Origin of the sequence: Sphaerisporangium sp. NPDC051011 (assembly GCF_040653595.1) — a bacterium.
GTDB lineage: Bacteria > Actinomycetota > Actinomycetes > Streptosporangiales > Streptosporangiaceae > Sphaerisporangium.
This window is the reverse complement of the sequence record NZ_JBFAGG010000021.1, coordinates 109,784-150,909: the sequence shown is the minus strand read 5'-3', so window position 1 is coordinate 150,909 and position 41,126 is coordinate 109,784. Positions and strand designations below refer to the sequence as shown.

Annotated in this window: 46 protein-coding genes and 1 tRNA gene (1 of these 47 cut by a window edge); 35 read left to right on the top strand and 12 right to left on the bottom strand. The window is 67.0% G+C overall.

Going from position 1 to position 41,126, the window contains the following annotated elements:
- Positions 1 to 295 (top strand): cupin domain-containing protein (locus AB0H21_RS36015; RefSeq protein WP_358525829.1); only part of this gene is annotated, 295 nt, incomplete at its 5' end.
- A gap of 193 nt (positions 296 to 488) precedes the next feature.
- Here the strand turns inward: AB0H21_RS36015 and AB0H21_RS36010 are convergent.
- Complete coding sequence (locus AB0H21_RS36010; RefSeq protein ID WP_358525841.1) at positions 489 to 1,766, bottom strand: IS256 family transposase; 1,278 nt, start codon at positions 1,764 to 1,766, stop codon at positions 489 to 491.
- Between the two features lie 161 nt (positions 1,767 to 1,927).
- On the opposite strand from AB0H21_RS36010, the gene AB0H21_RS36005 reads away from it, so the two are divergent.
- The 3 genes from AB0H21_RS36005 to AB0H21_RS35995 all read left to right on the top strand — a co-directional run bounded on the left by AB0H21_RS36005 (position 1,928) and on the right by AB0H21_RS35995 (position 5,567).
- Positions 1,928 to 2,455 carry a hypothetical protein gene (locus tag AB0H21_RS36005; protein WP_358525827.1) on the top strand — a complete coding sequence of 176 codons (528 nt, stop codon included), beginning with the start codon at positions 1,928 to 1,930 and terminating at the stop codon, positions 2,453 to 2,455.
- Between the two features lie 665 nt (positions 2,456 to 3,120).
- A complete protein-coding gene (locus AB0H21_RS36000) occupies positions 3,121 to 4,782 on the top strand; it encodes an FAD-dependent oxidoreductase (RefSeq protein ID WP_358525825.1) in 1,662 nt (553 codons plus the stop codon).
- Positions 4,783 to 4,829: 47 nt separating this feature from the next.
- The gene (locus tag AB0H21_RS35995) at positions 4,830 to 5,567 is read left to right on the top strand and encodes an SDR family NAD(P)-dependent oxidoreductase (protein ID WP_358525824.1); all 738 of its coding nucleotides are present in this window, start codon (positions 4,830 to 4,832) and stop codon (positions 5,565 to 5,567) included.
- 187 nt (positions 5,568 to 5,754) lie between these two features.
- Here AB0H21_RS35995 and AB0H21_RS35990 read toward each other — a convergent pair whose 3' ends face one another.
- The 3 genes from AB0H21_RS35990 to AB0H21_RS35980 are packed head-to-tail and all read right to left on the bottom strand — an operon-like array spanning position 5,755 to position 7,856.
- Positions 5,755 to 6,756, bottom strand: coding sequence for an AraC family transcriptional regulator (locus AB0H21_RS35990; protein WP_358525822.1), 1,002 nt, complete (start codon positions 6,754 to 6,756; stop codon positions 5,755 to 5,757).
- Between the two features lie 10 nt (positions 6,757 to 6,766).
- Positions 6,767 to 7,000 (bottom strand): hypothetical protein, encoded by a 234-nt coding sequence (locus AB0H21_RS35985; protein ID WP_358525820.1) that lies wholly within the window; start codon positions 6,998 to 7,000, stop codon positions 6,767 to 6,769.
- Positions 6,966 to 7,856, bottom strand: a complete 891-nt coding sequence (locus AB0H21_RS35980) for a CoA transferase (protein WP_358525818.1) — start codon at positions 7,854 to 7,856, stop codon at positions 6,966 to 6,968. The genes AB0H21_RS35985 and AB0H21_RS35980 overlap by 35 nt, the downstream gene beginning before the upstream one ends.
- 532 nt (positions 7,857 to 8,388) lie before the next feature.
- Between AB0H21_RS35980 and AB0H21_RS35975 the strand changes: the two genes are divergently transcribed.
- The 7 genes from AB0H21_RS35975 to AB0H21_RS35945 all read left to right on the top strand — a co-directional run bounded on the left by AB0H21_RS35975 (position 8,389) and on the right by AB0H21_RS35945 (position 14,957).
- Positions 8,389 to 9,108 (top strand): carbonic anhydrase, encoded by a 720-nt coding sequence (locus AB0H21_RS35975; protein ID WP_358525817.1) that lies wholly within the window; start codon positions 8,389 to 8,391, stop codon positions 9,106 to 9,108.
- Between the two features lie 734 nt (positions 9,109 to 9,842).
- A complete protein-coding gene (locus AB0H21_RS35970) occupies positions 9,843 to 10,223 on the top strand; it encodes a YccF domain-containing protein (protein WP_358525815.1) in 381 nt (126 codons plus the stop codon).
- Between the two features lie 207 nt (positions 10,224 to 10,430).
- Positions 10,431 to 10,727, top strand: a complete 297-nt coding sequence (locus AB0H21_RS35965; RefSeq protein ID WP_358525814.1) for a type II toxin-antitoxin system RelE/ParE family toxin — start codon at positions 10,431 to 10,433, stop codon at positions 10,725 to 10,727.
- Positions 10,724 to 11,080, top strand: a complete 357-nt coding sequence (locus tag AB0H21_RS35960; protein ID WP_358525813.1) for a helix-turn-helix transcriptional regulator — start codon at positions 10,724 to 10,726, stop codon at positions 11,078 to 11,080. The genes AB0H21_RS35965 and AB0H21_RS35960 overlap by 4 nt, the downstream gene beginning before the upstream one ends.
- Positions 11,081 to 11,389: 309 nt before the next feature.
- Positions 11,390 to 11,707, top strand: a complete 318-nt coding sequence (locus AB0H21_RS35955) for a hypothetical protein (RefSeq protein ID WP_358525812.1) — start codon at positions 11,390 to 11,392, stop codon at positions 11,705 to 11,707.
- A gap of 362 nt (positions 11,708 to 12,069) precedes the next feature.
- The gene (locus tag AB0H21_RS35950; RefSeq protein WP_358525810.1) at positions 12,070 to 12,594 is read left to right on the top strand and encodes a hypothetical protein; all 525 of its coding nucleotides are present in this window, start codon (positions 12,070 to 12,072) and stop codon (positions 12,592 to 12,594) included.
- Positions 12,595 to 13,571: 977 nt separating this feature from the next.
- Complete coding sequence (locus tag AB0H21_RS35945; protein ID WP_358525809.1) at positions 13,572 to 14,957, top strand: hypothetical protein; 1,386 nt, start codon at positions 13,572 to 13,574, stop codon at positions 14,955 to 14,957.
- 119 nt (positions 14,958 to 15,076) lie between these two features.
- On the opposite strand, the gene AB0H21_RS35940 is transcribed toward AB0H21_RS35945, so the two are convergent.
- Entirely contained in the window at positions 15,077 to 15,265 is a 189-nt protein-coding gene (locus tag AB0H21_RS35940; RefSeq protein WP_358525807.1) for a hypothetical protein, read from the bottom strand.
- 15 nt (positions 15,266 to 15,280) lie between these two features.
- Positions 15,281 to 16,072, bottom strand: a complete 792-nt coding sequence (locus AB0H21_RS35935; protein ID WP_358525806.1) for a GntR family transcriptional regulator — start codon at positions 16,070 to 16,072, stop codon at positions 15,281 to 15,283.
- A 594-nt stretch (positions 16,073 to 16,666) separates the two neighbouring features.
- Between AB0H21_RS35935 and AB0H21_RS35930 the strand changes: the two genes are divergently transcribed.
- The 9 genes from AB0H21_RS35930 to AB0H21_RS35890 all read left to right on the top strand — a co-directional run bounded on the left by AB0H21_RS35930 (position 16,667) and on the right by AB0H21_RS35890 (position 23,902).
- The gene (locus AB0H21_RS35930; protein WP_358525805.1) at positions 16,667 to 17,047 is read left to right on the top strand and encodes a hypothetical protein; all 381 of its coding nucleotides are present in this window, start codon (positions 16,667 to 16,669) and stop codon (positions 17,045 to 17,047) included.
- A gap of 344 nt (positions 17,048 to 17,391) precedes the next feature.
- A complete protein-coding gene (locus AB0H21_RS35925; RefSeq protein ID WP_358525804.1) occupies positions 17,392 to 18,132 on the top strand; it encodes a GntR family transcriptional regulator in 741 nt (246 codons plus the stop codon).
- Between the two features lie 112 nt (positions 18,133 to 18,244).
- Positions 18,245 to 18,667 carry a plasmid replication, integration and excision activator gene (locus tag AB0H21_RS35920; RefSeq protein WP_358525802.1) on the top strand — a complete coding sequence of 141 codons (423 nt, stop codon included), beginning with the start codon at positions 18,245 to 18,247 and terminating at the stop codon, positions 18,665 to 18,667.
- Positions 18,667 to 18,957 (top strand): hypothetical protein, encoded by a 291-nt coding sequence (locus AB0H21_RS35915; protein ID WP_358525800.1) that lies wholly within the window; start codon positions 18,667 to 18,669, stop codon positions 18,955 to 18,957. The genes AB0H21_RS35920 and AB0H21_RS35915 overlap by 1 nt, the downstream gene beginning before the upstream one ends.
- The gene (locus AB0H21_RS35910; RefSeq protein WP_358525799.1) at positions 18,954 to 19,274 is read left to right on the top strand and encodes a hypothetical protein; all 321 of its coding nucleotides are present in this window, start codon (positions 18,954 to 18,956) and stop codon (positions 19,272 to 19,274) included. Before AB0H21_RS35915 ends, AB0H21_RS35910 begins: the two co-directional genes overlap by 4 nt.
- A 98-nt stretch (positions 19,275 to 19,372) precedes the next feature.
- The gene (locus tag AB0H21_RS35905; protein WP_358525797.1) at positions 19,373 to 20,797 is read left to right on the top strand and encodes an FtsK/SpoIIIE domain-containing protein; all 1,425 of its coding nucleotides are present in this window, start codon (positions 19,373 to 19,375) and stop codon (positions 20,795 to 20,797) included.
- A 44-nt stretch (positions 20,798 to 20,841) separates the two neighbouring features.
- Positions 20,842 to 22,491: a replication initiator gene (locus tag AB0H21_RS35900; RefSeq protein ID WP_358525840.1), complete on the top strand. Its 1,650-nt coding sequence runs from the start codon at positions 20,842 to 20,844 to the stop codon at positions 22,489 to 22,491.
- Entirely contained in the window at positions 22,488 to 22,739 is a 252-nt protein-coding gene (locus AB0H21_RS35895) for an excisionase family DNA-binding protein (protein ID WP_358525795.1), read from the top strand. The genes AB0H21_RS35900 and AB0H21_RS35895 overlap by 4 nt, the downstream gene beginning before the upstream one ends.
- A complete protein-coding gene (locus AB0H21_RS35890) occupies positions 22,739 to 23,902 on the top strand; it encodes a tyrosine-type recombinase/integrase (protein WP_358525794.1) in 1,164 nt (387 codons plus the stop codon). The genes AB0H21_RS35895 and AB0H21_RS35890 overlap by 1 nt, the downstream gene beginning before the upstream one ends.
- A 90-nt stretch (positions 23,903 to 23,992) precedes the next feature.
- Here AB0H21_RS35890 and AB0H21_RS35885 read toward each other — a convergent pair.
- A tRNA-Gly gene (locus AB0H21_RS35885) sits at positions 23,993 to 24,066 on the bottom strand.
- Positions 24,067 to 24,181: 115 nt separating this feature from the next.
- Here AB0H21_RS35885 and dcd point away from each other — a divergent pair.
- The 3 genes from dcd to AB0H21_RS35870 all read left to right on the top strand — a co-directional run bounded on the left by dcd (position 24,182) and on the right by AB0H21_RS35870 (position 26,845).
- Positions 24,182 to 24,757, top strand: a complete 576-nt coding sequence (gene dcd / locus AB0H21_RS35880; protein ID WP_358525792.1) for a dCTP deaminase — start codon at positions 24,182 to 24,184, stop codon at positions 24,755 to 24,757.
- A 470-nt stretch (positions 24,758 to 25,227) separates the two neighbouring features.
- Entirely contained in the window at positions 25,228 to 25,845 is a 618-nt protein-coding gene (locus AB0H21_RS35875; protein WP_114028298.1) for a DUF47 family protein, read from the top strand.
- A 1-nt stretch (position 25,846) separates the two neighbouring features.
- Positions 25,847 to 26,845: an inorganic phosphate transporter gene (locus AB0H21_RS35870; protein WP_358525791.1), complete on the top strand. Its 999-nt coding sequence runs from the start codon at positions 25,847 to 25,849 to the stop codon at positions 26,843 to 26,845.
- A gap of 75 nt (positions 26,846 to 26,920) precedes the next feature.
- On the opposite strand, the gene mshD is transcribed toward AB0H21_RS35870, so the two are convergent.
- A complete protein-coding gene (gene mshD, locus AB0H21_RS35865) occupies positions 26,921 to 27,817 on the bottom strand; it encodes a mycothiol synthase (protein WP_358525789.1) in 897 nt (298 codons plus the stop codon).
- A gap of 100 nt (positions 27,818 to 27,917) precedes the next feature.
- Between mshD and AB0H21_RS35860 the strand changes: the two genes are divergently transcribed.
- Positions 27,918 to 29,630 (top strand): bifunctional metallophosphatase/5'-nucleotidase, encoded by a 1,713-nt coding sequence (locus AB0H21_RS35860; RefSeq protein ID WP_358525787.1) that lies wholly within the window; start codon positions 27,918 to 27,920, stop codon positions 29,628 to 29,630.
- Between the two features lie 202 nt (positions 29,631 to 29,832).
- On the opposite strand, the gene AB0H21_RS35855 is transcribed toward AB0H21_RS35860, so the two are convergent.
- Entirely contained in the window at positions 29,833 to 30,552 is a 720-nt protein-coding gene (locus AB0H21_RS35855; protein ID WP_358525785.1) for a response regulator transcription factor, read from the bottom strand.
- A 328-nt stretch (positions 30,553 to 30,880) separates the two neighbouring features.
- On the opposite strand from AB0H21_RS35855, the gene AB0H21_RS35850 reads away from it, so the two are divergent.
- The 10 genes from AB0H21_RS35850 to AB0H21_RS35805 all read left to right on the top strand — a co-directional run bounded on the left by AB0H21_RS35850 (position 30,881) and on the right by AB0H21_RS35805 (position 37,263).
- Positions 30,881 to 31,123 (top strand): MoaD/ThiS family protein, encoded by a 243-nt coding sequence (locus AB0H21_RS35850; RefSeq protein ID WP_358525784.1) that lies wholly within the window; start codon positions 30,881 to 30,883, stop codon positions 31,121 to 31,123.
- A gap of 162 nt (positions 31,124 to 31,285) precedes the next feature.
- On the top strand, positions 31,286 to 31,963 hold the full coding sequence (locus AB0H21_RS35845; protein ID WP_358525782.1) for a DUF2993 domain-containing protein: 678 nt from the start codon (positions 31,286 to 31,288) through the stop codon (positions 31,961 to 31,963).
- 31 nt (positions 31,964 to 31,994) lie between these two features.
- A complete protein-coding gene (locus tag AB0H21_RS35840; protein ID WP_358525838.1) occupies positions 31,995 to 32,507 on the top strand; it encodes a sigma-70 family RNA polymerase sigma factor in 513 nt (170 codons plus the stop codon).
- Complete coding sequence (locus AB0H21_RS35835) at positions 32,504 to 33,340, top strand: anti-sigma factor (RefSeq protein WP_358525781.1); 837 nt, start codon at positions 32,504 to 32,506, stop codon at positions 33,338 to 33,340. The genes AB0H21_RS35840 and AB0H21_RS35835 overlap by 4 nt, the downstream gene beginning before the upstream one ends.
- A 68-nt stretch (positions 33,341 to 33,408) precedes the next feature.
- Positions 33,409 to 33,858, top strand: a complete 450-nt coding sequence (locus AB0H21_RS35830; RefSeq protein ID WP_358525779.1) for a thioredoxin family protein — start codon at positions 33,409 to 33,411, stop codon at positions 33,856 to 33,858.
- 32 nt (positions 33,859 to 33,890) lie between these two features.
- Complete coding sequence (locus AB0H21_RS35825) at positions 33,891 to 33,974, top strand: putative leader peptide (protein ID WP_358525836.1); 84 nt, start codon at positions 33,891 to 33,893, stop codon at positions 33,972 to 33,974.
- 87 nt (positions 33,975 to 34,061) lie between these two features.
- Entirely contained in the window at positions 34,062 to 34,475 is a 414-nt protein-coding gene (locus AB0H21_RS35820) for a DUF4395 domain-containing protein (protein WP_358525777.1), read from the top strand.
- Positions 34,476 to 34,489: 14 nt separating this feature from the next.
- Entirely contained in the window at positions 34,490 to 35,329 is an 840-nt protein-coding gene (locus AB0H21_RS35815) for a sulfurtransferase (protein ID WP_358525776.1), read from the top strand.
- Positions 35,329 to 35,631 (top strand): DUF1416 domain-containing protein, encoded by a 303-nt coding sequence (locus AB0H21_RS35810; RefSeq protein WP_358525775.1) that lies wholly within the window; start codon positions 35,329 to 35,331, stop codon positions 35,629 to 35,631. Before AB0H21_RS35815 ends, AB0H21_RS35810 begins: the two co-directional genes overlap by 1 nt.
- A gap of 204 nt (positions 35,632 to 35,835) precedes the next feature.
- Entirely contained in the window at positions 35,836 to 37,263 is a 1,428-nt protein-coding gene (locus tag AB0H21_RS35805) for a hypothetical protein (RefSeq protein WP_358525773.1), read from the top strand.
- Here AB0H21_RS35805 and AB0H21_RS35800 read toward each other — a convergent pair.
- From AB0H21_RS35800 to AB0H21_RS35790, 3 genes are read right to left on the bottom strand one after another with little or no spacing between them, the layout of a single operon-like run.
- A complete protein-coding gene (locus AB0H21_RS35800; RefSeq protein WP_358525772.1) occupies positions 37,148 to 37,972 on the bottom strand; it encodes a hypothetical protein in 825 nt (274 codons plus the stop codon). The two genes, AB0H21_RS35805 and AB0H21_RS35800, sit on opposite strands and share 116 nt — an antisense overlap.
- A complete protein-coding gene (locus AB0H21_RS35795; RefSeq protein ID WP_358525770.1) occupies positions 37,972 to 38,631 on the bottom strand; it encodes a hypothetical protein in 660 nt (219 codons plus the stop codon). Before AB0H21_RS35795 ends, AB0H21_RS35800 begins: the two co-directional genes overlap by 1 nt.
- Positions 38,628 to 39,308, bottom strand: coding sequence for a hypothetical protein (locus tag AB0H21_RS35790; RefSeq protein ID WP_358525768.1), 681 nt, complete (start codon positions 39,306 to 39,308; stop codon positions 38,628 to 38,630). Before AB0H21_RS35790 ends, AB0H21_RS35795 begins: the two co-directional genes overlap by 4 nt.
- Before the next feature lie 347 nt (positions 39,309 to 39,655).
- Here AB0H21_RS35790 and AB0H21_RS35785 point away from each other — a divergent pair, with 347 nt between their 5' ends.
- Positions 39,656 to 41,126, top strand: the 5' portion of a protein-coding gene (locus AB0H21_RS35785) for a hypothetical protein (protein WP_358525767.1). 464 nt of this gene lie beyond the right edge of the window; 1,471 of the gene's 1,935 nt are visible here — the first part of the coding sequence; its start codon is at positions 39,656 to 39,658; its stop codon lies off the right edge, out of view.

Here is a 41,126-nt window from a genome sequence, read left to right as displayed (position 1 = left end):
CCCCGCCCGGCACCCACCCGGCGGGGTCTTCCATGTCGTCCACATGGACACCGTCAGGGTCGTCTACATGCCCAAGTCGAGCGTCGTCCTACACCAGGCCGGAGTCGTGGAAACCGTCAGCGTCACCTCCGGCCGGATGACCCTGATCGTCGACGGCACCGAGCACGTCGTCCAAGCCGGACAGACCGCCACGTTCGACGGCGGCGCCCCGCACACCTACCGCGGCTCGGGCACCGAAACCTGCAGCCTGATCATGACCGTCCACCTGCCGCCCGGTCCCGCTTCCACAACCTGACCGGCGCGGCGGATCTGGCACTCAAGGTGTCCTGCACGGCTACTGGGCCAGAACCACACGCACTTGGCCGTTGACACTGGGCCGGTGTGAGCCCAGGTTGACGTACTCCAGAGCAGTAGCAAACGATCACATCGCGTTGATCGGGGCTACGGGGGTCTGTCCAGCCAACGGTGTAACTCGATGTTGATTGGTTCTATCGGCTGGTCGGGGTCATGCGGCCGTCGAAGGTGATGGCGAAGGCGTTGAGGGCGGCCTTCCACCGGGTGATCCAGCGTTTGCGACCCTTGCCGGTCGGGTCCAGGCTCATGATCGCCATGTAGACGCACTTGAGCGCGGCCTGCTCGTTGGGGAAGTGGCCGCGGGCCTTGACCGCCCGGCGGATCCGCGCGTTCACCGACTCGATCGCGTTGGTGGAGCAGATCACCCGGCGGATCTCGACATCGAAGGACAGAAACGGCACGAACTCGGCCCAGGCGTCCTCCCACAGCTTGACGATGGCCGGGTACCTGCCGCCCCACGCCTCGGCGAACTCCATGAAGCGCTCCAGCGCGGCGGCCTCGGTGGGGGCGGTGTACACCGGCCGCAGCGCCTTGGCGATGGCATCCCAGTGCTGGCGGCCGGCGTACCGGAACGAGGCGCGCAGCAGGTGAACGATGCAGGTCTGCACGACAGTCCGGGGCCAGACCTGCTCGATCGCCTGCGGCAGCCCTTTGAGGCCGTCGCAGACCATCATCAGCACGTCCCCGACACCGCGGTTTTTGATCTCGGTCAGCACGTGCAGCCAGAACTTGGCGCCCTCGCCGCCGTCGCCGGCCCACAGACCGAGGATGTCGCGCTCGCCTTCGACGGTGACCGCCAGCGCCACGTAGATGGGCCGGTTGGCGACCTGGCCGTCGCGCAGCTTGACGTGGATGGCATCGATGAAGATCACCGGGTAGACCGGGTCAAGGGGCCGGTTCTGCCACTCGGCCATGCCCTCCAGCACCTTGTCGGTGATGGTGGAGATGGTCTGCTTGGAGACCTCGGCCCCGTACACCTCGGCCAGGTGAGCCGAGATCTCACCAGTGGTGAGCCCCTTGGCCGACAGCGAGATCACCATCTCATCCACGCCCGACAGGCGCCGCTGCCGCTTTGCCACGATCTTCGGCTCGAAGCTGCCGTCGCGGTCCCGTGGCACGCTGAGCTCCACCGGGCCGACGTCGGTCAGCACGGTCTTGGAGCGCTTGCCGTTACGGGAATTGCCGCTGCCATGGCCGGCCGGATCGTGCTTGTCGTAGCCGAGATGGTCGGTGATCTCACCTTCCAGCGCCGACTCCAGCACCAGCTTGGTCAACCGGCCCAGCAGCCCGTTCTCACCGACCAGCTCCAGCCCCTCGGCGCGGGCCTGGTCGGCCAGCTTGGCCACCAGCTCCCGATCCGACTGCTTGGGCTTGGGGTCCTTACCCGCCACCGCAGCGTCCTCCAGGTCCATCGTTGCCGATGCCTGGATCACAGTACTCATCAGAGGTGTTCTCCTTGATCAGGAGTTACACCGAAGACCGTACAGTCCCGGCTACGGTTGTGGGCGAGCCCCTGAGAGGCGCATTCGCCCCTGCATTCGTCCCGTCAAGTGGTCGACATGGAAGGCATCCTATGATCCGAGTTATCGCTCAGGTCCGCAGCCTGCCGACGGCCTTGATCGTGTGCGGGTACGCGGCGGCTGTACTCACGCTGACATGGCTGACCCAAGACGGTTATCTTGGCGACGCTGCCTACGGAGTGATGGCCATAGACCTGATGGCGTTCCCTCTCTCCCTTGTCGGGAGCTCGCTGAACGGGACGCTGAAGGACGCGATCATCGGTCAGAGGCACGATGATCCCACCTACGGCTGGAACTACGACTACGCCTGGGACTACGCCTTGATGGCCTGGCCGGGGATCGTCACGGTCGTGGCCCTTGCGCTCCTGTTGACGCGAAGGCGGACCCGTCCAGCGGCGATGGCGATTGGCTGGGCGCTGAGTGCTGTCGTCGTCTTGGTGGGAGTGGCGACGATCTCCGACGGGTGGGGACCTCGCCGACCGTACGGCTGGCCCTTTCTCGCGTATGGACTGATCATGGCCATCGGGTTGATCGCCGCGCGCAGGGCCGCACCAAAGGAAGCTGTTGCCAGTGAGGCGTAACGTGCTCCTTCCATTGCTCGACACGTCGTGCGGCGGCGCGGAGCGCCACGCCTTGATCTCGACGGGCGCACGGTGAGGGTCGACGCGTCGGTGTCTGAGATGAGGACGGGGAGCTGATCACGGGCCCGCCGAAGTCGGATGCGGGCGTGCGCGTGGTCAACCTGCCGGACCTCATCATCGGTGACCTGACGTGGCACCTTCAGCGGTTCAGCTCTTGCTGACTCGGTGCGCCCTCGTGGGCACACCGATGATCTAGGTACGGATGGGGGTTCAAGTCCGAGGACTGAGCACCACCAGACGCGCATGGCCTACCGCTATCCCCAGTCCGACACATCGCATCCGTGCGCTCCGCACCGAGTGGGCCAGTGAGATCGACCTTGCCCAGTACGGCGCGGGCTGCACACGGTTCCGTCCTATCCAACTCCCGACCGGATTAGCTCTGGCTGTCGCCGGACTTTGAAGACTGCCTCCTGGCCTGCCGCGCAGCCGCCTCCTGCCCACCTCGGCGCTCGCGTTCTGCGGTGCGGCGGGCAGCTTGATCGGCACGGCGCGCTCATCATGCGGGTCTGCGGATTGTGGACAGGGCGCGGGAAGTGGATAGGCCCAGCTAAGGCGCGCAGTTACTGTGACGGGCCATGAAACAGTCGTCACCGTGAGGAGGGGCCATGCCCTATTCGCGCACCAACCCGAGCGTGGTCATCGTGGGAGCGGGGCCGACCGGCCTGATTCTCGCCCACGAACTCCTGCGCCGCGGGGTCTCCATCCGGCTTCTTGAGAAGCGTCTCGGCCCTTCTCACACCACCCGCGCGATGACGGTGCATGCGCGTTCGATGGAAATGTTCGATCACATCGGTGCGGCGCATCGGCTCGAGGAAGTCTGCGCCGAGTGTCCCGGGAACATCTACCACTTCCCTGGCCGCAGCCTTGACGAGCAGCCACGCACCGACTACCGGACCCTCCCGACGCGCTACGCCTTCTACTACAAGATCAACCAGAACGATTTCGAACAGGTGCTGCGCGAGCACCTCCTCGCGACGTACTCCGTGGTTCCTGAGTACCGGACCGAGGTGCTCGACGTCGTCCCCGAGGGGGAACGGGTACGGGTGGAGTTGCGCCTGCCCAGCGGTAATAAGGAGACCATCTGGGCCGACTGGGCCGTCGGCTGCGACGGCAAGCGCAGCCTGGTGCGGGACCGTGCCGGGATCTCCTTCGACGGCGAAGAGGTCGCCGCGATGGCCATGATGGACGTGCCGCTGACGAACATCTCCTTCGACGACGTGTGGATGAACTACTTCTTCGACAAGGAGCTGTTCATGAACGTCACCAAGCTCCCCGGTAAGAACTGGCGCATCTATATGAGCGACGCGACAGGCGACTACGTGCGCAGACCAGACAAGCGCGCCTCCTTCCAGGAGGTCGCCGACAAGCTCGGCGTCGGCTGCACCCTCGGCGAGCCTGAATGGGCCACCGAGTGGCCGATCCTCAACAACATCGCAAGCCGCTACCGGAACGGAAGGCTGCTGATCTGCGGTGACGCGTCCCACATCCATTCCCCCTCCGGGGGCCAGGGGATGAACGGCTGCATGCAGGACGCCTTCAACCTCGGCTGGAAGCTGGCGGCGGTCGTCAATGAGGAGGCCGACCAGGTAATCCTTGATTCCTACGAGGCCGAGCGCCGCCCGATCGGCGAGCTGGTCACCCAGGGCGCCATGTCGACGCACGAGATCGTGATGGGCTTTGGGATTGAGCCGGAGGATCGCTACCACCTTACTCAGATCCCTGGATGGGAGGAGAACTCGATCAGGCTCGTCTCCGGGCTGTCTCACCACTACCGAGACGTGGTGACAGTCCCTGCCGGGCTCCCCCCGGTAGACGGACCCCGACCTGGAGAGCGCGCACCGGATGCCCTGCTGGTGGCCGATCCGAAGAAGAGGCTCTACGACGTGTGCCGCCACCCGGGTTTCACGGTCGTCGCTGTCACCGGCTCGGGAGCGGCTGAGGTTGACACCGTGGCCGCCGCGACGCTGCTGCGAGAGCTGCTCGACACCCGCCACCCTGGCCGGGCGCGCTGCCATCTGATCACCGACGGCGGCGACGAGACCGGCTTCGACTGCGATCATCGCAGCCCTGACGAGATGGGTGAGTTCGCTGAGCGGTACGGAGTCGGCGCAGAGAGCCGGATCGTGGTGATCCGGCCTGATCTTTACATCGGAATGAGCTGCCTGCTCGCTGACGCGCCGAAGGTGGCGGCTTACCTCGATCAGTGGTTCCGTCCGGTCATCTCTCCTCCTTCGGAGAAGTCCGTCACCGTCGCCGCCCGGGCCTGACCGCCGATATCGAGAGGATCACACGTCTCATGCCCGAACTGCATTCCATGGCCGGCAAGACCGCGATGCTGACCGGCGCGGCCCGAGGGATCGGCGCTGCTACCGCCCGCTGTTTCGCTGAACGAGGGGCGAACGTCCTCATCTGCGACGTCCTGGCCGACGACGCCCGCAAGGTCGTTGACCAACTGACTGCTCTCGGCGTCAAGGCGGAGTTCTGTTACACCGACGTCGCCGATCCCTCCTCGGTGGAGGCTGCGGTGAACCATGCCGTGTCGGCTTTCGGAGGGCTGAACTACGCGTTCAACAACGCTGGGATCTTCGCGGCAGCCCCGCTGGCGGAGCTCGACGTGGCGGACTGGCGACGCGTCATCGACGTCAACCTGTCCGGAATCTTCTACTGCCTCAAGTTCCAGCTACGGCACATGCTGCAGGCCGGATCGGGGGCGATCGTCAACACGGCCTCCGTATGGAGCTTCGTGCCCGCGGCCGGGCAGAGCGCCTATGTGGCGGCCAAGCACGGCATCGTCGGCCTGACGAAGAATGCCGCCCTCGACCATGGCGCCTCCGGCATACGGATCAACGCGATCGCTCCCGGGCCCATCGAGACCCCGATGACCGCGACCGTACCTGACGAGGTGATGCAGAGCATCATCAGCCGCACTGCCGAGCGCCGCTACGGGCAGCCTGACGAGGTCGCGCGAGCTGCCGTGTGGCTGTGCAGCGCCGAGGCCTCGTATGTCAACGGTACGGTTCTGGCCGTGGACGGAGGCTGGCTGAACGGCTGACTCGCCGGCCCCCCACTTGACCAGGGCGAATGTGTGGAGGCGACGGCCGAGGGACTTGAAATCGAGTCCCTCGGCCGTGCCGCATATCTGGGGGAGAGTCGAGGTCCTCAAGCTCGGTGGGCCGCCATGGCTCGGGGGTGGGGCACGCTGCGGGCACCGTGCTCCGCAAGTACCCGCTTGCCGGCCCTCAGTTTGCGGCGCGTACCGCAGATTTGCGCATATGTGATGGTGTGACTCCGTAGCGCCGCCGATATGCTGCGGCGAAGCGGCCTAGGTGGGGGAAGCCGGCGTCGGCAGCGATCTGGGCGATGGGCGTCGAGGCGTAGGCGGGATCCAGCAGCAGACGATGCGCTAGCTCAAGGCGGCGTTCGCGGACGAAGGCCATCGGCGAGCACTCCTTGTAGCGCCGGAAGCCGGCCTGCAGGCTACGGCCGCTCACGCCGGTCTCGGAGGCAAGGCGCGCCAGCGACCACGGCTGGTCGGGGTCAGCGTCGATCAACTGGGCAGCCAGCTCGATCGCAGTAACGCTCGGCGGTGGAGCCTCGGCGAGCAGCGCATCGGCATACGTGCTCGGCTGGGTCAGGACCAGGGCGGTCAGGAACATATCCAGCAGCCGCCCCGACAACCGGTCGGGCAGGACGACCGCGTCATGGCGGTCGGCGACCGTGGCCATTGTGCGGAGCGCGGAGATCCAGCCGGAGTCGGCCACGGACAGGTGCCGGAATCGGAGCCGCCCGTCGGTCGGACGGCCGGTCAGCATCGACACATGAGCACGCACGCGTGCCGCCGGCACCCGGATCGCGAGCTGGCAAAGGTCGGCCGACCATCCCATGACGGGCCGGTCGCCGGGGCTGAACACCACGCCACCACCCATCGGCGGACGGACAGACTCTCGCCCGAAAGTGACCACGCTGCGTCCCGCGACCGGAGAGTGTACCGCGTAGTAGTCAAGTGCCTCAGTCGTCTCGACCACGGACTCGCCGTGGTATTGCAGGCAGATCAACTGGGCATGCTCGACAGGGGTCGCGCTGAGCCGGGCACGGCTGCCGCGGTAGCGCAGCCGATGGGGCGAGAACAGCTCGGTGCCGACGACAGTGAGCTCTTCGACGTCACCAGAACAGAGTACGGTGCGCCTGGCTAGGGGTGCACGACCGGGCGTACCGACGGTAGTGGCATGAGCGTCCACCATGGCTGTCCGTTCAGGCGGTGTGGGTAACGGTGGAATCGAGGGCTAGGCGGGCTTTGTCAAGGTCGATGCCGACCAGGTGGTCGAGGTGCACGTGGACAGCATGCGGAATCATGAAGCCGCTCTCGCGCGAGCGCCGGATGCCGTTGTGATTGGTCGCGCCCCGCAGGTCGGCAGGCGCGGAAACGGCCGTGCCGAGCTTCCGGGCGGCCTCAAAGGCGGCCGCCACGTCCTTGGCTGCGGGCAAGACGGGGGTGCTGGACACGGGTCTTACCTCCTGCATGTGATCTGGGTCGCGTTTGAATGAGGATGTGCTGGAAGGCCCGCCGCAAAGGCGCGTCGTTGGATAAGGGGGAACGGCGGGGGCCGACTCGAATGCTGATGTCGGGACAGGGCTGGGTCACGTGGTCAAGGGCACGGGTGTGGTCGTGCTGCATCCCGAGTGGCCCTCGCCGTCGCTCTCGAACATCGCGATCCACAACGTCACGAGGCAGGAACAGATGGGCGTCGAACCCCGGGGTCGGACCGGTCGGCCCGAACCGGCGCGGGCCGCCCAACTCCGGGGGAGTGGCGGCCGCGCCGATGACCGCGACCGGCAGGTGGCTGGGCGAGGGCGGCCGCGAGGATCGCAACGAGCTTGGCCATCGGTGAGTCTTCCTTCCTGATCTCAGGCTGAAATCAGGCCTGGTGGGGTGCTGACCCAGCAGGCCGGTCGCGACCGCACTCTGGACGGAGTCCGGTGCGCCGGCATGACTCAGCTGCGCGACGACCGCAGTTGGCGCGAACTTGTCGATGCCGGCGTGGTCGAGGCCGAACTTGACCAGGCCACCGTGGCGGAACTTCTCGATCACGACTTCGGGGCTACGGGCGATGTCACGTACCGTTTCGACATCGTCGGGGTCCTTCAGGTCGAGCGCGCTCAGGTAGCACGTCGAGCTCCCGGTGCGCATCGGCGGAACCCGGGTACGGATGTCATCCTCGCCCGGCGTCTCCACCTTGACCACCTCGGTACCCAGGTCGTCCATGAGCATCGCAGCGTAGGGTTCGGCGAGCATGCGGGAGAAGCCGGCCAGCAGACCACTGAGACCGGATGCATCAGTCATCAAAGATCCAATCATTGTCCGCCTAGTGGTCATATGCCCGTACATCGGATACTGTGATAGCAATCACGATGGAAATCAAGAGTTAACCGTGGATGACCAGCAGTTCCTAGAAGCGGACGATTGTCCGCTGGATCGGGAAGCCGGGACGCGGACCGGCATGCCAAGGCCGACGTGACCCAGGGAGCTTCTTACGTCAACCGCGCCCGGGGCCTCAGATGGCTCGCCGACGCCGCAGATGGGCTTGCACGCCGGGACCACGCGATCGGCCGGACAGATTCTTGCGGTCGTTTCCGCTCAATGCGCGAATCCGGGGACCCCATGATTTCCCGGCCAGGCGGAGAGAATTCACCCGTGCGAAGGACCAGCGTCCGCGTCCGGCAGTCGGACCACTACCAGGTGGGCGCCGGCATCGCCTCACCCTCGCCAGTCGAAACGGGTGTATCGTGGCAGACATGACTATATGTAACATTAGATGCGCTAAGCGTTACGGCTTCTGGCGCGTCGGCATGACAGCAGCGCGTACTCCTGTTCCATGCCAAGTCACATGATCAGCCGGCGGGCTCTCCTGCGCGCTGGCATTGTCGCCGGAGGCCTCCTGACCGGTGCGGCATCCGCGGGCACCGCCGTATTCGCCCGCACCGCTCAGCCGTCGAACGGGACCGCGCCGGACCAGCGTCCCGCCACCCCGGACCAGGCGTGGGCGACCCTGCGCGAGGGCAACCGCCGCTGGGTGGACGGCACCGCCACCCACCCGCACCAGGACGCCGATCGCCGCAGGGAGGTGGCGCAGAAGCAGAACCCGTTCGCGGTCGTATTCTCGTGCATCGACTCGCGGGTCCCCCCCGAGTTGGTCTTCGACACCGGGCTGGGCGACCTGTTCGTGATACGGACCGCCGCGCAGACCATTGACCCGCTGGTGACAGGTGCCGCCGAGTACGGCCCAGCCGAAATCGGCACCCCGCTCGTCGTCGTGCTCGGCCATCAGCGCTGCGGGGCCGTCACGGCCGCCGCAGAATCGCTGCACGAGCACAAGAAGCTGCCTGGCGAGCTGAGCACGATCGCTTCCGCCCTGCGTTCGGCCTACACGCGTTCGGGCGGCGACGTCGACAAGATGATCCGCATCAACACCGTCGACGTGGTGAACCAGCTCAAGAAGGACAACCTCTTCGCTCCTCGCATCGCCAAGGGCGAGCTCAAAGTCATTGGCGCGTACTACTCGATCGACACCGGCACGGTCACCCGCCTCGTCTGACCCGGCGGGAATAGAACCTTGCCCGGCGAAAGGAGGGTGCTCGCCGCGACCTTCGTCAGGCCGGCAACATGCTGGCGGCCGAGTCCGGTGCAGGGCTCAAGGACCTGATGGCGCGGATGGGGCACGACAACGTCCGAGTGGCCATGATCTACCAGCACGCCGTACGCGGACGATCACGGATGCGATCGACCGGCACATCAGCGGGCCGGTGACGAGGACGAGGGCGGGTCGGCCGCCGTTCTGGTCCCCGTGGGCTGATTGCACGCTAATCGCACGGAAGATCGAACAGGTGCCAGAAATGATCAAGGCCCGGGTCAGGGATCTGCTCCTGACCTGGGCCTTCGTGTGTGGAGCGGGTGACGGGAATCGAACCCGCGCTGTCAGCTCGGGAATTGTATGGATCATGGCCCGTAGTGGCGCTGACCTGGGCTTCGCGCGGGTCATGCGTGACCGTGGTTGACCCCTCGTCACCCTACTTAATGGCCCGCTAATGGCCCGACGATCAGCCTGTGACCTGCTCTTCTCTGCGCGGCGCGCACCCGAGGCCACTACCTCAGCCAGCTACGGGCCAGCAGTGACCCGCGGGCGTTTCCTCTGAAGCGGGGGCACCCCCGCCGGAGGCATCGAGTTCGTTCATCGCGCGTCGCGAGCCCCTTGACCGCCAGGCGGTCACTATCGATTGTGTAAGGACGGTCCACTACCTGCTGAGCCGGCCGGGTGGGACAGTGAGCACTATGAACACCGTCCTTAATGTCATCTGGCTGATCTTCGCCGGCCTGTGGCTCGCATTAGGCTACGTCGTGGCGGGGATCATCTGCTGCGTCCTCATCGTCACCATCCCGTTCGGTATCGCGTCGTTCCGGATCGCGGGCTACGCGCTGTGGCCGTTCGGCCGGACCGTCGCCGACAAGCCGTCCGCCGGCGCGTGGTCGGTGCTCGGCAACGTCATCTGGCTGCTTGTCGCCGGGATCTGGCTGGCTATCGGGCACATCGTCACCGCGATCCCGCTGTTCATCTCGATCATCGGCATCCCTCTGGGGATCGCGAACCTCAAAATGATCCCGATCTCGCTGATGCCGCTGGGCAAGGACATCGTTCCCGGAAGCCGCGGATAAGTACCCGTGACGACAGGTGGGTCTTCTCGGGGATCTAGCGCGTCCCGTGCCCGGGAACGACCGACCTGCCGAAGTTCCTTGTGTAGTACAGGACGATCAGACCCGGTACGGTTCATCGGCGGATACGCCCCTGGCCCGGTGTACGAACTGCGGCCTGCCGCAGTATGAAGTGGAGCGGGTGACGGGAATCGAACCCGCGCTGTCAGCTTGGGAACCGGATACCGAGCTTGCTGCCCTGAGCAGCGAAACAGGGATGCAGGTCAGAGCGGGCCGGTTGACCGTGATGCCGAAGGTGTACACGAGCTGCGTGTTGCTCTCGACCGCACGACCTGGCGATTGACCTTCTGGAAGCCATCCAACAAAGTGATCGTGGTCCTTACGGTCTTCCGCAAGACACAGGATGGGACGCAGACTGCCGACATCGACCGAGCGATCGCTGCTAAGAAGCGGTGCGAGGCAGAGCACGACCTCACCATCACGCACGTGTTCGAGAGGAGTGCATGATGGGTCACAGTCGTTGGGAAACCTACAAGGCGAAGCGTCTGCGCCAGATGGAAACGGATGCGCAGTCCCACCCTGAATACGAGAATGCGGGCCGTGACCTGGAGCTCGGCGATCAGTTACGTGAGATCCGTAAGCGCCGAGGCTTGTCCCAGAAGGTCGTAGCGGAGCGTGCCGGGATGTCTCAACCTGCTCTGTCCCGCATCGAGGGCGGCGGCGGCATACCAGATATAGCTACGCTTCTGCGCCTCGGTGTGGCCATGGGGGTTCGGTTCCGCGTCGAGCTCGTCGTCGACGACGACACCACTGAAATCGAGCCCCTGACGGTGCATCACCGACAGCTCGCGAACGCATAGCTTGAAGGCGGCCACTTCGAGGCTCAGTCCCTTAACTTCCGCTGCTCGTTCCGCAGTGGCGAGTCTCCAGCCGCGCGACGGACTCTGCTCCGAGATCCTCAGCGCCATGGGAACGAGGAAGGCCCAGTTCGGACTCACATGCTTGAGCTGAGCCTTTGATGTTGGAGTGGGTGACGGGAATCGAGCGCGCTGTCAGCTTGGGAAACGCATGGATCACGGCTGGCAGAGGCGCTGATCTGGGTGTGGCCAGGGTGACCGTGGTTGACCCCTGGTCACTCTGTCTAATTGCACGCTAGTTGCACGGCGATCATGATGGAGCTTGTGGAGGACTACCAGCGGGCTTTCATCGGACGGATGGTCGAGCGCCTCGACGCGTACGCGGTGGGTGAGGTGACGTTGCCCAAGTTGGTTGAAGATCTTCGGGGGCTGTTCGAGATCGTCGATCCTCGGGAGTGGAGCATCCGGGACGCGTTCGAAGATCTGTGGGCGGAACTCGACGCTGAGTGTGATCTGAGGACAGAGTCATGGGCTCCTCCCGGGTCGGCTGACGATGTTCACCTCCGCCGGTCTATTGATGCTCTGCGCTCCTGGGCCTCGCGTGTGGCTGCAGGCGCGTCTTCCGCGTAGACGCGTACATGCCAGACTTGGGCCGGCGCCTGCGGGCGAGTGGAACGGGTGATGGCTATCGAACCCGCACTGTCAGCTTGGGAGGTCTCTCCGCATCACCGCTCCCGACCTGGGGCATTGACCTGGCCCGCCCGCCCCCGCCCCCCCGAGCTTGGTGGAGACCTTTGGTCTGGGCCGGGGCGACTCGGTACCACGCTGACTCCTCAGCCTCCACCAGCGCTGGTGGTGCCTTCCCACCTGGAGGATCTCACGGAGCTTTATGCGCGGAGTGGAAGGCATTCCGGGCTGATCCCGGAACCTACGGATTAAAAGCGGATCGCTGTCATCAGCCATCGCATGGCTGATGAGCTGCGACAACTCACATGGCCATGGGCTCGGTTTCGTTGATCGTTCCACACACGCTCCGGATCTTGCTGTGGTGGCGTGTCAAGCTGGTGGACATGGAAACCGGTTTCGTGCGCAGGGTTCTGTCCGTGAAGCCGGATGGTCCGTGGCTGGTGCTTGTCGACGGGACCACCTGGAATGTCGAGTCGCGAAACACCGGGGTGGACAAGCCCTTTGCCGTGTCGAGGTTAGGGCTCCTACCGCTGCTGGAGCGGCCTCGGGAAGAGGTGGAAAGGCGAGCCCGGCAGGCTCTTGGTCCTGATGATCCAGACTTAGCTGAGGTTTTGCACGCGGTCATCCAGTGTGCGCTTGCAGGGTCGTCCGAGTATTGGATCTCACTAGCGCTGCCGTGGATGATCGCTGATGAAGTCGGGCTCTTCGCCGAGGTGCTTAGGGAGATCGCTGTCGGGCGGTCCAGGACTCAGGCCACACAGCACGCTGCGAAACGGCTCTTGAAGGAGAACGGTCATTGGCCAGTCGTCTGGCGCCATCCTCGTAACTGATCACGTAGTTGGGCGATCGTAGGGTGACGGCGTGGAACGATTGGAAGAGGCTGCAGTCGAGACAAGCTGATCGCTGACGGCATGGGCAAGCTCGCCGAGGAGATCATGGGCAGGAGCGAAGATCAAGAGGGATCGGGCACGTAAAGGGGCACGAAAGATCGATAAGGCGGTGGAAATGAACAAGGCCCGGTTGGAATCTGCTTCCTGACCTGGGCCTTCGCTCTGAGAGCGGGTGACGGGAATCGAACCCGCGCTGTCAGCTTGGGAATCGGCCACTGATCTTAGCGGCCTGAGCTGGGAAAACAAAAGCCCTGCTACGCCGAGGGTGACTCCCCCTGAGTGCCCGTGAGACACGACGGTTCCCCGGCCGTTCTGGCACGCATCTGGCACGCGATCAAGGGCGGCACCTTGGCTTGCGCGCTCGCGCACGCCTCGCCCTGCCTGATCGTCCCGTCTGCCGTCGTCCCACCCGTCAGGGGAGCGGGCCAGGGCCAGGGGGTCAAGGTGGAGCGCCCCACTGGACGAACGACCTTGACCCCCTGGCCCTGGTCTGCTCGGCTTGTCCTGGGCGATGGCAGGCGGGACGATCAGGCTTCCTCCTCAGCCCCCTGAGACCTTCGGCTTGGAACCGCGATCATCCCGGAGCCGGAGCGCCCCCGCCGGAGGCATAAAAAGGGAGAGCAATCCGCGGTGAGGTCCCGTGGCTGGCGACGGCGCGCCCTGGTGCGGCGGATGTGCGTTGGTGCGGCGGGCGCTGTGTACGGCGGGCGGCCCGCGTTCCCGCCGCTGGCCGGGACCGGCGCCCACGCCGCACGCCCGGCCGGGCGTGCGGGCGGCGGGCCGTGCGGCGGCGCGAAGCGCCGTCGCCTTGATACCTAAAAGCACAATTCGGCAACTACGGCGAGATGCTGCGGCGTATCCTCGCAGACTGGTATGCAGAACATCTCCTCGGGTGCCTACCCAGAACGGAGCGTGTAATGGATGCGGACTCCCTGGCGAATCTCGAAGATGACTCCACTTCCGAGGATGGGACGACCAAAGAGGCGAAGCAGCTTACAGAAACGGAAACATATATTCTGGCCAGACTCTCGACAGATGAATACGCGGATTTCATGTTTGATGAGAACGGACTGAAAGTTAGTGTTCGCTCCCCTCAAAGCTCATCTATTTTAACTCGATTTAACCGTGTCGTTCCTCGCGAATCACTCCTTGATCTAAAGAGGCAGCTCGATTGGAAGTATCAAAAGCATCCGAATTATGTGGGCTATACTGCCCCTTCTCTTGGGATGGTTGAGGTCTGTGCCGAGATGGGGGGTTCATTTGGTCCTGGCGGCCTGCACCATTTGCTACGCATGTCCAAAGGCTTATCTATCGACTGCGGGCACACAGGAGACTATCTACACATACCCGTTCTCAAAGATGGCCCTATTCGTCGCCGAATCATCAGAGAGAATGGCGGATACAGCATCGAGGCTGCCCGAATTCACGTTACTCGACGCGACATGCTGGTCTGTATCGAACTCTCGAACAGCAGTCCGCTTCTAGCAACGATGGCCGCCAGGGCGGGCGAGCGGACATATTATTCGGTTAAGTTGTACTTCGATGACCTTGACCTCGGTGCGGACATTGTCGACGAAAGCGAAGATATTCTCCATGCTTTTCTGTATGAGCTGAACGCCCGAAACAATGTCATATTCTCAACACTTCGCTGGCCACTTCGCACTGAGACCCGCAGAGAGAAGCGAAGCGGACTCCCCTTCACGCTTCCCGTACGATTTCCTGTGATCTCTGTCGACCCGGAAATTTCAAAGTTATTCGGCTTCGCAAGCCAGGCTACTGGCAACCTTACAATGGCTTTTCTCTCTTACTATCAGATCCTCGAACACTTCCTGTTTGCGATGATTCGTCGCGGCGTTGTTCGAGAGGTGCGAAATACCCTGTTCGATCGAAAGTTCAACGAGAAGAGTGATGTGTCTCTGATGAGAATCGTTGATATAGTCGAACAGGGTCTTGGGGGAATCGAGTCCAAACATCTGCGAACACTAATCAGTGGTTGTGTGCGTCGCGGGCAGGTCGAGGAGTTCCTTTCTGTCGACTCTTGGGGGGCCCACTTTACCAACAAGGGTCCTATTCAGGGAGTCAGGCCTCTAAACGTGAAGGATAAGAGCGTTGACATACTCGATCAGATTGCGGAGAGGGTCTATAAGCTCCGTAACCGAATCGTGCACGCGAAGGATGAACCTAAGTACGGGGACTCCCGGGTACTAATGCCGGAGAGCCAAGAAGCCGACTTGCTGGGGCCGGACGTTCAGCTGATCAGACTGTTGGCGATGGAAGTTATCCACGAGAGCCAAGTGCGCTAGGGTGCTTAATGGCAAGGTTGATGATGCGATAGAAGTCCGCGTCACCACATCGAGAACGGCCAATGCGGACACATCGCGCCGACACGACTGAGGCACTGTTCCGGGGGTGGAACACTGCCTCAGTCGTCGGGCTGGGATGGGTCGTCCGGACCCGGGTCTTGGCGTTCTAGCGGGTCAAGGTTGGTGCCGCAGTTCCAGCAGGTGCTTGCTATGCGTAGCTGGAACTCCTTGCCACAGTTCGGGCACGCGTTGGGTCGGAGCGGTATGGGCTCGCCGAACTCGTCTACGAACTCGATGGGTTCCGGCATAGGCCGATCCTCACATCATCGAGGGCGGTCCATCAAGTACGTGAACTGGTAGCGGTCTGTCGGGAAGACGATTACGGCTGCCTCGACCGGTACGAGGTTGTCCGTTCCCTCTTGGGTGGCGCGTACCGTCTGATGCACTTCGAGGACATGCACCCCTTCGGGGATGGCGAGTTCTTCCGCCTCCTCCGGCGTAGGCGGGCGGACGATCAGGTTCTCTTCTACCTGCTCGATGGTCCACCCGATCGCGGCGAACCTGGCGTTGAGGCCACTGTTGGCGTGTTCGCCCTGGTGCGGGTGCTCAATGATGGTGGCGCCCGTGATCGACAGCGGTTCCCATGACACGGACTTGCTCATGGGTCGCTCGCCTGCGAAGATCCGATACTCCGTCGTCATCACCTGCTGTCCTGCGGTGATCTCCAGTCGTTGAGCGACGGTGTCCGTGGCGGGCGTGACCGTGGTCTGGTGGCGGGCCTCCGGCCTGAGTCCGGCGCGCTCTGCTTCCTGGACGTATGTCCGCTCGCGCCCTTCGAAGTAGCGGTGAGGGGCTGTCCGGGTCATGCGCCGGTTCTCGGCGACGTAGGTTCCCTTGCCTGCCTTGGCGTACACGAGCCCTTCCGTCCGCAACAGGTTGAGTGCGCTCTTGGCCGTGATCATGCTCACGTCGTACTGCTGGCACAGTGCGGCGGCGCTCGGTACAGGGTCGTTCGGCATCAGAGTGCCGGACGTGATCTGTTCCCTGAGATCACTGGCTATGCGGATGTACGCGGGCCTCTTGGACTGTTCCGCGCTGTCTACGTTGCGTCCCACACGCGTCTCCCGTCCCAATTAGTTGGTTGGTATGCGTTGACATACCAGGTATGGATCTGCAAGCTTGGTATGGCACTCCATTACAGGTTAGCAGCCATCGGGGATTTGGAAAGGGGCGGCATCGCGTGGACAACTGTGTGTCCTGCGAGGGCAGGGGTTGGAAGTACGTGAGCCCTCGGCGCGGACTTCTCGGCGCGCCCGGCGGGTCTGTCAGACCTGGTCGCGTCCGTGAGGCGTGTTCGACGTGCTGGCACCCTCGGCCCTCGACTGAAGGTGCGGACTCGTGAAGGCCGGGCGTCGGCCGGCCAAGGATGGCAGGTCTCATCGGCGTTCGCCGGGACGTCACAGGCAAGACGGACGTCCCCCGGTGACAGTTCCTCGGCGCGTCTTCGACGCTGGTGCCAAGGCAGAGGCGGCCTTACTCGATCAGCTAGAGCCCGGCTGGCTGATCTGGTACGGCCTTTACGATCGACGGTTCTACGCAATCGCCCTGACCTCCACGACTGGGCCTCGCCGTGTCGAAGCGCCTACCCCGGACACCTTGCGCGCGGTGATGCGCGAGGCGGAAGCGACGGCGCGACTTGGCGGGGTGTCATGATGTCGCGGGATGGAATCGGTCAGCGAAGGGCCGACGCGCAACGCGTTGCCCTGATGGGACTTCGGGACAGCATGAACGGGTCTGACCTGCGCTGTCTCATCGTGGAACGTGTGCGCGTAGAGATGGCGGCAAAGTTCGGGCCTTACACCTACCTGCCGCCATACATGGAAGTACGACGCGGTTCGCGCTTGCTCGTGATCATTTCCGTTAGTGAACGGCTGGGGAGAGAACCCCATTTCGTGATCAACGTGCCCGGCCGTCTGGGCTTCGAAGTCGGCGCGGGGGTCACTCAGGACGCGGCCTCGACAGCGACGCACCTTCGCAGCGTGCGGGAACTCGCGGACGTCTCGACGGATGAAGGCCGTGAGCCGGCCTGACGCAGCGATCTTGACCAAACTGGTCGCCAAGTATGGTCGGCGTTGGGAGATCTTGGACGCTGCGGGTGGTGGCTGGATCGCCGTTCGTCGTCATGGTGTGTCGCCTCGCGCGCTTGCGCGGGGGCTCTCCAATGTCCGGTGCGCGGACACGCTTCGGGAGCTTGGCGACTACCTGGCCGCAGAAACCGAGATCGAACAACGGCCGCCCAGTAGGAAGGGCGCGCTTCCAATTCCTCCACCACGGGTGGAATCAGGTCCCTCGTCCTGACGCGAGATCGCCCAGCTATGCAAGCTGGGCCGATCTTGTCTATGCTGACGACAAGTCGAGTAGTGGGGTTATTGTCATGTCGGTATCTGATGACGGGCAGTTCGCGCCGCCGAAGTACGCGCAGATCGTAGCGGCTATCAGGCGCAAGATCGCGGATGGCACGTACCCCCCGGGCTCGCAGTTGCCCTCTGAGACGGCACTTGTTCGGGAGTTCGCGGTGAGTCGTCCGACCGTGGTGCGGGCGCTCCAGGTGTTGCAGCTTCGCGGCATCATCGATCGTGAGCACGGCAAGGGCTCGTATGTGAAGGCGGCTCCTCCGGTCGGTGAAGAGGAGTCGTCCCGGACGGGCCGCGCGGTGCTCGATCGCGTGGAGATCGGTGAGGGCGCCGCGGTGCTCGAAGCTGGGGCGCGCCCTGCGCCGGCGAACGTGGCGGCGATGCTCACCCTGCCGGAGGGGGCTCCGGTGGTGATGCGCCGGATGCTGCTGAGTGAGGCCGATGAACCGTGTGAGCTGGTCACCGCCTGGGCTCCGATTGAGCTGGCGGAAGGGACCGACCTGGGCCGCGCGCAACCGTTGACGGTGAGCATCCGCCAGCACCTGCAAGGGGTCAAGGGACTGCGGCTTGATCACGTGGTGGAGCGGTTGTCCGCCCGTCATCCGCTCCCGCACGAGTTCGAGGTGTTCGGCCTGAGCAAGACTGCTGCGGTGCTCGGCGTCGTGGCCCGGGTGTTCGACAGTTCGGGCCGTGTGGTCCTGGTCATCGACGTGGCGCTTCCGGGCACGATGCATGAGCTGGAAGACGCCTACTCGCTGTGATGTGACGTAGCTCACACCTCTTCCCGGAAACTCGTATTGTCGAGTCTCCGTTGTGAGAGGTAGAGTCAACTCGACAGTACGAGTTAGCGACAGAACGACAGGAGAACAGGGCATGGCAATCCCGCGAGCGTTCAAGGTGGAGTTCGGGGAGATGTTCCCGCTCGGCTGCTACATGGTCGGTGAGGTCGAGCAGGTCAAGGACTTCGAGGCGTCCACCCCTGGTAAGCCGGTGTGGGCGCGCGACAAGGACACCGGTGAGTTCGTCTGGCAGGTCACGGTGTTGGACTGTGACCCCGACGCCCGAGACAAGACCCTCAAGGTCAAGGTCACCTCGCCGGTTCAGCCGGTCCCCCCGGCGCCGATGCCGGGGCTGCCGTTCATCCCGGTGGAGTTCGACGGCTTGACCGTCACGCCGTGGCAGAACGGGCAGCGGATCGCCTACTCGGTCCGGGCACGGGAGATGCGCGCTCCCCGGGCGACGGCCGGTGCCCCCTCGGCCCGGACCGCTGCGGCCGGTAAGCAGGACGCTGCCTGATGGGCAGGCCGGTCAACGGGTCCTGGCAGACCACGACCCTTCACGTGGACGGGCGCGGCCGGTCGGCCTGCTTCGTCTACCCGCACCGTACGCCGGTCTTCGAGGTCGCGGCCGGTAACGCGGTCATGAAGGTCACCCTGAACGCCAACCGCGTCGATGACGCCTCGGTGACCTTCGCCCGTGAACTGGCCGAACAGGCGCGCACCTTCGCCGAAGAGGTCGAACGCCTGCACCGGGGCCAGATCCGGCGCCAGTCCCGGCGGCAGACCGGTCAGGAGGACGCAGCATGAACGGTTACACCTACACCACGATCAGCATGCACCCGGGGAAGCCTCCCCGGGTCGGGGTGAACATCTACCCCGACGACCACGCGACGGTCAACTATTACCCTGCGGACGACACCGCCCGCGCGTTCCTGGCGGTCGAGTACGGCGACACCTGGGTGAACATCGGCACGACGTCGGACACCACGGTGACCGACACGCACGTGAAGTTCGCCCGGGACCTGTTGGAGGCGGCGGCGCGCTTCCTGGCCGACTGCGAACGCCTGCGCGACCAGCACACCCGGCAGACCACCGACAAGGCGACACCCGACAAGGCTGCCTGAGCGGTTGCAGGTGGGGCCGCTGGAAGCGCCAACTTCCGGCGGCCCCCGGGATTCCTCTCCCCATCGACTCTCACATCACGAGAAGAGGCGTTCAGTTTATGCTGCGCAAACTCCCCGGCGACTACACCCGGGACATCGTCTCCACCGTCCCCGACTCACTCGTGTTCCGGCCCACGGTCGTCAACACCCCCGCCATCTTCACGATCCTCGCGATCGTGTTCCGCGCGGTCGCGGGGCTGTTCCGGATGGTGCGGCGTCACCCGATCGCCTGCCTGGCCGTCGTCGCCCCGCTGGCGCTGTGGGCGGTGTACGGCTGGCGGGTCGCCCTGGTAGCCGTCGTCACGACCTTCTCGACGCTGGCCGGGTGGCGGCTGGCCGAACCGGTCTCGTTCTCGGCCTGGGCAGGGCTTCGGCTGCGCGCGTGGTGGCGGTGGATGTGGATCTACCGGCGGCACTGGCAACCGGTCATGGTCGTCACCGGCCTGGCCAAGCACATCGGCGGACGCGAGTACCTGCCCCGGCTGCTCAAGGTCACCTGTACGCCGACCGCCGACGTGGTGACGGTCAAGATGCTCTCGGGGCAATCGGCTGCCGACTGGCAGGATCGGGCCGACAACCTCGCCCACGGGTTCGCCGGCCATGAATGCCGGATCGCCTCGGCCAAGCCCGGCCGTGTGGCCCTGGTCTTCCCCCGGCGTGACCTGCTGGCCTCGCCGATTCCCGCGCTGCCCATCACCGGGGATGTGCAGGTGTCGGCGGTCCCGGTGGGGCTGCGTGAGGACGGCTCTCCGTACCTGCTCAAGCTGCACGGCACTCACGTCCTGGTCGCCGGTGCCACCGGGGCGGGTAAGGGGTCGTGGCTGTGGTCGGCAATCCGCGGCTTACTCCCCGCACAGCGCGCCGGGCTGGTGGAGATCTGGGCGCTGGACCCCAAGCTGATGGAGTTGTCGTACGGGCGGGCCCTGTTTGGGGACCGGTACGCCGCCGACCCGGCCGACTGTGCCGACCTGCTCGAAGCGGCGGTCAAGGTGATGCAGGAGCGGGCGGGCCGGTTCGCCGGTGTCCAGCGCAACCATGTCGCCACCGTCGATGACCCGTTCGTCTTGGTCGTGGTGGATGAGGTGGCGTTCCTGACCGCCTACCAGACCGACCGCAAGCTCAAGGAACGCATTAGCTCGGCCCTGGCCACGCTCACCACGCAGGGGCGCGCGGTCGGGGTCGGTGTCCTGGCCGCGTTGCAGGACCCGCGCAAAGAGATCTTGTCCATCCGGAACCTGTTCCCCGACAAGATCGCCTTACGGCTGGACGAACCCTCACAGGTGGATCTCGTCCTCGGCGACGGCGCGCGGGACCGTGGCGCGCTGGCCGATCAGATCTCGGCCAACCCGGCCACCGGGGCCGGCGTCGGGTACGTGCGGCTGGAAGCCTCCCCCGAACCGGTCCGCATCCGCGCCGCGTACGTCTCCGACACCGACATCCGGGCCATGGTCGCCGAGTACGCCGGAGCGGGTGAGGCCCGGTGACCCACCCCGACGACCGTTCCCTTCCCCGGGCCGTGCGTGCGGCGATGCCGCTGGCCGTGGACGTGATCGAGGAGGCATGCAAGGCCAACGGGGTCTGTGTCCGTCCCGTGGTGCTCAAGCGTACCGACACCCTCACGGGCAGGGTCGAGTACGTCAATGTCCCGTGCGGCGCCACGCTGGCGGCCAAGTGTGAGCCGTGCGCGAACCGGGCCGTGCAGCTCCGCAAGGCCCAGTGCCGGGAGGGCTGGCATCTGGAGGCCGAACCTGTCGCCGCCCCCAACCCGCCGACCGACCGTCAACTCTGGCTCGTCGAAGAACGCGCAGACGTCCAAGCACTGCGCGAGCTGGCCGAACAGGACGGCGGTGACCTGGCCGTCTGGGATGAGGTCGTCACCACCCTGGATGATCAGCTCGCCGAGTCCGGCGTCCGGGGGCACGTCCTGCCGGGGGAGGGTAAGCCTCGCCGGTCGCGCTCGACTCGTCGCCGTCAGGACGCCCCGGATCTGCCCAAGCGGCAGCGCGAGAACCGCACCGTTGGCCGCACCTTCACCGCTCCGGACGGGCGCGTCTACCGGCCGTCGCTGTTCGTCACCCTGACCTGCGACAGCTACGGCAAGGTGCGTCAGGACGGCACCCCGGTCGACCCGGCGAGTTATGACTACGTGCGGGCGGCGCGGGATGCGATCCACTTTCCCAAGCTGGTGGATCGGTTCGTGCAGAACCTTCGCCGCGTGGCGGGGTATGACGTGCAGTACTTCGCCACCGTGGAGCCGCAAAAGCGGCTGGCTCCGCATCTGCACATGGCAGTGCGGGGCACCATGCCACGCGCTGAGGTCAAGGCCGTGGCCGCGGCCACCTATCACCAGGTGTGGTGGCCGTCGTGTGACGTGGTCCGCTTCGAGGGCGAACACCTGCCGGTCTGGGTCGGCGACGACGAACACGCCACCGATCGCGAGGACGGACAGGCCGGCGACTACCTCGACCCCGAAACCGGCGAAGTCCTGCCGACCTGGGAACAGGCACTCGACCAGCTCGACGCAGACCCCGACGCCGAACCCCTGCACGTGGTCCGGCTCGGGCCACAGGTCGACGTCCAGGGCGTCATGGCGGGCTCCCCCAAGGCGGACTCGGGGCTGTACTACCTCACCAAGTACCTCACCAAGTCACTCACCGACTGCCACGAACCGACCAGCGATGCCCAGCGGGCGCACGTGGAACGGCTCATGGCGGTCCTGCGCTACGAGCCATGCGCACCGACCTGCCCCAACTGGCTCCGCTACGGCGTACAGCCCAAGGGCGCCAAACCGGGGATGCGGCCCGGAGCCTGCCGGGGCAAGGCGCACAAGCCCGAACACCTCGGCTACGCCGGACGCCGGGTGCTGGTCTCGCGCAAGTGGTCCGGCAAGACCCTGTCCGAGCACAAGCAGGACCGCCGGGCCTGGGTGCTGGAACAACTCGGCGAACTCGGCCTTCCGGCAACCCACGACCAGAGCGACCCCCTCGACCCGCACCGCTACATCTGGCGCCCGGTCACCTCAGCCGATCGCGGCGTACCTCACCGCGCCAAACGACTGCTAGACGAACTCGCCAAACGCCACCAATGGCGCGCGGCACTCCAGCTAGCACAGGCCAGAGCGAACGGGCAGCCCATCGAAGATCTATCGGCAGATCAGGCCACAGGGAGAGCCGCATGACGAGAAAGAGCAGACAAGAGCCGGTGTCGCTCCTTCCGGAGTCCGCGCAAGGTCGGTTGCTCACAGTCGCACAGGCGGCGGAACGGCTGAACACCTCTGTGCGCTTCCCTCGCCGTCTGATCGAGGAGCGCCGAATCACCTTTGTTCACGTCGGGCGCAATGTCCGCATTCCGGAGGCGGCGCTCGAAGCATTCATAGCTGCTGGCGTGGTCGAACCGATCAGGACGCGGAAGCGGAGGGCTGCCTGATGGGCGGCAACAACAAGGGGCATCGTCGCCGGTTCGGGGCTGTGCGCAAGCTGCCGTCCGGACGCTTCCAGGCGCGCTACAAGGGCCCTGACGAGATCATGTATTCGGCTCCGGACACTTTCCCCAACAAGACGGACGCGGAAATCTGGCTGGCGCGCAAAGAGACCGAGATCGCTTCGGAGGACTGGACCGACCCGGACGCCGGGAAGGTGCACTTGCGCGACTACGCCGCTTCCTGGATGACGGAGAGGAAGCTCCGGCCCAAGACGGCTCAGCTCTATGAGGGCCTTCTACGGCTGCACATCAATCCGGCCCTCGGCGGTAAGCACCTGAGCGCAATCAGCTCGCGCGACGTTCGGCAATGGCACACCAGCCTTCTGAACGACGGTCCTGGGGCGTCCACCGTCGCCAAGGCGTACCGGCTCCTGCGCGCCATCCTCAACACGGCGGTAGAGGATGAGCTGATCAAGAAGAACCCGTGCCGGATCAAGAACGCCGGTGTCGAGCGTCCGGAGGAACGGCCGGTGTTGACCGTGCCGCAAGTCTTCGCGCTCGCCGGCGCGGTGCCTCCCCGATTTCGCGCTCTGGTGCTCCTCGCGACTTTCGGCAGTCTGCGATGGGGTGAACTGGCCGCGCTCCGGCGGGGGAATCTCGATCTCGACGCCCGGACGGTGAGGATCGACGCATCCGTGTCGGAGATGAAGACGGGGGAGTTGGTCACCGGGGCGCCGAAGTCGGATGCGGGCGTGCGGGTGGTCAACCTGCCGGAGATCATCATCGGTGATCTGTCGTGGCACCTCCAGCGGTTCAGCGAGCAGGGACATGACGGCCTGGCCTTCGTGGGGGAGCACGGCGCGCAGCTTCGGCGAAGCAACTTCACGAAGGTGTGGGCCAAGGCGATCACCAAGGCCGGGGTTCCGAAGATCCATATTCACGATCTGCGGCACACGGGCAACATGCTCGCTGCGACCACCGGCGCGACCCTCAAGGAACTGATGGCGCGCATGGGGCACTCCAGCACCAAGGCGGCGATGATCTACCTGCACGCGGTCCAGGAGCGTGACCGGGCCATCGCCGACGCGATGGGGGAGATCGTCAGGGAAGCGCTCAAGCCCAAGAATGAGGGCGACGATCCGCCGGTCGCGGGCACCAAGATCAACTGATCTGGCACGGAACTGGCACGCTGGTGAGAATCAGATCGGAAACGAAGAGGGCCCGGGTCGGGATCATGTCCTTGACCTGGGCCTTTGTTGTGGAGCGGGTGACGGGAATCGAACCCGCGCTGTCAGCTTGGGAAGCTGATGTTCTGCCATTGAACTACACCCGCGTCGGTCAGTGGCTGACGACGGAGACAACTCTAGCGGAACTTGGCGCGTGGCACCTCCCTGGGAGGGAGCCGAGTTGGGCCGTTGGGTCGGGTGAGGGGTTGGTAGGTTGCTGAGGTGCTGCTATCCGATGGTGACATCCGTGCTGAAATCGAGTCGGGCAGGGTCAAGATCGACCCTTTCGACGTGGAGATGATCCAGCCGTCCAGCGTCGACGTCCGGTTGGATCGGTACTTCCGGGTCTTCGAGAACCACCGTTACCCGCACATCGATCCGTCGATCGAGCAGCCGGAGCTGACGCGGATGGTGGTGCCGGACGGGGACGAGCCGTTCATCCTGCATCCGGGGGAGTTCGTGCTGGCGTCGACGTTCGAGGTGATCGGGCTGCCGGACGACATCGCCGGCCGGCTGGAGGGCAAGTCGAGCCTCGGCCGGCTGGGGTTGCTCACGCATTCGACGGCCGGGTTCATCGACCCGGGGTTCGAGGGGCACGTCACGCTGGAGCTCTCGAACGTCGCCACGCTGCCGATCAAGTTGTGGCCAGGGATGAAGATCGGGCAGTTGTGCATGTTCCGGCTGAGTTCTCCGGCGAAGCATCCGTATGGCAGCGCGCGGTACGGCTCGCGGTACCAGGGCCAGCGCGGCCCGACCCCCAGCCGCTCCTTCCTCAACTTCCACCGAACTCAGGTCTGAGGCTCGGGGTACCTTCCGGCGGGCTCGGGTCTGACGTTCGACGTATCTCCTTGAGGGCTGGGGGCGCCTTCTCGGGGTTGCCGCGGTTCTCGGCGCGGGGATTCGGTGCGCGGATGACGGATCTTCGGTGGGTGGACGGCCGTCGGCGTGTGTACGAGTGCGTCCCCGAGGCGCGCGGGACACGGGGGTCAGGGTGACCCCGGGGCGCACCGGCATCGCCGGGGTCGGTATTTTCGGTCAGGTCTTCCGGTGCCCAGGGGTGGGCGCCGAAAAGGGTGATGCGCATGGGACGCGCGTGGCGGGGGAGGTCTGACTATTAGCCGTGTTTTCGCCTGTGTCTTTGGGAGAATGGAGGGCAACGGCAGAGCGAAGGGAAGGTTACGGGAAGGGGCTGCGGAGGCGAACTTCGCATTTCAGCCGGTACCCCTTACTCTTCTCTGCGGACAGTCCCCGCACATCTGGAGAACGACGTGCGCCTGCGTCTCACCCCGCGTGAGGACAGCTACTACGACTTGTTCGCCGATTCGGCGAACAATCTCGTCACCGCATCCCGGCTACTGGTGGAGATCATCAGTGAGGGTTCGGACAGGGAGGCCCTGGCCGAAAAGATGCGCGCGTGCGAGCACGCCGGCGACGAGCGTACTCACGCGATCATGAACCGTCTCAACGAGAGCTTCATCACGCCCTTCGACCGCGAGGACATCTACCGTCTCGCCTCGAACCTCGACGACGTGATGGACTACATGGAGGCCGCCGCCGACCTGATCGGCCTCTACCAGATCGACCACCTCCCCAAGGAGGTCGTGCGCCAGGTCGAGGTGCTGGAACGTGCCGCCGAGCTGACCGCCGAGGCCATGCCGCGCCTGCGGTCGATGAACAACCTGAACGAGTACTGGATCGAGATCAACCGTCTGGAGAACCAGGCCGACCAGGTCTACCGCCGTCTGCTCGCCAAGTTGTTCAGCGGCGAGTACGACGCGCTCACGGTCATGAAGATGAAGGAGGTCATCGACCAGCTCGAGATGGCCGCGGACGCGTTCGAGCACGTCGCGAACACGATCGAGTCGATCGCGGTCAAGGAAAGCTGAGGTGGAGCTCGCACTTGTCGTCGGCGTGATCGTGATCGCCCTGGTGTTCGACTACACCAACGGCTTTCACGACGCCGCGAACGCGATCGCGACCTCGGTCTCGACCCGTGCCCTCACCCCCCGCTCCGCGTTGTTCATGGCCGCGGCGATGAACTTCGTCGGCGCGCACATCAGCACGGAGGTCGCGAGGACGGTCGGCACGGGCATCATCGAGCCCCCGAGCGGCACGCACGGGCTGGTGATCGTGGGGGCGGGCCTGATCGGCGCGATCGTGTGGAACCTCATCACCTGGTACTTCGGACTTCCGTCGTCGAGCAGCCATGGGCTGATCGGGGGGCTCGTCGGGTCCGCGCTGGCCGCGTCCAGCGGCATTCGCTGGGACGGCGTGGTGCAGAAGGTCGTCATCCCGATGGTCCTCTCGCCGGTCGTCGGCTTCCTGCTCGGCGCGATCATCATGATCGCCATTCTCTGGATCTTCCGCCGGGCCAACCCGCACCGCGCGGGCCGGGGGTTCCGGTACGCGCAGACGGTCTCCGCCGCGGCCATGGCGCTCGGTCACGGCCTGCAGGACGCGCAGAAGACGATGGGCGTGATCTTCCTGGCCCTCTACACCGGTGGGTACGTGGGGGCGAAGGATCCGATCCCGCAGTGGGTCATCCTGGCCGCGGCGGCGGCGATCTCGCTGGGTACGTACGCCGGCGGCTGGCGCATCATGCGGACGCTGGGCCGCCGCATCATCCACCTGTCCCCGGCACAGGGGTTCGCGGCCGAGACGGCGGCGTCCGTCGTGCTGTACACGATGGCCATCGCCGCCAAGGCGCCCATCTCGACCACCCACACCATCACCAGCGCGATCATGGGCGTCGGCGCGACCAAGCGCCTGTCGGCGGTGCGGTGGGGTGTGGCGGGCAGCATCGTCACGGCGTGGGTGCTGACCATCCCGGCGGCCGCGCTGGTCGCCGCGTTGTCCTATTACTTCCTCCACTGGGTCGTCGAGTAGGCCCGCGCCTCACAAGAGCCCGCCCCGGAGACCGGGCCGGCCGCCGAGCAGGACGGTGACCTGCTCGGGCAGCGCCTACGGGTGGCGGTACATGACGTCGACGGCGAAGCGCGTGAAGCCGAGGCGTTCGTACAGGCGGACGGCGGAGGGGTTGTCCTCGTCGACGTACAGAATGACCTGGGCGAGCCCCCGGGAGCGCAGGTGCTCCAGGCCGGCGATGGTGAGTGCCCGGCCGAGCCCGCCGCCCTGCTCGGACGGATCCACTCCGACGACGTACACCTCGCCGATCGGCTCGGCCTCCTCGTCGTGCACCTTGGTCCAGTGGAAGCCGGAGAGCCGGTCGTCGCGGACGGCGAGGATGAACCCGGCCGGGTCGAACCAGGGCTCGCGTTCGCGTACCAGCAGGTCGTCGGCGGTCCACGCGCCCTGCTCGGGGTGGTGGGCGAACGCGCGGGCGTTCACGGCGAGCCAGGCGTCCTCGTCGGCGCCGGGTTCGAACGCGCGCAGCCGTACCCCGTCGGGCAGGACGACGGGGGGAAGGGGGGCGGCGAGCGGGCGGCGCATCCGCCACAGGGAGCGGACGCGGGTGAATCCCGTGGCCGCGGCGAGGCGCACGGCCCCGGGGTGGTCGCCGTGCGCCCACAGGCGCAGCCGGCCGCCGCTCTCGGCGAGCGCGGACTCCAGCAGCAGGCGTCCGGCCCCGCGCCGCCGGTGGGCGGGGTGGACGACGAGTTCGCCGGCGGTGCCGTCGTCCGGGTCGGGCGGGTCGAGGTGGGCGAACCCCGCCAGCGCGTCGCCGTCGTAGGCGAGCAGCGCCCGGGATCCGGGGTCGCCTCCGTGGCGGAGCCGGAGCATGACGTGCTCGTTGAGCGGCTGCGCCGAGTCGGCCTCGGCGGCGGCGCCGACCAGGGCGATCACGTCGGTCACCTCTTGGTCGTGCAAGCGCTCCCGGATCTTCACCCGTACGGTCATGGTGGAAGCCTAATGTGGCAAAAGACGACATTAGATAGTGGGGTAAATCGTTACCTCCAGGTCGCTTTGTGCTGGGGTCGCATCTCTAACCTCGTTGGCTATGAGTGCACCTACCCTCGCCAAGGTCGGCCTGGCCTCGCTCGTCGTGGCCACCGGTCTGGCATTCGTGGCCGCCCCCGCGTCGGCTCATCCTAAGCCGCCGAAGCCGGCGGAGACCGTTCCCGTCCGGCTGATCTCCATCAACGACTTCCACGGCAACCTGGAGCCCCCGACCGGCTCCGGCGGGGCGATCGTCAACGAGAGCGGCGTGTCCGTTCCCGCGGGCGGCGCGGCCTACATGGCGACCCACCTCAAGTCGCTTGCCAACAAGAACACCGTCGTCGTCGGCGCGGGCGACCTCATCGGCGCCTCGCCGCTGATCTCCGCGGCGTACCACGACGAGCCGACCGTCGACCTGCTGGGCAAGCTCGGCCTGGACGTCTCCTCGGTGGGCAACCACGAGTTCGACGAGGGCCTCACCGAGCTCAAGCGTATCCAGAACGGCGGCTGCCACCCGACCGACGGCTGCTCCCCGGCGGGCAAGTGGCGGGGCTCCGACTACGAGTACGTCGGCGCGAACGTCGTGAAGGAGAAGAGCGGCCGGTACGCCCTTCCCCCGGTCGCCATCAAGAAGGTCAACGGCGTCAAGGTCGGCTTCATCGGCCTCGTCACCCAGACCACGCCGAACATCGTCACCGCCTCCGGCATCGCGGGCCTGAAGTTCGGCGAGGAGGTCGAGTCGGGCAACCGCGCGGCCCGGCTGCTGCGCAAGGCGGGCGTGAAGGCCATCGTGGCGCTCGTCCACGAGGGCGACAGCATCACCCCGAACCAGAGCCCGGACGCCTGCCCGGTCACCCCCGGCGCCGGCACCCGGATCGCCCAGGGCCTCAGCGCGGACGTCGACCTGGTCATCATGGGCCACTCCCACCAGGCCTACATCTGCAAGACCAAGGACCCGGCGGGCCAGGACCGCTACTACACCCAGGGGTCGTCGTTCGGCCGCGTGCTGACCACGATCGACTTCCAGGTGGACAAGAAGTCCGGCGAGGTCGTCCGTTCCTCGGTCACGCCGGACAACCACGTCGTCACCCGTGACGTCACCCCCGACGCCTTCACCACGCAGTACGTGCAGACGTGGAAGGACCGGGTCGCGGCCGTCGCCAACAAGCCGGTCGGCAGCGTCACCGCCGACCTCACCCGCAGCGCCGGCCCGTCGGGCGAGACCATCCTCGGTGACGTGATCGCCGACGCCCAGCTCGAGGCGACGAAGACCGGTGGCAACGCCGAGATCGCGCTGATGAACCCGGGCGGCGTGCGCGCCGACATCACCTACGCGCCGAGCGGGTCCGAGGGCGCCGGCGTCGTGACGTACGGCGAGGTGTTCACCGTGCAGCCGTTCAACAACCTCATGCAGGTCGTGACGCTGACGGGCGCCAAGCTGGACGCGCTGCTGGAGCAGCAGTGGCAGAACGGCGGCGCGATCACCCGCATCCTGCAGCCGTCCGCCTCGCTGACCTACACAGTGAACCTCTCGCAGCCGATCGGCTCGCGGATCTCGAACATCAAGATCAACGGGACGCCGGTCACGGACACGCAGAACATCCGTGTCGCCGCCAACAACTTCCTCATCGGAGGCGGCGACGGCTTCAGCGTGTTCAAGGACGGCACCGATCTGTGGAGCGGTCCGCTGGACATCGACGCGCTGGTCGCCTACTTCGGTGGCCACTCGCCGGTGGCCCCGCCGGCCCTCAACCGGATCACGCTCGCCGGCTAGCCGCGCGCGCCTGAACGACGGGGGCTCGCTCCACGCCCGAGCGGTGTGGGGCGGGCTCCCTGGCCGGTGCCTATGACCTTGCCTCCGGCGTGGCGGGTTCGGGGCTCTCCTTTGGGCCCGAACAGTGCCTATGGCCGCGCCTCCGGCACGGCGGTTCGGGGCGCACTTCAGGCGGCGAGAACACCGCCGCGCCCCGAACAGGTCAGTGGTGGGCGGGCGCCGGCTCGCGGTCGTCGAGCTGCTCGCCGCCGCGGTCGGGGACGAAGCGGTATCCGACGTTGCGGACGGTGCCGATCAGCGACTCGTACTCGGCGCCGAGCTTGGCGCGAAGCCGTCGCACGTGGACGTCGACCGTGCGCGTGCCGCCGAAGTAGTCGTAGCCCCAGACCTCCTGCAGCAGCTGGGCGCGGGTGAAGACCCGGCCGGGGTGCTGCGCGAGGTACTTGAGGAGCTCGAACTCCTTGAACGTGAGGTCCAGGGCGCGGTTGCGCAGGCGCGCGGTGTAGGTGGCCTCGTCGATCGACAGGTCGCCGCTGCGGATCTCGTCCGGCACCTCTTCGGTGGCGGCGATCGAGAGCCTGCCGACGGCCAGCCGGAGCCGGGCCTCGACCTCCGCGGGACCCGCCGTGTCGAGCAGGACGTCGTCGGCCCCCCACTCGGCGGTCATCGCGGCCAGTCCGCCCTCGGTGACGATCACCATCAGCGGGCAGTCGACGCCGGTCGTGCGCAGGAGGCGGCAGAGGCTCTTCGCGTGGACGAGCTCCCTGCGCGCGTCGACCAGCACGGCGTCCGCCGGCGGGGCGTCGATGAGCGCGGAGGCCTCCGCGGGCGCGACGCGTACGGAGTGGAGCAGCAGTCCGAGGGCGGGCAGAACCTCCGCCGAGGGTTCCAGAGCGTTGGTGAGCAAGAGCAGGTTACTCACAGCACCTCCTAGTCCCGAGGCTGATCAGGGGGTGAGAGCGGCACGGCGACATAGTGGCGGCAGAGCTTCGCTCACTCACCGCATCGGCCTCCTCCCCGCGTTGTAACGGTGCTAGCCGTACAAACACGTAAAGGACCCGGGGGCTACGTCGCCCAGGTCCCGTCAGTACGTGAGGATAGCCCACAGGAATCCGGCGTCCATAGCGGAGTCCGCAGGGTGAACAGTCCATCACGTGGGAAATGGCCGTAACCGTTCCCTCGCGGTGGGTGATGGGCGCCCGTGCGGTACTCATGGGTAACACGGGAGGTGCCTGGTGGCAAGGGGAATCGTGCGCTACTGGGCGGCGGCCAGGGCGGCCGCTGGGGTCGACGAGGAATCGTTCGAGGCGAATACTCTTGGGGAGCTCGTGGCGAAAATCACGCAGAAACATGGCAAATCCGACTTGCCGAGGGTTCTCGGGCGATCGTCGTTCCTCGTTGACGGCCATCCGGCGGGCACCCGCGACCCGAGCACGGTCGAGTTGCCCGAGGGGGCCACGGTGGAGGTCCTGCCGCCCTTCGCCGGCGGCTGACGCCCGAACGTGGACGTGGGGTCGCGGCGCATGGCGTACGGCCGGGGGCCAATGGTGTGCGGTCGGGGCGAATACCGCCGAGCCTGCGTTTTGCGGTGATAACGCGGGGGAGTAGGTCGGCGCGGTTAGTCTGGATCACAGGCGGACCCCCGGAGGAGTCGGATGCGCAAGCTCGTCGTGTTCCTCGTCCTGCTCGGAATCCTCCTGGCCGTCCTGGACCGCGTCGCCGTGGCGGGGGTCGAGAAAGAGGTCGCCCGCCAGGTCGCCGCGCGGTACGACCTGTCCTCGCCGCCCACCGTCACGGTCGAGGGCATCCCGTTCCTGACCCAGGCCGTCTCCGGGCGGTACGAGGAGATCCAGGTGCACATCGGGAAGATGACGACGCCCGACGGTGTCAAGCTCTCCCGCATCGACGCCGTCCTGCACGGGGTGAACGCCCCGCTCATGGACCTGATTCAGAACTCCGCGACCGCGGACATCCGCGCCGACAAGGTGACGGGCACCATCGTGATCTCCCGCGAGACCCTGGACGCGCGGGTGCCGCGCGGGCTGAAGCTGCACGGCAACGGTGACAACTCGCTGACGGTCAGCGGCAACGTCACGGTCGCGGGCATCTCCGTCCCGGTCTCGGCGCGGCTGAAGATCCAGATCGTCCCCGGCGGCGTGCGGCTCACCCCGTCCGACGTCAACGGCATCCAGGTGCCCGACGCCGCCAAGGTGCTGGGTTTCACCGTCCCGATCAAGGATCTGCCGCTGAACCTGCACATCCAGAGCGTCCGGACCACGGCCGAGGGCCTGCAGGTCCAAGGGCTCGGCAGGGATGTGCCCCTGCGTGCCTGAACCGGAACGCGCGGCCGTACGTCTTGAGGATGTGAGTCCCGCCGGAACCGCCGACGAGCAGTTGATCCGCAGCCTTTTCGACGAGCACGCGGGGTCACTCTATGGGTACGTGTTGCGATTGACGGGCGATCCGGGCAAGGCGGAGGACGTGGTACAGGAGACGCTTTTGCGGGCGTGGAAGCATCCTGACGTGCTGGCCGACCGGCCCATACGCGCGTGGTTGTTCACGGTGGCCCGCAATCTCGTCGTCGATCACCACCGCGCCCGCAAGTCCCGCCCGCAGGAGACCTCGGACGAGGCCCTCGCCGTGCTGCCCGCCGAGGACGAACTGGAGCGCGCCGTGGAGTCCTGGGGCGTCGCCGACGCCATCGCGGCCCTGCGTCCGGAGCATCGCGCGGTGCTGATGGAGACGTACTACCGGGGCAGGTCGGTCAAGGAGGCCGCCGAGGTGCTGGGCATCCCGCCCGGCACGGTCAAGTCGCGCACGTACTACGCGCTTCGCGCGCTGAAGCTGGCGCTGGAGGAGCGGGGACTGGCGCCATGAGCAGTGGTTGTGAGGACGTACGGATGTCGCTCGGGGCGCACATGCTGGGAGCCCTAGACGCGGACGAGGCAGCCCGGGTCGAGGCCCATATGGAGACATGTCCGGAATGTCGGGCAGAGTTCGAGGAGCTCAGCGGGCTGAGCGCGCTGCTCTCGCGCGTCTCGGAGGAGGACGTCGAGCAGGTCGCCAGCCCGCCCACGGCCGTGCTGGACCGCCTGATCGCCGCCTCCGCCCGGCGCCGCCGGGTCAACCGGCTCCTCATGGGCCTCGCGGCCACGGTCGGCGCGATCGTGGTGGGCGGCGCGGCGTGGATGGCCGTGCAGGACAACGCCGGGCCGGGGAACACCGCCGTGGCGGGGGCCCCGGCGGCCGGAACGGCCAGTAGTACCGCGCCCGACGCGTCGCGGTTCGCCAAGGACACCGCGGGTTCCGCCGGGCGGAACAGCGAGCCGCTCCCCACGGTCGGTCCCTCGGCCGCCGACTCGGCCACGTCGCCGGAGATCATGCTGGCGCCCCCGACGCCCAAGCCGCTCATCGGCACGAACGCGGGCGTCGAAGCGCGGATCACGCCGGTCCAGAGCGGCGAGGGCACCAGTCTGAACATCAGCATCTCCGGGCTCAGCCAGGGCACCCCGTGCCGGGTCATCGCGGTCGACCTCGACGGCGCGGAGTCCGGAGCCGGGAGCTGGACGATCGACGCCGCGGACTACCCCCGCGGCGGATCCGCCACCTTCACCTTCACCGGGCACACCGACCTCAGCATGGACCGCATCAGCAGGTTCGACTTCCGTACCTCGACGGGCCGCCTGCTCGTGTCGGTCCGCAACCGTTAGCCGGACGTCACCACGTCCTGCCGGGCGCGGCGGGAATGGCACGGGCGGGGCGCGTGTTGTGGGTGGCGATGACAGGACTGGTGGTGCTGTGCGCCACGCTCGCCGCGGGCCTCCTCGCCGGGGTGGTGATGAAGGCCCGCGGCGGGCGCGTGCGCGACGCGACGAAGAAGAGGAGGGGCATGGACGACACCTCCGTCATGGCGGCCGGCGATCTCGGCCACGACCTCGGCGCGCGCGCCACGCTCGTCCAGTTCTCCACCGCTTTCTGCCAGCCCTGCCGGGCGACCCGTCGCATCCTGTCGGAGGTGTCCGGCATGGTGGACGGGGTGCGGCACGTCGAGATCGACGCCGAGTCCCGGCTCGACCTGGTGCGCCGCTTCGACGTCATGCGCACGCCGACCGTCCTGGTCCTCGACCGCGACGGCCGGGTGGTCAAGAAGGCCTCCGGCCAGCCCCGCAAGGCGGATGTGATCGCCGCGCTGGGTTTCATGACATCTCATGAAACGGACGGGACGTGACAGATGGCAAGACGGCGGGTACTGTCGTGGGCATGACATCCTCGACAGAGCTGCTGACCAAGCGGCGCGCGGTTGATTTCTGCCGCGTAGCCACCGCGCTCTGTCGTATGGCCTGAGGGCGATCTCGCGGCCCATCCCGCCGCACCGATCTGAATAGTGCCCGATCACGCGTTTCCGGCACGAACCTTCAGGAGCTCCTCGCCATGCAGCAGGTAGATCCAAGAAGCACGCGGTTCGCCGCGGCCGTCACGACGCTCATCCTGGCGCTGGTCCTGCTCACGGGCAACGTCTGGGTGCTGCTCGCCCAGGCGGTGGTCTTCGCCCTGGGACTGGCCGGTGCCCCGCCATACGGGTTGCTTTTCAGACGGTTCGTGCGGCCGAGGCTCGGCCCGCCGGCAGAGATGGAAGACGCCGCCCCGCTCCGCTTCGCGCAGGGTGTGGGCCTGATCTTCGCTCTCGCCGGAGTGCTCGGCTTCGCCGCACAGATCACACCGCTCGCGCTCGGCGCGACCGCCGCGGCCTTGCTGGCCGCCTTCCTGAACGCCGCCTTCGGCTACTGCCTGGGCTGCGAAATGTACTTGATCATCCGCCGTCTAATGCCCGCCGCAACCCGATAACGGGAGGTTCCCTAATGAGCCGCTCCGCCGTACTGGTGGACGCCGACTGGGTCGAGGCCAACCTCGACACCCCTGGTGTCGTGCTCGTCGAAGTCGACGAGGACGCCAGCGCCTATGACAAGGGCCACATCCGTGGCGCCGTGAAGATCGACTGGAAGAAGGATCTGCAGGACCCGGTCCGCCGCGACTTCGTGGACCGTGAGGGCTTCCAGGCCCTTCTCTCGGCTCGGGGCATCGGCAACGACGACACCGTGGTCCTCTACGGTGGCAACAACAACTGGTTCGCCGCCTACGCGTACTGGTACTTCAAGCTCTACGGCCACGAGAACGTCCGCCTGCTCGACGGCGGCCGCAAGAAGTGGGAGCTGGACTCCCGCGAGCTGGCCACCGAGGTGCCGTCTCGTCCCGAGACGCAGTACGTCGCCAAGGACCAGGACCACTCGCTGCGCGCCTTCCGCGACGACGTCGTGGCCGCGATCGGCAAGCTGAACCTGGTCGACGTCCGCTCGCCGGACGAGTTCACCGGCAAGCTCCTCGCCCCGGCCCACCTTCCGCAGGAGGCCGCGCAGCGTGGCGGGCACATCCCCACCGCGCGCAACATCCCGTGGTCCAAGGCCGCCAACGACGACGGAACGTTCCGGTCGGACGACGAGCTCCGCACGCTGTACGGCGAGGCCGGCGTCGACTTCGGCAAGGACACCATCGCCTACTGCCGCATCGGTGAGCGTTCCGCGCACACCTGGTTCGTCCTGCACGAGATCCTCGGCCAGGCGAACGTCAAGAACTACGACGGCTCGTGGACCGAATACGGCTCGCTCGTGGGCGTGCCGATCGAGCTGGGGGAGGCCCGCTGATGACCACCATCCAGGGATGCGCCGCGCCGGAGCAGACCATCGCGCTGCCCGCGGGGATCGACCTGGCGAGCCAGGCCGTGATCCAGGGCGTCGTGACCGGCGCCGGCACCGCCTACGCTCGCCTGCTGGACCACTCCGGTGAGTTCACCGGTGAGGTCGTGGTGTCCGACGAGGGCATCTTCCGCTTCTTCGCCGCTCCCGGCTCCTGGACCGTCCGCATCATCGCGGGCGGCGGCTTCACCAAGGACATCCCGGTGGAGGCCCGCCTCGGCGAGGTCTCCCAGCTCCAGGTCGCCGTCTGACCCGCTGAACCCAACGAAAAGGCCGGTGTCCCCGCGTGGGGGACGCCGGCCTTTCGCGTGTCGGGTGGCGTGGAGGAGCGCCGGCCCCGCCCGGCCGTCCGGGAAACGCGGCCGCCGGACGTCCGTTTCAACGCCCTTGAAATAGGCCCGCGCTTCGCCTGATGCTGCTGCGGGTTCCGGGAGGCCGTCGATAGGATGCACCGGATGTCCGAATCCCTCCGTACGCAGAGCACCCCCGGCACCCCACGGGTCCCTTACGCACCGTCCGTATGGTCGCTGCCCTGGCAGACGCTGCGGCTGGCCGGGCGCTGTGCCCTGCCGCTGGTGATGTGGTACTCGGCGGGGCAGCTCGTACGGTTCGGCCTGCTCGTCGGCGGCACCGAGATCTCGCACGGCTCCATGCCCGACCTGCGGCTGGCGCTGACGATGCTGATCTTCATCATCATGGTCCTGGCCGGCCTGATCGTCAGCGCGGGCATGTTCTCCGCTCTGCGCGGCTCTCTGTGGGAGATGCGGGCCAGGCGCGCGGACGGCGACGAGCCGGAGCGCTTCGTCGACGGCATCGGGCGGGTCATCATCCCGTTCGTCGTCCTCTACCTGAGCTGGGGCTGGTACTCCGAGGACGTGCGCGACTTCCTGAACACCGACATAGCGCGGCAGAGCACGGAGTACGGCAAGCTGGGCGCCTGGGGAGACTTCGGGACGGGACAGGGCCACGGCACGGCCGAGGGGCTCACCTCGCTCAACTTCACCGCCACGTTCGCCATCATGATCGTGGCCTTCGTCGGGCGCTACTTCCTGACCATCTGGTACGAGCGCAACCGGAGCCGCGTCGCCGCCCTTTCCGTCGCCTTCTGCGAGCTCTCCTTCTTCTACTACGGCGTGCAGGTCGTCGCCTCGCGCGGCGACTGGGTGAGCGGCCGGGCCGCCTTCGGCTGGTGGCAGGACTGGCTCACGACCATGGAACTGCACGTCCCCGGATGGGAGACGTTCTGGGGGCTGGTCGGCGAGGTGCGGCCGTACGTCTGGGACGCGCTCGTGCTGCCCGCCGCCTGGCTGACCGTCGCCATCCTCATGTACGGCGCCTACGCCGAGGACGCCGGCACCGTGATCAGGGGCACCCGGCTGGAGGACCCCGCGGCGCAGGCCGGGCAGAGGATCACCGCGCGCACCCACTCCCTCACCCGCCGGACGCTCGGCCGGTTCTTCGGCCGCTGGGGGCACTGGGTGCCGATCGCGCACACTCTGCGTCTCACCGTCCGGGGTGGCGCGCCCCTGTTCGGGCTGTTCGCGCTGTGCTTCGCAGCCCTGCACGTCGGCGAGGGGTACGCGCGGCGGGGGCTGCACTACCTGGTGGGGAACGACCATCCCTACCTGTACTGGGAGGTGTTGAACGTCCCCCTCGGCTTCGCCGTCGACCTGGTCGTGGCGGTGCTGACGACCTGCCTGCTGGCGGCGACGTTCGACATCGCCGCCGGAGCCGAACGCAGGCGCAGGGCCGCCGAGGCCGGGGCGGTCAGCGGGCGAAGCGCAGAGACGGCCCGGACTGGTTCTTCCCCGCGTACTCGTTCTGCCACATCACCAGCTCCACTTGTTCCTCCACTTCCTTCGGGACCGCGCTCATCAAGGTGAAGCGGCCGGTCTTCCCGGCGCCCAGGTCCTCGGGGGTCTTGGCCGCCAGCGCCAGCCAGAGGCGGCCCGCCTTGTCGCTCAGGTAGAAGCCCGGCTGCGTGGTCGACAGGTACTTGGCGTCGGCGTTCAGGCCGGTGGCCTCCACCTCGATCTGCATCATCTCCCGGTCGGGCGTCTCCGGGGTCTGGTACTGCGACGGAGCGACCGCGACGCCGACCAGCCGCCACGTGGCGTCCGCGAGAGGCGCCGACTGCCCCTGGGCGACGTGGCGCACGGTGGGCGGGGGGTTGTTCTGCTCGTACCGGCTGCTGGAGTCGTACCAGGTCACGCCCAGGTAGGCCGAGGTGAGGATCAGGGCGCCGCAGAACTGCAGGCCGATCTTCACCGGCCTGGACATCGGCCGCCTGCGCCGGTGGGAGGGGGCGGCGGGCTCCGGCGCGGGGGCCGGGGGCTCAGGGGCGGGCGCCGGGGGCGTGACGGGAGCGGACGGAGGGGCGGGGGGCGGCCACGCCTGCGGCTGGTAGGTGGGCCTGGCGCCGATGACGGGAATCGGCACGGTGGAACTGCCCGGCGGCTCGTGCGGCGGGGGAGGGGGAGGCCAGACCCGCGCGTCGGGCCGGGGCACGCGCCTGGACGGGGCGAACCACGAGGGCTCGCCGGCGGCGGGGTGCCGCCACACGCCGGTGTCGTCGGGGTTCTGCTCGGTCATCAGCCGGTCACCTCGTAGACGTCCTTGGCGGCGCTGATCATCCGCCCTGCCTCGGCCGCGTCCAGCCCGAGGTCGGCGGACACCTCGGAGACCCAGTCGTCGCCGAAGAGTGTCTGCGGCTCCCTGACGACGACGCGCGCGCCCGCGACCCGCTCCTTCGGCACGTCGAAGAAGTAGAGGCCCGACCGCCACCAGCCCGGCTGCACCCACTTGTCGGAGAAGGTCGCGCCCGGGGGGACGCGGTCCGTCGGGTCGAACCGCAGGCCGTCGGCGGTGAGCAGGTACGCGGCGAGCTGGACGGGCCGGCGGGGCGCGGTGGCGCCGACCTTGACGATCATGAAGATCCGATCCGTCGTGGCCTCGTCGGTGGCGTAGGTCTTCTTGATCCGTATCGTCCTGGCGAACTCCACCCGTTCCAGCCGGGCCGAGAACGTGTCGGTGACGAGTTCGTCGTGCATGCCGCCGGAGACCGTCAGCGGCGCCCTGAGCCGGTCGGCGTCGAGCACGAACGTCTGCACGTACACGGCGCCGCACACCAGGGCCAGGCCGAGGACGGCGGCGAGCAGCCTGCGCCACAGGGGCACGCGGCGGCGACGCGGTGGCGCGGGCGCCGGACGGGAGGGAGCGTCCGGGACCAGTCCGGGCGAGGTGACCATCACGCGCCCTCCACCCTGACGGGCATGGTGATCTTCGCGCCCACGACCGGGACCGGGACGCTGCTCTCTTTCCTGCCCCTCTTCCGGGCTTGGGCGGTCGGGGGCTCCAGCTCCGAGACCGGCGTCCACTCATGCGTCTTGGAAAAGAAGCTTTCGTACCACTTGTAGGTGCCCGCATCGATCTGCACCGTCTTGGGGGGCGGCGCGGCGTCGGGCAGCTCGAAGGACATCACGACCGTCTCGGGCACGTCCGGGTGGAGCTGGTAGTAGGTCTTGTCCCCGGCGATCACCACGACGCGGGGGCCGAGGTCGCTCGGGTCGGAGGCGGGCATGATGGTCTTCCCGTCGGCCCGTACCGCGATCAGCGCGGTGGTCATCCCCTGGGCCTGTATGGTGCTCTTCGACTGGTTGGTGACCTTCAGGACGAGTTGCAGGTAGCGCTTGTCGGGGACGCCGAGCCCGATCCGGCCAGGGCGGACGACCGCGTCCTCGAAGACCGTCTTCATCTTGCCCTGGTCGAACGTCGCGCCCTTGCCGAGTTGCTCGGCCTTGGGCTCGGGCGCGTCCTCCAGCCCGCCGAAGGCCGCGCTGACCCCTATGGCCGCCGCCGCCAGGACGGCCAGGACGGGGACGAGGATCGGCCGTCTGCGCGGGGCGTCGGGAGGGGCGGCGGACGTCATGGGACAGGATGGTAGCCGCTGCTTCTTCCCCTTCCGCCTCATTCGTCCCATGCGAGTGGGATTCGCGGGGAGAAGGCCCAGGAAGGCGCTCGTCGCGGCAAAGATGCTTCAAGCAATGGTGAGCGTTCCGGGCGTCCATGCCGACCTATCCCATTCGCCCCTTTTGTCCTATTGACGGGGGGTGAGGGCGAGGAATTCGGGCCGAATGACGAGAACCCTGTCCGAATGCGAGGGACACCTCATACGCTGTCACAGTTGGAGAGCCGACCACGCGGCACGAGCGGCACGATACGGTCGTGGTTCCCCGGCGAGCGCGACCATTGACAGGTGGAGGTCCGGTGGCGGACGTGCACCCAGAGCATGCGCAGCTGCAAGCTGATCGGATCTATCTGGGCTGGCAGTACGCGATGCTGTATCCAGAGCCCGGCCCGCCGCCCAAGCGCCCCTCGCCCGAGGACGTCCCCGAGGAGGCCGCGGAGGTCGACCCCAACTGGGTGCGCCGCGAGCGCCTCAAGGAGGACCTGCTCAACCGTCCCATGAAGATCGTCGGCGTCTTCATGCTCGTCCTCGCGATCCTCATGGTCATCCTCGGCGTCACCGAGACCATGGACTGGACGTTCGTGACCGCCGGGCTCGTCGTCACCTGCGGCGTCGCGGCGATCTGCTGGTACGCCGTCCACCAGGGCGAGCGCGCGCTGCGCTCCCGCATCAGGGAGCAGGAGGCCCGCGCCGACGACCGGCGCAGGCGCCGCGAGCGCGAGCTCCACACCGCCCAGGAGCAGCACGCCGAGCGCTACCGCGCGTGGGCCGCCAAGAAGGAGCAGCACGACCGGCAGCTCACCTGGTACGCCGTCGCGGTCCCCGACGAGATCGACCGCATCGACGTCGCCGGCGGCACCCTGCCCGGCTGGTCGGCCCTCATCACGCTGCTCGGCGCCACCCGGCTGTACAGCGGCGGCCACCTCACCGTCCTGGACCTGTCCGAGGGCGCCATCGCCAAGGACCTCATCGAGTTGGCCCGGCGCGGCGGCGACGACCCGCTGGTGTGGGTGCTGCCCACCGACCTGCCGCGGCTCGACCTCGGCGCCACGCTGCCGCCCGAGGCGTTCGCCGACGTCCTCGCGCACGTCGTCAGCGTCAGCGAGGAGCACCGCACCACCCGCGACCTGAGCTTCGACAACGCGATCCTGGAGCGGGTGCTCGAAGTCCTCGGCGAGAACGCCACGATCAACCAGGTCACCGCAGCCCTGCGCGCGCTCGCCCAGGTCGGCGACCCGCGCGACGACCTGCGGTACGGCCTGCTCACCGCCACCCAGCTCGAACGCATCGGCACCCTGTTCGGCCGGGGCGTCACCGACCGCGTCGTCATCGAACGCGCCTGGGCCCTTGAGTCCCAGCTCCGCAAGCTGGAGACCCTGGGCTCGGAGGCGGTGCGGCTGCCGCCCGCGCGGCTGCGCGTGGTGTCGATGGACCGCCAGGCCGGGGTCTTCGGCAACCGCGTCCTCGGCACGTACGTCGCGACCGCGCTCACGCACATCCTGCGCCAGTCCCCGGCCTCCGAGCGGCCCTGGTACCACACGATCATCGTCGCGGGCGCGGACAAGCTGCGCGGCGACGTCCTGGACCGGCTCATGGACGCCTGCGAGACCTCCCAGACCGGCCTCGTGCTCACCTACCGCTCGCTCACCCCGACCGTCCGGGAACGCCTCGGCCGGGGCCACGCCGCCGTCGCGTTCATGCGGCTCGGCAACGCCGAGGACGCCCGGGTGGCCAGCGAGCACATGGGCACCGAGCATCGCCTGGAACTGGCCCAGCTCA

What these genes read in the sequence shown, in the direction of transcription:
- AB0H21_RS36010 (WP_358525841.1), bottom strand. Translation starts at nt 1,766, where the DNA reads ATGGACCTGGAGGACGCTGCGGTGGCGGGTAAGGACCCCAAGCCCAAG.
- AB0H21_RS36005 (WP_358525827.1), top strand. Translation starts at nt 1,928, where the DNA reads ATGATCCGAGTTATCGCTCAGGTCCGCAGCCTGCCGACGGCCTTGATC.
- AB0H21_RS36000 (WP_358525825.1), top strand. Translation starts at nt 3,121, where the DNA reads ATGCCCTATTCGCGCACCAACCCGAGCGTGGTCATCGTGGGAGCGGGG.
- AB0H21_RS35995 (WP_358525824.1), top strand. Translation starts at nt 4,830, where the DNA reads ATGGCCGGCAAGACCGCGATGCTGACCGGCGCGGCCCGAGGGATCGGC.
- AB0H21_RS35990 (WP_358525822.1), bottom strand. Translation starts at nt 6,756, where the DNA reads ATGGTGGACGCTCATGCCACTACCGTCGGTACGCCCGGTCGTGCACCC.
- AB0H21_RS35980 (WP_358525818.1), bottom strand. Translation starts at nt 7,856, where the DNA reads ATGACTGATGCATCCGGTCTCAGTGGTCTGCTGGCCGGCTTCTCCCGC.
- AB0H21_RS35975 (WP_358525817.1), top strand. Translation starts at nt 8,389, where the DNA reads ATGCCAAGTCACATGATCAGCCGGCGGGCTCTCCTGCGCGCTGGCATT.
- AB0H21_RS35970 (WP_358525815.1), top strand. Translation starts at nt 9,843, where the DNA reads ATGAACACCGTCCTTAATGTCATCTGGCTGATCTTCGCCGGCCTGTGG.
- AB0H21_RS35960 (WP_358525813.1), top strand. Translation starts at nt 10,724, where the DNA reads ATGATGGGTCACAGTCGTTGGGAAACCTACAAGGCGAAGCGTCTGCGC.
- AB0H21_RS35955 (WP_358525812.1), top strand. Translation starts at nt 11,390, where the DNA reads ATGATGGAGCTTGTGGAGGACTACCAGCGGGCTTTCATCGGACGGATG.
- AB0H21_RS35950 (WP_358525810.1), top strand. Translation starts at nt 12,070, where the DNA reads ATGGCCATGGGCTCGGTTTCGTTGATCGTTCCACACACGCTCCGGATC.
- AB0H21_RS35945 (WP_358525809.1), top strand. Translation starts at nt 13,572, where the DNA reads ATGGATGCGGACTCCCTGGCGAATCTCGAAGATGACTCCACTTCCGAG.
- AB0H21_RS35940 (WP_358525807.1), bottom strand. Translation starts at nt 15,265, where the DNA reads ATGCCGGAACCCATCGAGTTCGTAGACGAGTTCGGCGAGCCCATACCG.
- AB0H21_RS35930 (WP_358525805.1), top strand. Translation starts at nt 16,667, where the DNA reads ATGATGTCGCGGGATGGAATCGGTCAGCGAAGGGCCGACGCGCAACGC.
- AB0H21_RS35925 (WP_358525804.1), top strand. Translation starts at nt 17,392, where the DNA reads ATGTCGGTATCTGATGACGGGCAGTTCGCGCCGCCGAAGTACGCGCAG.
- AB0H21_RS35920 (WP_358525802.1), top strand. Translation starts at nt 18,245, where the DNA reads ATGGCAATCCCGCGAGCGTTCAAGGTGGAGTTCGGGGAGATGTTCCCG.
- AB0H21_RS35915 (WP_358525800.1), top strand. Translation starts at nt 18,667, where the DNA reads ATGGGCAGGCCGGTCAACGGGTCCTGGCAGACCACGACCCTTCACGTG.
- AB0H21_RS35910 (WP_358525799.1), top strand. Translation starts at nt 18,954, where the DNA reads ATGAACGGTTACACCTACACCACGATCAGCATGCACCCGGGGAAGCCT.
- AB0H21_RS35905 (WP_358525797.1), top strand. Translation starts at nt 19,373, where the DNA reads ATGCTGCGCAAACTCCCCGGCGACTACACCCGGGACATCGTCTCCACC.
- AB0H21_RS35900 (WP_358525840.1), top strand. Translation starts at nt 20,842, where the DNA reads ATGCCGCTGGCCGTGGACGTGATCGAGGAGGCATGCAAGGCCAACGGG.
- AB0H21_RS35895 (WP_358525795.1), top strand. Translation starts at nt 22,488, where the DNA reads ATGACGAGAAAGAGCAGACAAGAGCCGGTGTCGCTCCTTCCGGAGTCC.
- AB0H21_RS35890 (WP_358525794.1), top strand. Translation starts at nt 22,739, where the DNA reads ATGGGCGGCAACAACAAGGGGCATCGTCGCCGGTTCGGGGCTGTGCGC.
- mshD (WP_358525789.1), bottom strand. Translation starts at nt 27,817, where the DNA reads ATGACCGTACGGGTGAAGATCCGGGAGCGCTTGCACGACCAAGAGGTG.
- AB0H21_RS35860 (WP_358525787.1), top strand. Translation starts at nt 27,918, where the DNA reads ATGAGTGCACCTACCCTCGCCAAGGTCGGCCTGGCCTCGCTCGTCGTG.
- AB0H21_RS35845 (WP_358525782.1), top strand. Translation starts at nt 31,286, where the DNA reads ATGCGCAAGCTCGTCGTGTTCCTCGTCCTGCTCGGAATCCTCCTGGCC.
- AB0H21_RS35835 (WP_358525781.1), top strand. Translation starts at nt 32,504, where the DNA reads ATGAGCAGTGGTTGTGAGGACGTACGGATGTCGCTCGGGGCGCACATG.
- AB0H21_RS35830 (WP_358525779.1), top strand. Translation starts at nt 33,409, where the DNA reads ATGACAGGACTGGTGGTGCTGTGCGCCACGCTCGCCGCGGGCCTCCTC.
- AB0H21_RS35825 (WP_358525836.1), top strand. Translation starts at nt 33,891, where the DNA reads ATGACATCCTCGACAGAGCTGCTGACCAAGCGGCGCGCGGTTGATTTC.
- AB0H21_RS35820 (WP_358525777.1), top strand. Translation starts at nt 34,062, where the DNA reads ATGCAGCAGGTAGATCCAAGAAGCACGCGGTTCGCCGCGGCCGTCACG.
- AB0H21_RS35815 (WP_358525776.1), top strand. Translation starts at nt 34,490, where the DNA reads ATGAGCCGCTCCGCCGTACTGGTGGACGCCGACTGGGTCGAGGCCAAC.
- AB0H21_RS35810 (WP_358525775.1), top strand. Translation starts at nt 35,329, where the DNA reads ATGACCACCATCCAGGGATGCGCCGCGCCGGAGCAGACCATCGCGCTG.
- AB0H21_RS35805 (WP_358525773.1), top strand. Translation starts at nt 35,836, where the DNA reads ATGTCCGAATCCCTCCGTACGCAGAGCACCCCCGGCACCCCACGGGTC.
- AB0H21_RS35800 (WP_358525772.1), bottom strand. Translation starts at nt 37,972, where the DNA reads ATGACCGAGCAGAACCCCGACGACACCGGCGTGTGGCGGCACCCCGCC.
- AB0H21_RS35790 (WP_358525768.1), bottom strand. Translation starts at nt 39,308, where the DNA reads ATGACGTCCGCCGCCCCTCCCGACGCCCCGCGCAGACGGCCGATCCTC.